A 43357-nucleotide genomic window follows, 5' to 3' on the forward strand; every position below is an offset into this window, starting at 1 on the left:
TATTTATGATCTTCAATAAAATTATTAATTTCAGAAGATATAGATTTACGTAATGCGGAGCAAATAAAAAAGACAGCATTAGAAAATGATAATTTTCTATTTCTTGAAAATGAATTACCTAAACTGTAAGCTTCTTTAAATTCACTCGAAGTAATTAAATTGTTTGTATCTTTCAAAATTGCAGATAATAATGTTGTATTTTTCATAATATTAAACCTCGCTATAAATTTATTTCTCTATTGTCAAGCTTTTTTTTATATTTTTTATTTTATTCTTAAGTTGACGACATTGAGTGCACGCCCATGCTGGGCGCACAAAAGAAGTATTGAACTAAAATGTATATAAGTTCAATACTTCTTATTAATAATAATATTATTTTTATAATTATTTGGGGTTAGCTTACTCTTTCATCTCCCCAGAAGAATAATGCCACAGTTCCTGGGCCAGTATGACTTCCAATAGTTGTTCCTATATTATTAATTTCCACTTTACCATTTAGCTTAGGGAATCTTTCTTCAACTAATCTAGCAACTTCCTTTGCATCTTCCATGCAAGCTGATTGAGAAATATATACTTTGCCAGAATAATCAAGGCCACCTTCCGCGTGTTCTTCCATTCGTTTTACAATTTCTTTAAATACCTTTTTCTTTGTTCTTACCTTACTTCTTGGAGTAAGTCTTCCCATATTATCCATGTTAAGAAGAGGACAAATACTTAGTACCTTTCCAATTGTACCAGCTGTTTTCGAAATTCTTCCACCTTTTATATAGAAAGAAAGATCCATTGAAAAGAACCAATGATGCATTTTTAATTTATTTTCTTCAATCCAATTGTATACTTCATCAATTGTTTTTCCTTCATCTCTCATTGTTGCAAGAGTATCCATAATAAGTCCATATCCTGATGAGGCACCTAAAGAGTCTACAATATGGATTTTTCTATCTGGATACTTTTCTTCTAAATTTCTCTTTGCAATATATGCAGAATTAACAACACCAGATAACCCTGATGAAAGAGTTACATGAAGAATATCCTTTCCTTCCTTAAGAAATGATTCAAAATACTCTTCAAATTCATCTGCATTTACTTGAGAAGTTTTTGTATCTGAACCTTCTGCCATTTTCTTATAAAATTCTTCAAAGGAAATAGACTCACCTAAGTCATCTAAATAATCTACATCATCCATTGAATAATGAAAACATATATACTTAACATTAATCTTTCTAAAATATTCCTTTGATAAATCTGCTGTTGAACAACAACTTAATACATAATCGCTCATCTTATACCTCACATCTGTAATAATATTAATGCTTTTTAAAACTCACTACTTCATCCTGAATGTCATCAAAGATATTCATATTATTTCCAATCTGTATCGAAACGATTCATTTGCTTTTTAATTAACTAAAGTTCATTATCTTTAATTCTTTTTGCTAAGTCCTTAATTTTTTCTTCAATTATCTTAGCTGTTTTTATAAACTCCTCATCATCTTTACCAGTAGGATCGTAACCCCCCAGTCTTCTATATGCTCTGCTGGTAAATTTGGGCATACCACATTACATCCCATCTTTATTGCTATATCAATCTTTGGTATATCAGTCAATAACTTAGATTTTTGAGTTTCATTCATATCTACCCCATATAAATCCTTTATTATTCTAACCGCATCTTGATTTATTTCTGGTTTAGTTTCTGTTCCTGCAGAATAACTTTCAAAAGAATCAGATCCATAAATCTTTCCTAATGCTTCTGCCATTTGTGACCTACATGAATTATGTACACAAATAAATGCTACTTTTTTCTTCATGTTTACTTCCTTTCTCATTTGTAAATACTATATTATATTTAATATCACTAATAATCATAACATAAAATCTCTTTATATAATAAACAATTATTTTTGCAGAAAATTTAATCTTTTTTAATTTAAGCCCAAAGGCCTTGACTTAGAGTTAACTCCAAAGTGTATTATATATTTATAGTTTGTACATAAAGTATTAGCAAAATTCTAATGTTTTATATACTAACTAATTAGACAAATTAATTATAAATACAAAGGAGAAATGGACATGCCAGTTATTACATTTGAAGGACCAAAATTAATAAAGGAACAAAAACAAAATCTTGCAAAGGAATTTACTGAAACAGCATCTAAAGTAACAAACATTCCAAAACAAGCAATTACTATAGTTATAAAGGAAAATGAACTTGATAACATTTCTGTTGGAGGCACTTTATTAAGCGACCGTAAATAATTAGTACAAAAAAGAGGATTCCAGACGGAATCCTTTAATAATTATAGATTTAAATTTCTTTTCTTAAATATAGTTACAGTTCCAAATAATATAATAATAGATGCTATAATCAATACTAAACTAACCAAAATAAAATTACTCATATCATTCATTATCGTATCCCTCTGAAATAAATTAAAAAGCTTTATAAGTTTATCCTGCATTAATGGGTCTAAACCTGTACTTGGTTCATCTAAAAATATTATATCTGGCTCTCCCATAAAAGCAGCTACAATTGCTAGCTTCTCCTTCATCTGGCTTTAAAAATCCCATTAAGTTTCTTATTGTTGTGGACTTCCCTGCGCCATTAGGTCCAATAAAAGCAAAGACTTCTCCCCCTTTAATCCTACTTAAAATAATTATTTTTTATCATATCATAATAGTCTTACAATTTATTAAAAATAATAAAATATGCTTTTAAAAAAGTAATAAAGGACATAACAGAAAATAAAATCTGTCATATCCTTTAAAATTAATACTCTATATTATTTCTTTCACACCAATTAATTGCTATTTCTCTTTCTAAGTCCTCTCTAAAATCATACCACTCACTTAAAAGCGCCTTAGCTTCAATAGCTTTCTTTAAAGCCTCTATATTATTTTCATCAGCATCAGTTTTAATAGAATATTTATCTATAAACTTTTTCATCATTCTTCCTTCATGAAGTTCTGCGTGGCCTGGAAGTGCTATGTAGTTTTCAGGATGTTCTTCTAAATCCTTAAGTTCCATTAATAATTCTTTTTGCCAATCTTCAAAGTTTTCTGTTGTATTTAAATCTAAATTATTTAAAGGCTCTCTATCCTTATCTTCCTTATATATAATAACTCCTGTATTCTTATTATAATAATGACTTAAATACTCATTTTCAAATTCTATTGCTTCTATTACATCTTGCAAATCTACTTTCATAATTATTTCTCCTTTTCTATCTTTCAGTTTATATTCTATCACATTAATTGTATAATCTAAATTCTATCCAATAAGTCCCTTTTCTTAAAGTCAAATTCTTCTTTTGTTATAAGATTTTTATTCTTTAAATCAGCTAGCTTTTCTATTATATCCACATACTCAATTTTTGAACTTTCTTTTTTATTATCATTATCAATTTTAATATATTTATTAATTAAATCCTTCATTTTAATATATTCACTTAAATACTTTGTATAGAAAAATACTGTATCATCATCAGTAAGTGCAGTTATAAGATGGTTTTTAGCCTTCACTTTTCCTGATAAAGTAAGGGCTAAATATCCATATCCCAAAACTGAATTTCTAACCTGCACTGCTACTATATGATTTAGCTGTATATATTTTTCACCCTTCACTCCATGTAATGCCCATCTTACTGGAGATTTTTTGTTTCTTCCTATTACAACCATATCTTTATGTAATTCTATAGTTCCATCTAATCCTTCTAAGGAATAAATAATATCTTTTGTTTTACTCATGAGATCCTCCCATATATATGTACTAAAAAAAATCTCCTATCTTTCATGCAAAACATTAATTATTTTTAAGAAAACTAATAAAAACCATAAAAAAAGTATTGACCTTAAGTTAACTTAAGCATTTATTATATTGATAAAGGCAAAAGATAAAATATATAAAAGAAGGTGATATATATGAAAATCAGTGACGTATCAGAAAGAACAGGACTATCCATTGATAATTTACGTTATTATGAAAGAATTGGTTTAATACCTCCAATTCCACGTAATAAATTAGGAATTAGAGAATATGATGAAAGAGCCATTCACTGGATTGAATTTGTTTTAAATTTTAAAGAAGCAGGTGCATCCCTAGAATCTATTATTGATTATATAAAACTTGCTCAGTCTGAAAATGACTCAAAGGAAGCTAGAAGAGAAATCTTATTTGAAATTAAAAAAGACTTAGAAAAAAAGATGGCTAAACTTCAAAAATGTATGGATCTTACAGATTATAAAATTGCAAATTATGATAATTTATGTAATCCAGTAACAGAAGAAATGATTGAAGAATGGAAATCTAATCAAAATAAACATGAAGAGGAAAAATAAATTGCAAAAAAGTGCTTGTCCTTAAGTGAACTTAAGGGTATATGATTTACTTAAGCAGTAGATAACATTACTAGGAGGAATTTTAAAATAAAAAAAAATATAGGATCAGTAGTTGGATTATATCCTACACCAGTAACAGTAGTTGGAACAATTGCAGAAGGTAAACCAAACTGGCTTTTAGTAGCTCATATTGGTATCATTGGTCATAGCCAAATTTTAATAAGCTGTGCAAAACCACATTATACAAATCAATTTATAAAAGAAACAGGTAAGGTTTCTGTAAACTTAGTTGATGAAGCTCTTCTTCCAAAGGCAGATTATGTAGGATGTGTTAGTGGTAAGAAGGAAGATAAGTCTAATGTGTTTAAGTTTGAAATAGGTGAAGGTGGTGCTCCAATTATTACTGACTCCCCTCTTGTTATGGAATGTTCAGTAGTAGATAACTATGAAACTGATACATTTGATAACTTTATATTAAAAATTGATAACACTTACGCATAAGAAGCAGTAATAGGCGAAAATGGCAAATTAGATTATGAAGTTTTAAAACCAGTTTTATTTGAAATGCCAACTTATAAATACCTATCTACAGGTAAAGTACTAGGAAACTGTACTAAAATACATAAATAGTATAAAAAGGAGAGATGCATATGCCATATATTTCATTTGAATCATCAAAATTATCAAAGGAGCAAAAGAAAGCTCTTATAAATGAATTTACTGAAATAGCATCTGAAATATCTACTCTTTCAAACAGTATAGAAGGACTTAATGATATTAAAGAAAAGAAATATGATTAGGAAAAAGTAAGTTCCAGTTACCAAATATAAAATTTGGACTGTCACTTATGCAAAGTCACATTATAAAAATTAATTTACAAAGGATAAAGGAGAAAAATTATGCCAGTTATTACATTTGAAGCAGGAAAATTAACAAAGGAACAAAAACAAATTGCAGCAAAGGAATTTACTGAAATAGCACATAAGGTAACTAATGCTCCAAAGGAAGCAATTACTGTACTTATAAAGGAAAATGAACCTGATAATGTTGCAGTTTCTGGGACTTTATTAAGTAACCGCAAGTAATATAGAAAATTTATATCCTTAAAATTAAACAGCCATACTAGCTTAAAAAATGGTATGGCTACTTTTTTATATATTTGTTTTTTCTGACTTTCTTTTTATATTGGAATATAACTTTCTTACTGCCCATATGTATCCTTGAACTTTTCCATTAGTGGAACAAAATACTATTCTTTAATACTTCTAAATTTCAGAAATTTGTTCTTTATATATTTAAAAACACTCTCTTTTTGCCCTGAAGCAACCAAGCAAATTTCAGGAGTCTGGTTTCTTACATATCCAAGAAGCATACTATCTTGTTTTACAGCAGCTATACAAATCTTAGGTGTTTGTTCTTTTACATATTGAATTGCCCATCCCTTTGTTTGCTTTACTGCCGCCATACAAATTTTAGGTGTCTGCTCTTTTGCATACTGAATTGCATTGCATTTTTGTTTTACAGCTACTAAACACATTTCCTCTGTTTGATTATCCATATATTTAAGTAGCATTCCATCTCTTTTCAAAACTTCAATCTTTTTATCTTCATCCATATAACTATATATTTCCTTCATTATTCAAATTTTCTCCTTTGTTTATAAAAAGAATCTATATATGTTCTTTTTTATTGTTAAGATTGTTTCAGAAACTTTAAGTATTCCTTTCTAAGCGAATATTCTCTTAATCCTCTAGCTATAAAGCCTGAAAAATTTCAAATAAATTAATTAAATTTTTAGCAAACCACTTCATATAAAGCAGAAACTATCTTAGATATATTCTGAGTATTAATAGAGCTATAATTCATAACATAAGTATTTAAAAACTTCTCTTCACTTCCACAATAGTATTCTGATAAAGGTACAAGTTTAATCCCCTTATCTTCAGCCTCTTTTACTATTTCATCTTCACTTTTTTTAGAATTTATATTCATAAGAAAATGCACCCCTGCTTCCTCTTCAGTAATAGTTATAAATTCTCTTATTGGCGCTTTATTTAAACTCTTTAAAATTTTATCCCTTTTATTTTGATAATACTTACGCAGTCTATTAATATGCTTTTCAAAACATCCATTTTGTAAAAACTTTGCTAAGGTATACTGTTCAAAGTTTGAAACTGTACAAGAATAAAAAGATAACTTCTTATAAAACTTATAGCTAAGTTCCTCTGGAAGTACCATATAACTTATTCTTACTGTGGAACATAAAGTTTTAGTAAAAGTGTTCATATATATAACCTTCCCTGACACATCAATGCTTTGAAGAGTTGGAATGGGTTTTCCTAAAAGACGCAGCTCACTATCATAGTCATCTTCAATAATGAATCTACCCTTCTTCTTAGAAGCCCATCCTAAAAGTTCATATCTTCTACTTATAGGCATAACTATACCTGTTGGAAAGTGGTGAGATGGTGAAATATGCATAACATCTATATTTTTCTCCTCTAAAGCCTCTACTGGCACCCCTAAATTATCAATATCTATATGTTCATAAGGCACATTCATACTTCCATAAACCTTAGCTATCTTTTTATATCCTGGGTTTTCTACTCCATAAACAGTTTTCTTATCTAAAAGCTGTATAATAAGAGTGTATAAATATTCAGTTCCAGCACCAATTATAATCTGCTCTGGATTTACCTTCATACCTCTAAACTCTTTTAAATACTCTGAAATTTCTTTCCTAAGCTCCATAATTCCACCACAGGGAGCATTAATCATAAGCTGAGTTTGTTTATCATTCATTACTTCCCTCATAGTCTTTGCCCATATAGAAAAAGGAAAGGCTTCACTATCTGTCTGATTACTTGTAAAATCTGCTATATACCTCTTTTCTTCATGAGATAGATTTAAATTATCAAAGTTTTCTTCTATCTTTTCTACAGCTGAATCCTTTAAATCAGAAACATAAAACCCCTTTTTAGGCAGTGAATAAATATAGCCCTCTGCAATTAACTGACTATAAGCATTTTCTACTGTAATAACACTTATACCCAGATTTTTTGAAAGTGCTCTCTTTGATGGTAATTTCTCCTGAGCCTTTAATCTACCTTCTTTTATGTCCTTTTTTATACATTTATATAAATACATATATAGAGAATCTGACCCTATATTTACAAAATTATATGTTAACATTTCTTAAATTTCCCCAATCTGACCTTATTAAACTTATTTGTTTTGATGATTTTAATATATTCACCTCTTAATTATAATTAGACCCATGATATATGTAAATATTAAATATTTTTGTAAAACTTGGAGGAATAATTATGAATTTAAATGAAAGATATAAGTTAAATAAAGAATTAGCACAGATGTTAAAGGGAGGTGTAATTATGGATGTAACTACTCCTGAGCAAGCAAAGATAGCTGAAGAAGCTGGAGCATGTGCAGTTATGGCCCTTGAAAAGATACCTGCTGATATAAGAGCTGCTGGAGGAGTAGCTAGAATGAGCGATCCTAAAATGATACAAGAAATTCAAGAAGCAGTATCAATCCCTGTTATGGCTAAATGTAGAATTGGACACTTTGCAGAAGCACAAGTTCTTGAAGCCATAGAAATTGACTATATAGATGAAAGTGAAGTATTATCCCCTGCTGATGATGTGTACCATATAAATAAACGTGACTTTAAAGTTCCTTTTGTATGTGGTGCTAAAGATTTAGGTGAAGCCCTTAGAAGAATTAATGAAGGTGCTTCCATGATAAGAACTAAGGGAGAACCTGGAACTGGAGATGTTGTTCAAGCTGTAAGACATATGAGAAAAATGAATAGTGAAATAAGAAAGATTGTAAGCCTTAGAGAAGATGAACTATTTGAAGAAGCAAAAAAACTTCAAGTTCCTTATGAATTAGTATCTTATGTACATACTAATGGAAAACTTCCTGTAGTAAACTTTGCAGCTGGAGGAATAGCAACACCTCAGGATGCTTCCCTTATGATGCAACTAGGAGCTGAAGGAGTCTTTGTTGGTTCTGGAATCTTTAAGTCAGGTAACCCAAGAAAAAGAGCATCAGCTATAGTACAGGCAGTAACAAACTTTAAAGATGCAAAACTTATAGCAAAACTTTCTGAAGATTTAGGAGAAGCTATGGTTGGAATTAATGAGTCTGAAATTGCCCTACTTATGGCTGAAAGAGGTAAATAAGATATGGTAATTGGAGTACTAGCCCTTCAAGGAGCTTTTATTGAACATGAAAATATCCTAAAAAAGCTTGGGGTAGAATCTATAGAATTAAGAAATAAATCTGACCTTGATAAACACTATGATGGACTTATCCTTCCTGGAGGTGAAAGTACTGTTCAAGGGAAACTTTTAAAATCCTTAGATATGTTTGATAAATTAAAAAAGCAGATAGAAGAAGGAATGCCAGTTTTAGCCACCTGTGCTGGAATGATACTTTTATCTAAAGAAGTAGATGGTGAAACTAGTAAAAACTTTGGCACTATCCCTATGAATGTTAAGAGAAATGCTTATGGAAGACAGCTTGGAAGTTTTCATACCTTTGCAGAAGTTAAGGGAGTTGGAGATGTTCCTATGAGTTTTATAAGAGCTCCTTATGTTGAAAGTGTTAAGCCTGAAGTTGAAGTTTTAAGTGTTGTAGATGAAAATATTGTAGCTGTAAAGTATGAAAATCAGATTGCTTTAAGTTTTCATCCTGAGGTTGATGATGATTTAAGTATTCATAAGAAATTTTTAAAGTTAGCTCAGAAATAAAGTCAAGATGTAGTGAACTCTTTAGTGTTTACTACATCTTTTCTATATTAATAATATTTTATCCCTTTTAATTATTCATTGAAATTTATTCCATTATTTTATATTATAGTAAAAGGTAAACTTTATATTTTGCAGGAGGTATCCAATGGAAAAAATAGCAATGATTTTTATTCTTTGCTTATGCATAGAGTATTTTAAACTTTATAAAAAACTACTTATAAAGACAGTTAAAAGCAAAACTACTATTATTATTACTGCCCTTGGAATGATTGTAGTTGCAGGAATTACTCTTATCTACGCTAAGTCCTATTTACATTTCTTTTTAGGTGTACTTGGAATTCTGTTATTATATCTTATAGCTTTTATAGAAGGCATTACAGACGATGGTTTATGTATTATCGTTAGGGGAAAATACTTTTATAAATGGAATGAGATTGGTAAGATTGATGTTATGAAAAAAGATACCCTTTGTCTTACTATTTATAATCTCCAAAATGCAATAATATCAAAACAAAACTACTCTTTACATAATAAAGATAAAGTAATTGAATTTTTGCATAAAAAACATGTAGAACTGAGTTATGTTTTAAAGGAGAATTAATAAAATGGTAGTAACTGAATTAATACGATCTATAACAAATATAATCATATTTTCTATCATCCCAATACTTTATTATTTTTTTACTAAAAGAAAACACAGTTCTTTTTTCACCTGCTTTGGTCTGTATAAACCAATAATAAAATCCAAGAAAACATTTATCATATGTATAATCCTCTTCTTAGCATTCTTCTCAGTAAGCTCATTATTAATAGACAATATAACTTCTGATACAGCTCAATTTACAGCACAACAACTTGAAGATAAAGGCTTTACAGCACTAATACCTGCTATAATTTTCTCTTTTCTAAGAACAGGTTTTGCTGAAGAATTATTTTTTAGAGGTTTTCTTGGAAAATGCTTTAGTAGATTCTTAGGCTTTACCATAGGCAATATAATTCAAGCAGTTATCTTTGGGTCCTTACATGGTGTTATGTTTATATCACAATTTGGCTTTATAAAAGCGTTTATTGTATTCTCATTTACAGCTTTAGTAGGTTTAAGCTTAGGATATATAGATGAAAGATTATCTCATGGATCAATACTTCCTAGTTGGTTATTACATGGACTTGCAAACATGTATTCTTCATTAAATGTTATGTTTTAAAAGTCCTGCTTTATCTTATAATATTTTAAATGTATTAATTAGATTATTTTGTCACAGTAATGACATAATATGCCCATATAATAAAACCATGAGATAAACAACTCATTATTATTCTCCTAAGTAATAATTAAAAAAAGACTTCTTTCCCATATTTTAAGAAGTCTTTTTTGTTTTGTCTTAGTGGCAAAATGCAATTTAATTATATTTTCTCTTAATCTCCTCTAAAAACTCCGGCATCTTCTTTCTTAAACTCATCATATGTTTAAGTCTATTCCCTGCACTTTTATCTTTAGCTTTATTAAAATCAACATTATCATTAAGCTCACCCTTATAAGATGATTCTTCTTCCCCTGATAATAAATACTTACTTATAACCTTATAAAGCCAATCACTATCTATTCCCCAGTTTTCTGAAAAGTCAAATGCATCAGTTTTTATTTTTTCCTGCTTCCAGTTTTCAAAAGCTTCATCAAAATTAACATTAGAAGATACCTTTCCTGGCTCTAGTTCCTTTTCTACAAACTCCTTAAGAAGATGTGCCTTATTATCTTCTCCCATATTACTTAATTCCTGAATTTGTTCATATATAATACGAAGAGTTTCTTCATCTACCTTCTGAATTCCATCTACACTCTGTGCCTTAGAGCCTATTAAAGCTAAAATATTTGCCGCATTAATTACCTGAGTGTCTTGAAGCTTTATTTTTCCAATAAGAGGCTTTATTAACCCTGTTTCAGGACAAGTAAGCCCCTCGCCTCTAGTTAAATTTCTATAAGCCCCAACATAATTAAGCCATCTATGCTCATCAATACCAAAGCTTACATTATCCCATTTATATTGATAATACTGTTGAACTAAATTTAACTGTTCAGCTGCTTTTTTATATGCTAAAACAAACTGCTTTTTACCTTCTTCATCATCTTTTAAATCCTGCCATGAAGAAGGTTCTTTAAGGGTTTTTATCATTTTCTCAACTTCAATATTATACTTTTCTACAGCTACACTATAAGAATCAACTATTGCCCTGCTGCTCTTTCCTCCACTACCATATAATTTTAATGCTGTTTCAACTATTTCCTTAGTAATACCTGGATATTGAAAATTGACTACTGTTCCAAATTCCTTATTCTTTCCATAAATACGATTTGTTCTAGAATAAGCTTGTATTAATCCCTGAAGTTCTAAGAATCTATCAACATATAATGTATTTAATAATTTAGAATCATATCCAGTAAGTAGCTGGTCTGCAACAATTACTAAATCTATATTCTTTTTACTTCTTCCACTTCCACCACGTTTTGCACGTTCTACTATATCTTCAAAATATGCCTCTTCACCATGCTTTTTATCACCAGCTGTAAATTCTATTCCAGTAAACTTAGCATAACTTTCAAACATTTCTTCTATTACTTCTCTAGGAACTTTATCTGAATTATTTTCACTACCAAAACTAAAGGTCATTGCAATATTCAAACTTTCATTTCTCTCTTTTAGCTGTTTCTTAAATTCATTATAATAAGCAATTACCCTATCCTTATAGGCTACAGTTAAAATTGCATTAAATTCTCTGCCTTGAGACTGGGCATTAAAATTATCTAAAATTTCTTCAACAACTCTTGGAATATGAGTTTCATCTTGATATATTAAAATTCCTCTTTTAATAGATTGTCTTTCTATTTCTGCATTAGACCATTTTTGTACTTCTCTTTCTGCCTCTCTCTTTGTAAGCTCAGGTTTTTCTTTTTTAACTTCCTCTATTAACTGATCTTTTAAATCCTCATAATTTTTGAATTCACCAGTATTTATGTAATCTACATGAAAACCTAAAACATTTCCATCTGCAATTGCTTCATCTATAGTATACTGATGAAGTTTTGGACCAAACAGTTTTTCTGTAGTATCAATTACTTCACTCTTTTCATTTATCTTGCCCTTAATCTTGTTTTCATCAAATAAAGGTGTTCCAGTAAAACCATAGAATAGTCCATTTTTTCTAAAATAATTCTTAATTGTCCCCATCATATCTCCCATAGTTGTTCTGTGGGCTTCATCTATAATAAATACAATCTTTTTATCTTTTAAACTATTATCATGCTTTTCTTCTAACTCTTTAACTAGTGAATTAAGCTTAAAGGTTGTTGTAACTATAATTCCTGTTTTCTTTAACTTAAGTTTCTTCTTAAGCTCATAAGTATGTTTTGTGTCATCAACATCAACTGGTTCATAAGCAGCATATGCCTTAAAGTTGTTACTTGTATTAGCATCTAGCTCACGCCTATCTACTAAAAATATAACCTTATCAAATCCTGCACGTGTTGATAAAAATAAAGCTGTTTTAAAACTTGTAATTGTCTTACCTGAACCTGTTGTATGCCATACAAATCCACCATGAGGTACTTTGTCATTATTCCATCCAAAGGCAGCCCCCTCTACAGCTTGAAGGGCATAAACTTGATAAGGTCTCATAAGCATATGTTTTCTATTTTCCTCTTCCTTTGCCTCATCAATAACTAGGTAATCTCCAACCATCTGATGTGCCATAGGTATCATTAAGAAATGTTCAATTACCTTATTCCAGTCATTTATAGGTTTATTATTCTTATCTGCCCAGTGAAAAGTAAAGACTCTATTAAAGTCTTTTATAGATTTAGGAGTTGCAAAATAGCGTGTTTCTATTTCTGTAGTAATAACCATCATCTGAGAAAAAGCCATAAAATTATTGCAGTATTCACCATCTTTATAGTATCTTATAAACTGATTATAAGCTTCATCTAAAGATTTATCTGTACGCTTTTGTTCTATATTAATAAGAGGAAGACCATTAATAAGCAAAACTATGTCAAACCTATTATCCTTGTCAGTTACTACTTCCCTTGCAATCTGATAACTTGAGTCACCACCTCTTACTTCTGCCTTTTTAAAAATAGTTAAGGTAATCTGTTTTCTAGTTATTTTAGGATTATCCTCACGATAAATTCCATCAATTTTACCAACGCTGTCTTCCATAGATAAAATTTTAGCTGCTTCATAACTATTACTTATTTTATTTACCTTTAAGATTACCTGTTTAAATTCATTATCTGTAAGCTCTACACCTTCAAGCTGATCTGCATTTATACGATTTAATTCTCTTCTCCAGTTATCTATTAAGGTATTTACAGTTACTTTCTTTATATTACCATTTAGAAAATCAGGAGCTTTCCATTTGTAATTCTCTAATTTTTTCACAAAGTTCTCTTGAAAAGTTTTTTCTGATGCATTTTTAGGTGTGTTACTCATAAGATTTTCTCCCTTCTATATAAACATCTCATTTAAGTAGGATTTTTTTATGGCTTGGAGTTTTTCTATTTTGCGTTGCTGTATGTCTATGAAATTATTAAGTCTATCTAAAAAGTTTGCAATCTTATTTTGTTCTTCAATAGAAGGTGCAATAATATTCATATCAGATATCATCTCTAATCTAACAGAATCTACAGATGTTTTAGCAGTCATAGCCATAACTCTATCGTAAAAATGATTAGAAAAATAATGATAAAAGTACCTTCCTAATACTCCTTTATCAAACCCAAACATTCTGTAAACACGCTGATGTAAATCATATTTTCCATTAACATAATGAAAAACCTTTCCTGTACCAACACCATCGCCAACAGTAAGGACTGCTTCTTCATCATAAAGATACTTATTACTTCTTTCTATAATTGGCGAACGTACATAAAATGGATACATACCATCAACTATTTTATCTTGTGTATTACTCATTCCTGTTGATATTCCACATATATCTTTTACTTTATAATCTTTCCACTCCTCATTAAACCCAGCAAATCTTAATTTAGGTTTACATTCTCCATCAGAGGGAAACATCTGTGTAAGATATGCTTTTTTTAATGCTTTTAATTTTTCTAGTTTATGTTGATTAAGATTAATTATTCTGTCTAAACTATTAAAATATTCACCAATTTTTTGTTGTTCATTAATTTTTCCAGTGATCTTAACTCCTATTTGTTCTATTTCCCCTAAATAAATACCCGGCTGTGCAGATATCGTTTTTCTATTATCTAATTCCTTTTGAAAATACTTTGTTTCGATAGTATACTTTAAAAAAATATTGTTTAATTCACGTGTTGGTCTTAAAAAAGCAACACTTCTTTGAAATGTTAATTTATCAATTCTTGATAATATTGCAGTATCTCCTATAGTACCTACAATAGTCATTAAAATATCTCCCACTTTTAATTTAAAGTTAGTATGTATTCTTTCATAATCCTTAAATGAAATTTTTCTATCACTTTCATCTATATTTACACATCCATTTTTAATATTTTTTGCACTTAAAAGATAAACTCCATTTCTAACATCTTTATAAGTACCATGTGTACCATCTTTAAGTAATGAAAGAACATCTCTTAGTTTATGCTGCTCCCACTCTCCATCATTCAAAAACTCCCTAAACCTTCTCCTTGGTACCCTTCTCTCATCCTTCATCTTACTCCACCACCAATTCATGTCTAAGTTCATTAAACTCTTTCATTAAAGCCTCTATCTCACTATCAATATCACTTAATGTATCCTTATAACGTTCCTTAAGCATCTCAATAATATGAATTTCTTCCTTTAGTGGCACTTTAACTAAATCTACTATTTGCTCTACTATACTTCCAAACCATTTCTTATAGATAAGCATGTCCACTTCTTCATCAGTAAGCTTAAGTATTCTTTCTTGAACCTCTTCCTTAAGTTCTTTTTCATCATTCTTTATAGATTTATTAAGAGAAGATTTTTTACTTAATAAATTATCAACCTTTTTAAGAAGCTTATATTCAAAACTTGTCTTATCTGCTTTCTTAAGTTCACTTTTTAAGGCTTTAGAATCAAAAGAATCCCCCACTTCATCATTTTCATTCTTTTTAAGAACATTAAATAAAGCATTATTTTCATCACTATCCTCAACCTTTGCACTTTCAACAAGGTCTGAAAGGCTACTATCTATATCTAAAACCTCTTCCTTCTTATCTTCAATTGCCCTAATTTCATCAGCATAAAGTTCACTTGCTATTAATTCATTAGGTACAATTCTTCCTACATATCCATCCTGCTCTTCTCTCTTCTTATTTCCTGAACCCTTTGTTATCATGTTAGGTTGACGTTTGCGACCTGCCCTATAAAATCCTTCATTTGCAATGATTTCTGTATCACGCATTAAGTAATTTTTCCAAATCTCTGCAATTACCTGATATCCATTATAAGCATCAATAAATTCATAGCCTCTTAGCATTTCCTTTATATCTTCAAGCATTTCTTCCATAAGATTTGTCAAATCAGAATCCTTATTAATTTCTCTTAAATCATTCCAGTACTTTTCTATATACTTTTCTGTTTTCTCCTTAATTTCTTCAGAGATTGTCTTAATTTTTTCATCCTTTAAAATCTCATTAGTTAATTCATCTATACTAACCTTAAACTCCACATAGCCTGGTCTAATTTCCTTTAAGTTTTTATCTAAAACATCCTTTGCAAGGCTTTGTAATATATATAAATCCTCAATATTTCTTTTTGGTATTCCTCCAAGCATATGGGCATCTACATCATGGCTTATTTCTGAATCTATGCTTTCAACATATCTTGGAATATTTAAATTGTAATCATTTTTTCTTATATCTTCTCTGCTAGCTAATGTGCTGTAGCCTTTTATTTCTTTTCTGCTTACATAAACATCAACTATTTTAGCAATATCTTTCTCCTGTAATTCATTTTGTTTTCCTACCTTAATAAAGCTTTTTGATGCATCAATAATAAGAACTGGGGCATCAATTTCTCTATTTTTCTTAAGAATTATAATTACAACTGGAATACCTGTGTTTGTAAAAAGATTGCTTGGAAGTCCTATTACTGCATCAATATTTCCTTTATCTAAAAGCTTCTGTCTTATTTCACCTTCAGCTGAGCCTCTAAATAAAACACCATGGGGAAGCACAATTCCCATAGTTCCCTCTGGACTTAAGTGATATAGACCATGAAGTAAAAAGGCAAAGTCTCCCTTTGAATCTGGTGGAAGAGTTCCTGCAATTTCAAAACGAGGATCACTAACCTTTAAGCTTGACTTATTCCAACCACTCACAGAATATGGTGGATTCATAACTATTCCATCAAAGAGAACAGCTTCATTTGGTTTTGCTGGATCTTCTGGCCAGTCTGGACCTAAAGTATCACCATTTTTTATTGTCATTTTTTCAGGGCGCACCCCATGAAGTAATAAATTCATACGAGTTAAGTTATATGTAGTTGTATTCTTTTCCTGACCATAATATTTAAGTTCCTTTTGAGACTCTTTATCTAAATGTCTACTTACTGTTAATAAAAGAGACCCTGAACCTACTGTTGGATCATAAATTGATTTTATATTTGATGATTTAGAAACTATCTGCGCAATAACTTCACTTACTTGATGGGGAGTATAGAATTCTCCAGCCTTCTTTCCTGATTCCATGGCAAACTGTCCAATTAAATATTCATAGGCATCACCTAAAACATCACCTTTTTGAAGAGATACCATGTTTAAATCTGCAAATAATAGTATAAGTGATTTAATGTTCTTGTTTCTTTCATTTAAGTTGCTTCCAAGAGCTGTATTAGTTAAATCAAGAGTTGAACTTGAAAATAATCCTTCAAAATCATCTGCCTCTTTTGATGCTGCTATTGTTCTTTCAAAATTATTTAAACTATCAATAACCTTTTGAACTTCAAAATTACCAGTATAAATATCCTTAACCCATGTTTGATAAAGATATTTAGGTGCTACAGCATATCCTAATGCATCTTGAATTGCTTCTTCTAGGTCTTTTCCATATTCATCATGAAGTTCTAAATAAGCTTTAAGTAATTCTTCTTCATTTAAATAGTCATTTTGTGTTGTCTTTTTAAATTCATCTAAAGTTTTATCACTTAAAAACTTATAAAACATTAATCCAAGCATATAGTCTTTATAACGACTAGCATCCATGGAACCTCTAAGTTCATTTGCTCCATTCCATAGCCTTCTTTTTATTTCTTCTGATGTTATCATTCTCTTTTCCCCACATTTCCAAAGCAGTACTCTGCTATAAAATTTATGTATTTATATATACCTTCATATACTTACATATAATTCTATATTATCATTTTATTGTATTATCTTACAATAAATTTATTTTAGCAATTTTATACATTTCTAACTGCTATGGTTTCATCCTCATCTATATTAAAATTTTCTTTTAAATCTTCTCCAAACCTTTTCAAATCAAAATATCTTGCTAAGGTTTCTTTATCTATATTAATTACATCACCATAAATCTGATCTATATAACTTAAAGCTAGATTAACATCTATATTTGATTCACTACTATTTAAATTAATTATTAATCTATTATCTTTTTCATCTATGGCCTTATCTAAAGTGCAATTTTCATTTTTCATAATTGTACTGCATATTTTAATTTCCTCTTCATCCATATCATAAAGTTCTTCTGCTATATAATTAAGTTCATCTATGTCTGAATACTTCTTTATAAAAGTTCCAGGAAATTCACATTCATAATCAAAAATAAAATACTCTAAGTCCTCATCAGTCACATCTATATTCCTTAATACCTCTTGAATTTCGCTATCTTTAGCAGGAAGTTCTAGCCATGCTCCTATAAGCTGCCCCTCATTATACTTTCTTAAGTTTGCTAAAAATATTTTCATGCTACTTCATGCCTCTCTTTAAAATATTTTCAAATATATTATTCCTCATCTGTAATATTTTATTATTTTTTATTTGCTTCTTTAAAATAAAGTATGTGACATAACATTTTTTAATTTTGTTATCTCTTTAAAAGGTTCTAAAATCAAAAAAATACCCTATACAAACTTAAAGCTTGTACAAGGCATTAATAATTATTTATATTCCCTAGGAACCTCATTATTAGTTTCATATATTTTAATAAAACCTCACCCCAATTATTATTTTTCTCTAAACGTAATTTTAAAACAATATAAATATATTTGTTTTTTTCACAATATTGACACAATTCCCCTATATAATAAAAGCATAACGTAAATAAATCATTTTTATTCCCTTAAATGATAATTTTAAAAAAGACTTCTTTCCCCTTATTTAAGAAGTCTTTTTTAATGCAAAGAAAATATAAATTTTTTTGATGTTAGACACTGATTTTGACTGGCTTTCTCATATGGAAGTTGTCAAGGCCGCAAAAGAAAGCTGCTTCCTGCACTGAAAAGCGTGATGTCAGCCACTTTGTTCCTTTATCTTATTAATTTCTTAATAACTATTGATGTAAATATTGCTACAAACAATATTCCAAATAATATTTGTATAGTGCATAAAAAGGTGGTAACTCCATTCAATGGCGTTATGTTTCCATAGCCTACTGTAGAAAATGTAACTATGCTAAAATGCACACAAGTTCCAAAATCCTTAGCTATTTCTCCTAAGTTCAAAGTTTCTCCTCTAAAGGATGCATAATTAATATTACTTGAATCAGCTAATTGTAACCCTGAGAACATATAGCATATAGCAAAAAATATTATAATAAAGGCAAACCAAAAAACAAATCTACCAATCTTTTGTCCAAAACCACATATAATCCAGCTTATTCTATCCCATATCTGCATATAGATATTCTTTTTTGCAATCATATGATACTTTTGATATTGGTATTTATACTCGTCTAAATAATCTATATCTGAATTTTTAATCTTTAGACAATTTATTAATGTATAATACATGGTAGCTAACTCCTCTGCTACTTCTCTACGCTTTTTCTCATCAACCTTTCTATTCCTATACTTCATTAAATCTATATATGTACTTTTATTAAATTCACTTTCTCCATATTGTCCATAAAACTCTAATTCAGCATTAATCATATTTATAATTCCAGTTCCTGATATATCACTGTCATTAAATACTGCAGAGTGAAATTCACATCTTTTAAATACACCTTCATTAACACTGCAATTATTAAAGGATGTTAATACTAAAGCGCAAGACTCCCAAATAGAATTATCTAATAAACAATCTTTAAACTTTACATTTGCAAGATCACACTTTAAAAATTCTGTTGATATAATTTTAGTTTCAAGTTCTCCATTTTTATCTGTATCAATATCTATAGTTTTAAATGAACAATTTTCAAAAATAGTCTTAAGACCTCTAGTTTGGCACCTTTCAAATTTACATCCCCAAAATCTACAATTAACAAATTTGATATTTTGAAATATGCAGTGAGTAAAATTTACATACCAAAAAGTTCCCTGTATTACATACAGCTCCTCTTCATCTATAACAGCCCTTTCTCCTATACATGTATTTCTAAAATCCACAAAATAATATTCTCCGCAATTTAATTTTATTGCATCCTTTAGTGCCTCTGTATTATCTTCCTCTAATGTGCAAAACTGCACCATTTTATAATTTTCTTCACTGGGCTTTTGAAGGTTTTCTTCTATTTTTATTTTTACTTCCCTTGTATTTTTCTTATATATTTCAATTAATTCTTCATACCTTTTGTTTTCTTTTTTATAATTAATGCTCAAAGCTTACTTCCACCTTCTATTCTCTCTTAAGTCCCTTATACTTAATCTATACCCTTAGTATTTACTTTTTTATTGTACTTTTATGTTTTTTTAGGTTAACCTTACGTCTAAAGCTTTTAATTAAATTATTTTTGTCACAATAATGACACAATATCTCTATATAATAAGTTTGTAAAGCAAAGTAAATAAATCATTATTATTCCCCAAAATAATAATTTTAAAAAAGACTTCTTTCCCCTCATTTAAGAAGTCTTTTTTTATTAACCAAAAGCATAACTCAAATCTTAATTGTTAACCCATCTTACAAAATCAGTTGACATTTCAATTCCATATATGTTATAAAAAATGTATATTGTAAAATTAAGGAGCTGAATCAAATGAATGTAAAAACAAAAGATCTAATAGATATTTCAATCTTTACTGCACTAATAGCTATTGGAGCTTTTATAAAAATACCAGTTCCAGTCTGTCCCTTTACTCTTCAGCTTTTATTCACTACTTTAGCTGGAATAATATTAGGTGCAAAAAAAGGAGCTATAAGTGTTTTATGTTATATAATTATTGGCCTTATTGGCGTACCTATTTTTGTATCAGGAGGAGGTCTTCTTTATATTTTTCAGCCTACCTTTGGTTATCTTTCAGGCTTTGCTTTAGGTAGCTTTGTAACTGGATGTATTGCTAACAGTTCAAACCTTCCATCCTTTAAAAGACTTATCTTAGCTAACTTCATAGGTTTAGCCATAGTATATACCCTAGGCATGTTATATTATTGGTTTATTATGACTTTCTATGTTGGTTCAGGTATAGGAATCTTTACACTTTTTCTTTATTGCTTTATCTTAGCAGTTCCTGGAGACATTGCTCTTTGCATTCTTGCAGCAGTTTTAGGGAAAAGATTACTTCCAGTATTAAAAAGAAATAATATAGGCTTTAATGCTTAAAATGAAGGAGAAATTAAAATGAGTAAAAATTTATTTATTACAGGTACAGGAACAGATGTAGGTAAAACCTTTATCTCTGCACTTATTATAAAAAAACTTTATGAAAATGGATTTAATGCTGGCTATTTTAAGGCTGCTATGAGTGGAAATATTAGAGATAATAAGGAAAATCTAATTCCTGGTGATGCAAAATTTGTAAAAGAAGTATCGGGTATATCTGAATCTCTTAAAGATATGTGTCCATATGTTTATGAAAATGCTGTTTCTCCTCACTTAGCTTCAAGAATAGAAAGACAGCCAATAAAAATGGACATTATAAAAGAAAAATTTAATAAGGTATGTGAAAAGTATGATTATGTAACTATGGAAGGCAGTGGTGGTATTATATGTCCTATATCCTTTGATAAAGAAAAGATCATGCTTGAAGATATTATTAGAGAATTAAATTTATCATGCTTAATTGTTGCAGATGCAGGACTTGGTACTATTAATGATGTGGTTTTAACTATTGAATATATGAAAAGCAAAGGGATAAATGTAAAAGGCATAATCTTTAATCATTATCATGAAGGTAATGTTATGGAAGAGGACAACCTTAAAATGTGTGAATACTTAACTAATTTAAAGGTAATAGCCTGCGTTAAAGACTCTGATACTAAAATTAATATTGATGCTGACACTTTAGCATCTTTGTATGAATAAGGAGGAAAAATATTATGATATGGTACCCTTATGAACAAATGAAAACTATGAAAGCACCTATAAAAATTGTAGCTGCAAAAGGTGTTTATCTTATTACAGAAGATAATAAAAAATTAATTGATTCCATTTCTTCCTGGTGGAGCGTTATTCATGGCTATAATCACCCTGCATTAAATGAAGCTTTAACAAATCAGGTAAGTCACTTTTCTCATGTTATGCTAGGAGGATTAACCCATGACCCCGCACTGAAATTATCTAAAAAACTTAGAGAATGGCTTCCTTGTGATTTAGACTACTGCTTCTTTTCTGATTCTGGAAGTGTTGCTGTAGAAGTTGCTTTAAAAATGGCTCTTCAATATAACACTAACAGGGGTAGCAATAGAAATTTAATTTTAGCTCTTGAACATGCTTATCATGGTGATACTTTTAAGGCTATGGAAGTTGGAGATGATGAAGATTACCACTTTGCCTTTGGTAATGACAATGAAAAGAAAAAAGGAGTTATACATATCCCTACAGAAATTCCTGCTTTAGAAGAAACTTTTAAAAACTATGGAGAAAAACTTTCTTGCTTTATAGTTGAACCTTTGTTGCAGGGCGCTGGAGGCATGAGAATGTACAGTCTTTCCTTTTTAAAGCGTGCTAGAGAATTATGTGATGAATATGATGTTTTATTTATATTTGATGAGGTAGCTACTGGCTTTGGAAGAACTGGTTACAGATTTGTAGCTGATATTGTTACTCCTGATATTTTAGTTCTTGGTAAAGCCTTAACTGGAGGTTATATTGGACATGCTGTAACAATAGCTAATCATAAAGTATTTAATGGTTTCTATAGTGATGATAAAACTCACGCCCTTATGCATGGCCCAACCTTTATGGGAAATGCTTTAGCTTGCAGCGTTGCTCTTAAGTCTATTGAATTATTTGAAGAAGAAAATTATATTCATAAGATAAAGAAAATCACTGAAATAATGGAAAGAGAAATGAAGGGTTTTAATCATCCACACATTAAGGAAATAAGAATTATGGGTGGATGTATATGTATTGAAGTTTTTGATAGTAAAACCTTAGAAGGCTTTAAAGAATTTGCTTATGATAAAGGAGTTTTTTCAAGACCATTTTTAAATTACATGTATGCTATGGTGCCTTATATAATTAAGGAAGAGGAACTTATTAAAATTTTAAATACTATGAAAGAATGGTTTGCTTTAATTTAACAATAAGATCAGTATCTAAATTTATCTTGATACTGATCTTGTTTTTAATATGTAGGAATTTTTAGCTCTCTCTAGTATTTCTTATAAATAATCTATGCATAACAATCATTACCCCAAGTACTAAAAATAAGAATACAGGCAATAAAGCCACTTAAATTGTAATTTTATACTCATTTTATACTCATTATATACTCCTTCTTATTCCAATATTTTTTACTTTTTCAATTACAATATCATTATTAGCAGTACTATATACCAATTGTCCATTTTTACATTTCGTAAACTCTTTCATTGCTTCATGACCATCTTTAATGGCCTTTATTACTGCAACATCATCAACATATTTATATTTATCATCTTCATGATATTCAACAATTTCAAAAAGAATATGCCTTTTTATATATTCTTAATCAACTAGCCTTTATTTATCTTTTTTTACTTTTTAACATCTCAGCTTTCAATAGACTAAAATACCACAATTATTAGTTTTTCATATTATATACAAACAGTTTACTCTTTATTTTGATCTTAATATTATATATAAAAGAAGCTTATCCTAGAGTTATACCTAGTCTAAGCTTCTTTAAAACTATTTATTACATTCCAAGTCTTTCACCAATTAAGACAATTTCCATTTCCATAGACTTCATAGGTCTTTCAATAGTTAAAAATCCTCTACATATTCTCTCTGGACTGTTGCAGTCATAACACTTGTCCCCTTTAATAGCACAAGGTGTTTTTACTTTTAATCTATAAGCGTTTTGAGGAGCTGCTACATTTCTTGCTCTCCACATTGCCTTTTCAAAGTTTGGTTCTACCTTGTTTTTACCTATAAGAAAGTAAGTTTTTTCATGACCATAACATGTAGATGCTAATCTATTTCCTGTTCCATCTATGTTAATTAAACTTCCTTCTTCAGAAATAGCATTAACTGAAGCTAAGTAAATATCAGCTTTAGCTGCTAAGTCTCTAGCTCCTTTAAGACCTTCTTTTTCTTTAAGCTCTTTGTCCCAATGCCAGAAAACTTTATTATTTTCCTTTAACGCTTCTCCAAGGCCCATTTCCTTTACAGTTTCTGAACCACCAATTCCTACAGTTTTATTTTTTACATTTGAAAGTATATATTTAGCTGCTTCTTCTTTAGTATCAAAGTAAACTGCTTTAAACCCTCTTTTTTCTAAGTTTTTAAGTAATTTATCTTTATCCATTTTTTCATCTCCTAATTAAACTAAATCAAAAATAATTATATCATATTTTTTCTATAAGTTTAATTAGTTTTTCTGCCATCCTTTCATGGGTCTTAGCTGATGGATGTTCATGAGTACCAATTCCATCTTCTTTATTTTGCACATCAAAACTCATAAAAAATACTTTTCCATCATCATTATCCCTCTTAAACTTTTGAACCTGTCTTGAAATTTCAGGGCATAACTCCTGTCCCATAGCACCTAATGTACATATAATTTTAGCCTTCTTATTGTGCTCTCTAAGATAAGTTAAAAACTTATAATAACCTTCCCCAAACTCTTGTATTCTCGCCTTTATATCTCTAGTATAAGTTGCATCATTAGTACCAAGATTTATTATAATAATATCTGCTTCAAATCTTTTGTTATCCCATACTTCAGGTTTCTTTATATTTAAATTATTACTCATACCAAGGTCAGTATATTTATAAACCCTAGGCATAAGCCAGTCTGTATTTTTAGTATCATCTATATCCTTATCTATTGAAGAGGTTATAATTCCCTTAGAGCTGTAGCTTATAAGGTTGAAATCTGCCGAAAAATGCTCTGCCACTTTATATCCATAGGTTTTTACTATATTTTCTTCTGCTGTAGTAAAATAATCTATAGCTATATCTCCCTCTATACCATATCCGCAGGTGATTGAATCTCCTATTATCTCTATTTTCTTTAAAGCTTCATTTGTTTTATAAGGTCCCTCTTCACTATCTATAGTAATTGATTTTATTCCTGCATTTCCAAAGGATGCTTCTGAAAGTTTCAAAAGCTTAAGCTTAATCCTTTCTGTTTTTTCTCCCTTATATAATGTATAAATATCCTCTTTCTTATCTAAAGAAAATCTTTTATAAAATTTATCATTAATAAAAACAGCCATCCAAGCTCTAAATTGCTCTTCCCCTTCTGCTCCATTTGTACATATATCTACTTTAGCTTCTTTTCCTACAAACTCAAATTCTATAGCTGAAGCTGAATAATTTAAATATCTAACATTATCTATGTATAAAGTTCTTCCCATTACCTTTACATTATTATCATCTAATAAAAACTTCATATTCTCCCTCCACTTTTTAAAAACCATTTTATTACATATATTTTAAAATATTCTTCCTCTTTTGTATACTCAAAAATTTATACTAGAAGCTTATTCTAATATTACATTTAATTTATTAGTATTTAATACCTAGGTGCTACGCAAAATATTACTGCATCAAAAACAAATGAGCTGTAATTTTAAAATTGCAAAACTCATTCCTCCCCCTCGCTAATAGTAAAAAAAGACTGCTAAAATTAGCTTTAAGCTACTTTTAGCAGTACTTTTTTATCTATAAGATACTCTTTCCATGGCTGTATTAAGTTTTGTTTTTGTAAGTATACTACTCTTTTTATTAGAATTTTTCTTTTCTAGAGCAGCACATTCTTGAATGATATCTAAAATTCCCTTTCTACTTAATAATTTACGTTTTTTGATAGAATTTACAAACCATTCATCAAATTTCATATTTACTCCATCCTCCATTACTGACATAGGGAAGAATAAATCTGTTTTAACCTTTGAGTAAATATCAATTCTAAATAAAAGCTTTAGTACATCATTTACCTTATCTATTATATCTTGCTTTTTGTATAAATCAGCCCATGAAATATCTAAGGTATTTTCTTTAAATTCATTCACAAAATCAGTATTATTTTTATATTTTCTATCATTTAAAATTAGCTTAAATTGATATTTATTATTTCTATTTAAAACATTAAACACCAAGAATAGCATTCTAAATAATACACTGCTTTTAGTTTTTGAAACACCACAATTACTTTCAAGAAAGGTAACAAATTCTACAAGTTCATTTATATTAATACATATAAACTTATCCTCTTCACTTTCTTTAGAGCCCAAAATTTCACCAAAGTAAGTTGAAGCATTTATTATCCTTCCTTTAGTTGAACTACTCTTATAATAGAAGTCCATAAAATACTTACTTAAAGTATTTTCTATATCAGTAGCTCTATTAACACCTAAACTTTCATCAATACTAAGAAGAGCTAAGGACAATATAGATAAACAGAACACATCTAAAAACTCTTCTGAAGAACAATGTTTTTCCACAATCTTTTTCATATACTTATTATAAAATTTAAAATTTAAAACTTTTTTATTTTGGAAACTATTCTCTATCATATCCTTTAGGTTTATTCCATCATCAATAACAATAGCATAATTATTATTTTTAAGAACTCTTATTTCATCTGGAGTTAAAACCTTACCAAATTTTTTTCTAGATGATAAATTATCTAATAATGTCTCTACATCACCTTTATGTTCTTCTATCCACTTCTCATTTTTTCTTTTAACTGCATTTTCAGAAATAAGCTGCTCTAAAGCAGAATATTTATTAAGTTTAGCTTCTATTGGAAGAATTGGACTCATTATTATAGCTTGATCATAACTAATACTTATATAATTTTGCTTTTTATTTACTTTACCTAAATATTTTAATGCTTCCTTTCCTGCTGCTTCTGATGTATCTACCTTTGAAAAGACTAATGAAACTTCATTTTCTAATTTAAGTAATTCTTGCATAAGATTTATTCCCTTAACATTTTCAATATCAGGATAAGCAAACATTATTATTTCATCTGAAATTTCAGCTACAGATAAGCCTGCCCACTTATTTATTCCACATCTAGTATCTATAAACACATAATCAAGATTATATACTTCAGTTAAATCATTAATAAGTTGTATTATATATTTATTACCACTTATTTTATTTTCCTGAATAGCAAAAAGCATTCTTACATATTCAGTATCTGCTCTTCCAGCTCCAACTAAATATACCTCTCCATTCATCTTATATGAGATTCTTACTGCTAAAGAGTCCATCTCCATTTTCTTATCTTTTTCATTGTTTTTATTAGCATTAAAGTACTTGTTAAAAATATATTTAACAAATCCTCCTTCCATTCTTTTAATTTGTCCAAACACTTCACTAAGACCTGGGGAGTCTATATCCATATCAATAATTGCAACTCTCTTTCCCTTCCTTCCTAGTAAGTATGCTGTCTGTACAAGAGAAGTTGTCTTTCCTACTCCACTTTTATATGAATGAAAAGATATTATTTGAGCCTTTTTCTTTTCTCTTAGCTCATCTATTTTTTCCATTTTACTCTTTTCCATCTTACCTTTATCTATCATGTTACTTCCCCCTATATCTCAACGCCTTGTCTTTATTTCCTTATTTTACATAATAATCCTATTTTTAATTATACCCTCAAATGTAATAGTTGTCACCATTTTATTACATTTATGATATAAAAAAGCACACACTTTTGTCACATATTTGTCACAATAGAAGCATATAATTTAAACATATTAAAAATAATAAATAGGTTATACGACATAAAAATAGTTATTAGATTACTTCTAATAACTATTTTTTTCTTCTTTAAACTCTAAAAAAGTGAAATAATTTCAAAGAACATACCATATAAATAGTAAATATAAGATGACTCAACTCCTTTTATTTGCTTTTTTTTAACATTATACTATGACAAAATTAGGTAATTTTAGGAGGGATTATCTTTCTTAATACAAACAATAAAATTTTTTAGTACTGATATTCCAAGGAATAAAGGTACACGGTGGGGGTTAAAATATGAAAAATTCAACAAAAATGCTTTCAGTTATGTTATCTGGACTTTTATTAACTTCAGTATTACCATCAATGAAAGCTTCAGCAGAAGTAGTTACTTTTAATTCAGAAATTATTTCTAATGTACAAAACAGTTCTAATCTTATTAAAGATGAAAATTTAAGAGCAGCAATTCTTGGAGATATGGGGAAATCTTCTGATTATGTTCTTACTAAAGAAGACTTAGCAAATATTATTTGTATCCATGCAACAGGAAGAAACATATCAACACTTGAAGGAATTGAATATTGTAAGAGTTTACAGGAACTTGAGATAAATCGTAACAATATCACTGATTTATCTCCTATTTCAAATCTACAAAGCTTAACTAAACTATACGCAGAGGGTAATAAGATTGATAATCTTTCACCACTAAGTAAATTAACATCTTTATATGAATTAAATTTATCTGGAAATGATATTAGTGATCTTACAGGTTTAAGTGGTTTAACTAAGTTAGAATATTTGTATCTAAATACAAATAAAATTTCTGATGTATCACCTTTAGCTAATTTAAAATCTTTAAAAATCATTCAAGCAGCTAAAAATATGATATCTGATTTATCATCTCTTAAAGACTTAACTCAAATAAATTTTGCTGCTTTTGCACATCAAACTATAAATGTAAAGGCTGAAAAGGTAGGTTATAAAATTAATATTAAAAATCCAATAGTAGATACACAAAATAATGCCGTAACTACTATTTGGAACTTACCTGAAAGAGGAGTATATGATAAAAATTCAAATACTGCTACTTGGGAAGACATTGATCCAAGTGAAAAACCTGTATTTTATGATTTTGCCTTATCAAATGGAAATATATGTTTTGAAGGAAGAGTTAATTGCACTAAAATCAGCGATTATATTATTGATGAAAATGTCTTAATTCCAGATGAAAACTTAAGGGCATCTATTAAAGAAACTTTAGGGAAAGGCCAAGATTACACTATAACAAGAAATGATTTAGAAAAAATAACTCATTTAATTGCAGAGAATAGACAAATTCAAAATATTAAAGGGCTTGAATATTGTACTAGTCTTGAATTCCTTGTTTTAGCAAATAATAATATTTCTGATCTTTCACCATTAAAGGATTTAAAGAAAAACCTTCAATGGATAAATGTAGATACTAATAATGTAGCAGATATTTCACCTTTATCAACTGTTAATAATTTGAAAACGTTTTTTGCACCTAACAATAAAATATCTGATCTTTCTTCACTTAAGGACTTAAAAAATATTGAACAGCTATTTGTATACGGAAATAATTTATCTGATTGTTCACCAGTTCAAAATTTAACCACTTTAAAGAGATTAAGTCTTGCTTACAATAATATTTCAGATATTTCTCCAATTAGAAATCTAACAAACTTAGAATATTTATTCTTAAATAACAATACAATTTCTGATATTTCTGCTCTTTCTAATTTTAAGAATCTTACACACTTAAGTTTAGACATAAATCAAATATCTAATATAGAAGCAATAAAGGACTCAACTAAAATTGTTAATTTAAATATTAATAACAATAATATAGAAGATTTATCACCACTTGCTGAGTTTAAGGATATGGAAGCTCTATGGGCTGCCAACAACAATATTTCAGATGTTTCTTCATTAAAAGAATTAGATAGTCTAAACACATTATGGCTTTTTGGAAATAAAATTAGTGATTTTTCTCCTATTGAATCTTTACCTAATTTGACATCACTAGAAAACTACTCACAACACTTAGACTAATAACTTTAAAAAAAGAAGTGGTTATTCTAAAATATTTAGAATGCCACTTCTCTCTTTATCACTAATCAAATTTACTTATAAGTTTGTCTAAATAGACTGACTTCATTTGCTTACTTGCCATGGCCTTCTTTACTGGAGATAACTTTAAAATTGCAGAAAGCACAGCTGCTAATGCTCTATGACTTGCTAAGGCTCTATTATCAAAAATTAAATTCTGAAGCTGTCCCTTTTCAATTGCTTGAAGTACTATTCTATGAGATGTATTAGCTGGAGTTATTATTTCCTTATCCCTCTTTTTTAATAATATAGCTTTTTTAGGGCAGTTTCTTGCACATATCCCGCATCCAAGACATATCTCTTCATCAACCTCAGCTTTTTTTGTTTCAAGATTAATCTTAATAGCTTCAATTGGACATACCTTTTCACATTTTCTGCATCCAAGACAGCTATCTTCTACTACTGAAGGTAAAAGGGACGTAGTCTCTATAGGATTTAAATAACCAAACTTTTTAACTGCCTGCATTCCTTCACAACAGCATGAACAGCAATTACATAAAAATAAAGATCCACTTCTAACATTTTCTGCACACTGTACAAGATTATATTCATAACACATACTTAATATTTCTAAGGCTTCTGACTTTTCTATTTTTCTTCCATAGCCCCTTCTCTCTAAGGATGCTGCTGCATTTCCAAAGGTTAAGCATGTTTCCATAGGTGCATAACAGTCATAACCTAAATGATGCATTTTATGACGACAATAACATAGGCTTACTGTTATATTCTTTGCCGTATTAATTACATTAGTAGCTCTTTCATAATCCATTATTTCAAGCTGATTTTGTCTTTCAAGCACTGGCTCTTGAACTAAGACTCTACCAAATCTTGTTTCCGTACCTAAGAATAAATCTTTTATAAAATCTTCTTCCACGTTTAAATATTGATGATATAATTCTGATAAAGTTTTTACATCAATATCTCCCCTTGTTCTCATTAATGAAAATTCAAAAAATCCTACCATTGGAGGTGGAAGACAATATCTTTTTACCTTTTCATGTTCTATATCGAAGAGAACAGCCTTTGCTGTTAAGCCCTCAAGAATCTTTTCTGCTTCCTTTTCACTAAGCTTCCATGTTCTAGCTGCAGTTTTAGCTGTAAAGGCTCTTATAGGAAGTTGTGATACAAGTCTTGCTTCTTTTTCTGTAAATAATATACTTAATATCTTATAAAGTGTTTCTGATAGCGGTGCTCCTTGAGGAAACTGATTAATTCTTTCTGTTAAGCTTTTATATGCTTCTTTCCCTGCCATATGAGACATAACGAATCACCCTTTCTTTTCTTTAGTATATATATTTTACCATATTTTTAAAATAGTTGTATTTTAAAATAAAGTGATAAGTAAAACTAGCTATTCAAATATAGGTGGACGTCCTTTAAAGTTCGTACTAAAATAAGAATGTTCTCCTTTTTTGAAAATATAAATTTGAAAATAGCTAGATAATTTGCTAAATATTTTGTTGACACTCCTCTATACACAGCTATAAATCTCTTTAAGTTGCTATGAAGGCTGTTTATTTTTTGAATATTATATTGTTTAAAGCTATGAAGTCCTTTAGGAATAGCTATATGACTTATTTTACAAAAGGATGATAATATCTTATAACTAAAAAGACTGTCTGTTACAAGTAAACTTTTTGGTTTTATAATCTTACCAATACTTCTTATAAGATCATTTGATGATGGCTTACCCATAGCTATTGGAGCAATAAATAAATTATTAATACTATCTAACGCAGTTAAAACACATACTTTTTCTTTATATATCCCTCTATATCTTGATTCACCGCCTCTTTTATGTGCTTTTCTCGGCATAACAAATCCATCTTTAGAGTGATTTCCCTTAAAGGATTCTTGAAAGAAAGTTTCATCACACAAGCTTTACATAAATACCTTTGAGTTTCTTTATTCTTACCATTTTTAACTATGTATTTATTTTTACAATAAGGGCAAATTAATTCTGTTGTTTCTTTATTATTGGAAACATTAATTAAAATGCTTATATCTATTAATAAGTTTCTTTTAGCTGCATTACTTAAAAGCCTTATATTTTCTAGAATTTTAAAATAGTTTTCTAAGCACAAATCAATCACTTCCGAGTATCATTTGTTTAAATACTTGCCTATTTTTATCACTTTTATTCACAATACAGCCTTTTAAATTAATATTGCAGCCAAGAAAAAAAACTAGGTGGAACCTAGTTTAGAAAAATATATTTTCAAAAAACTTAATGAATTTCAGCTTAAGTTTAAAGTTAGTATTCTAAATTTTTTAATACTCTTCCTTTAAGTTCTTAAGCCTTAATTTACACCATTCTTTTTCATCTTCTGAAAAAACTTGTGAATATTTTTCATTAATAACTATTGACTCAATAGATAAATCAAGTCTGTTATTTTTCCTTAATACTTCAAATTCAAAGCTTCCTCCTTCTCTGAATATAAGTCTTTTAACTACTTCTGAAGGTTTAGCTCCACTATTTATCATTTCTAAATATTTTACTGGTCTAAAGCTAATTTGTCTCTCTGCTTCCTTATATAAATTTACTATGTCTATATATATCTCCTTTTCTAAGTCAATCATATCTTGATTCTCCTTAAAAATAAGTTACCTGCTACAATATATGATATACATATACTAAAGATTCTAAACATAAGAAAAAAATAGCAGACAGAAATAATTTAATTTCTGTCTGCTATAGAAGAATTATAAGAAAGCATTATTTTCTTATAATTTCTTTACACTTTATTTTATCAATTTCTTTAGATAGCATAGAACCTGACAAAACCTTATCTTTCAAAAAATTGTTTTTAAATTTTGGAGTAGCTTTCTTATTTTTATTTCTCAATTTTAAAAAAACAAAAATAAGAAAAATGCCTATTATAAGCAAAAAAATTTCATACATTAGCACTGCCTCCAAATATATTTTACTACTATTATGTGCAGTAAAAATAAAAATATGCATATAAATTAATCTGCATCAACAACCTGTTTATATCTATCATTATTAATTACATCTTCTAACATGCTTACCGATGTAACTCTTTCTCCATTAATAAAGAATTTAAAGATTTCATCTGAATATCCAAAGGCATATTGAAAGCCCTTTCCATCCTCTAAAACTTTAGCATTCTTATTTTCTCCATCTATTCTCCAGAAGGCTAAACTTGGAACTTCATAACCACTTTTTGCCCACTTTGTTTTAATTAATTTATATTCACTATCACTTAAAAAACGTTCCTTTATATCTTTTCTATTTCTATTAGAAAGTACACAATTACTATCAAAAATAAATAAAATTCTCTTGGGAATTTTCTCTCTATTTAACCCATTTTTAATTGCTGCATATAACACTATATCAAGCATAGATTCAATATTGATTTCTTCAGCTATGCATGCTTTTGCTGTTTCATTTATTCTATCTATTAAATCCTCACTCTTTATCCTTTTAAGATTAGGATGAGGTGTATTTACAAGAATGTAATTTTTAAACTTATCCTTATTCTTATCTACTAGATATAAAGCTGTACTGACTCCTGCTGAAAATACTGCTTCCTTATTTTTATTATATATATTTTTCTTTGTAAGGGCTGTACACACTAAAGTATCGCCATTATTTTCAACATTATAATCTGGAATACTATTCCACTTTTCTATAAACTTTCTTCTTTCATCATTATTACGTCCATTACATATTCCATTAATAATTTCATAAGGATAAAGTTCTTTTGTTTCCTTAACCTTTTTAATATTTTCCTCTTCAAGAACTTTTACATATTCAAGGAACCTTTTTTTATCATGCTTTATAAAAGCTTTTTTATATCTTCTTATAGTATTGTAGTTAAGATTTCCATACTTAATAGTTTTCCAATTGTTACTACTCATATCTTGTTCTACAATATTAACTCTTTTCCTAAGAAGAGTTAGTAAGTTTCTATATTCCTTTGATGAAAGATCCATTGCAATTCTTGTTTTTCTTGCAAGATCCTTTGATTCTTTTGATGATGCATTTTCTGACTTTAGCCACTTACACATATTAGAGGGTACATCTGCTTTTAAATCAAGACTTATTTGTTTTCTTATAAGCCCAATAGCTGCCCCTTGAAGATATGTATCAAAAAGACTATATAAATCATCCCATCTTCCATAGACAGGTATTAAATGTATATTTGAAGCTAAATATGAACTATTCATTGAACCCAAATGCTTAATTATAACCCTGAAAACTCTTCTCTCTCCCAATCCCTTTTCCTTATCTCTAAGGTAAAATAATAACTTCATAGCTTGAATAGGATTTTCATTATATGCATCCATGAAAGTATTAATAATTACCTCATCTTTTTCATAACGCAAAAATCCAGCCTTAGCATAAAAATTAATTAGACAGTCTTCTTTTGCTTCCTCGCTTAATGAATATTCTTCTAAATCCTCAAATAATTTAGAATCTGAATTAATCAATTCTTCCTTAAGAGAATTTAAAAAACCTAAATCCATATGTAACTCCTCCTAATTCATTAACATATAAACAAGACACCTTGCTGACTTATAATAGCTGTAGGTGTCTTTAACAAGATACTCTGGTAGTTTAAACGCTGTTGGTATCTTTTAATGTATATGTTATACCTATTAATTATATTACATTTTTATATTTATGTTAATGACTTTTTTTAATTTCTTTCATTCTTACTATTAAATTAGATTCAATATACTCTGATTTTGAAAATCCTTTTCTAAAATATCTTATCTGTTTAAACTTTTGTCCCTGCATTTCAAAATCTAAAACATCTATTCTGTCACCTTTAAAAATAATAGGTTCTCTTTTGCCTTTTACTTGCACATGTAATTCCATTTTTTCACCTACTGTTTATTTTTATATTCTTCTATTTCTTTTGCAAGATTTTCAAGATAGTCATATCTTTCATATCTAAATAAAAGATCTTCTTCTAGCTTTTCTTTTTCTTCCATAAGCTCTTGAAGTTTACCATAAGAAGAAGCATTCTTATTCATCTCATCTTCTATCTCAGCTATTCTTGTTTCAAGCTTTTCTATAATCTCTGGAGTTTCCTTATATTCTTTTTGTTCTTTAAATGTAAATTTAGGTCTCTTATCTCTTTCTCTTGTTCTTTCTTTTACTTCCTTTTTATCTTCTTTCTTTCCTTCTTTTTCAGCACCTATCTTTTCTACTTCCTTAGAAATAAGATAATCACTGTAATTACCGTTATAAGGCTTTATAAGACCATTTCCTTCATAAGAGAATATCTTATTACATATTCTATCTAAGAAATATCTATCATGAGATACTACAACTACAACTCCCACAAAGCTGTCTAAAAAGTCTTCTAAAATAGTAAGGGTATTAATATCAAGATCATTTGTTGGCTCATCTAATAAAAGCACATTAGGAGCTTCCATAAGAACTCTTAAAAGATGAAGTCTTCTTCTTTCTCCTCCTGATAATTTTTCTATTTTAGTGTACTGCATTGTCCCATCAAATAGGAATTTTTCACACATAGTACTTGCTGTAATCTTTGTGCCATCGGAAACTGGTATATATTCTCCGCCTTCTCTAACATAATCAATTACTCTCATACTTGTATCTATATCTCTATCATCTTGTGAGAAACATCCAATTTTCACTGTTTCCCCCACTTCTATTTCTCCTGAGTCTGGCATAAGTTTCCCTCTAAGCATATTTATAAGGGTAGACTTACCTGCACCATTTGGTCCTATAATTCCTATTCTATCTTCCTTTGTAAATATATAATTAAAATCTTTTATTAAAGTTCTATTATCAAAAGACTTAGATATATTGTCTATTTCTATAATCTTTTTACCAAGTCTAGTACCAACAAAATTCATTTCTACATCTGTTTGAGGTTTAACATATTCTCTATTAACTAAATCCTCAAATCTTTGTAATCTAGCTTTTTGTTTAGTTGTTCTAGCTTTAGCTCCTCTTTTTACCCACTTTAATTCTTTTCTTATTAAAGATTGTCTTTTAGCCTCTTCAGATTCTTCTCTTTCCACTCTTTCCATTTTCTTTTCTAAAAACTTAGTATAGTTTCCATCATATGTATAAAGATTACCTCTATCAAGTTCAATAGTTCTATTAGATACTCTATCTAAGAAATATCTATCATGGGTAATCATAAGAAGAGCACCCTTTCTTGAATTTAAAAAGTCTTCAAGCCACTCAATAGAGTCTGAATCTAAGTGGTTTGTTGGTTCATCTAAAATAAGAAGCTCACATGGAGTTATAAGAGCTGATGCAAGGGCAACTCTTTTTCTTTGGCCGCCTGATAAATTTTTCATTTTTTCTTCGTAATTAGTTATGCCAAGTTTATTTAAAATTATTTTAGCTTCACTTTCAAGTTCCCATAAATTTAGTGCATCTATTTCTCCTTGAATCTTTAAAAGTTTATTATTAAGCTCTTCACTACTTTCATGAGTCATCTTTTCTAATATTTTTTCATATTCCATAAGAAGCTTGATTTCTCTAGTTTCTCCTCTAAAGATTTGTTCAATTACAGTTGCATCTTCTTTAATATCTGGATTTTGAGATAAATATTCTATTCTCACATTTTTATTTTTAACTCTATTGCCCTCAAAAAATTCATCTTTTCCAGCTGCTATTTTTAAAAGCGTTGACTTTCCAGCACCATTTATACCTATAATACCTATTTTATCTCCTTCATTAATACCAAGAGATATGTTTTTTAATAATACTTTTTCACTGTAACTTTTACTTACATTTTCTAACGTAACTAAATTCATATGGTTTAATTACTCCTTTTAAATTTCTTATATATCTATATCAAGTCTTATAGTACCATATATATATTTTTTCTTCAATTTACACAAAGTAAAGGAGCCCTTATTAATACTTTTTAAGCATAACAAAAACTCCTTTAAGCTTATATTCCTCCAAATAATTCCTTTTTCTTCAAACCATTTTTCTTCAAAGTGCTTCTCCATAATCTTTCTACTAAAAATTTATATATAAATCTAGGTAGTATTGGAGATATAAAGCTATTTTCACAGCCCCTTTCATTTAAAATATCATTAGCTATAAGTCTTAATGACATCTTCATATCCTTAGTAAGCTTTGAATTTTCATCTAACTTAGTATATAATGGTCCTCCTCCAATGCCTATTCCTTCTTGCCATATAAAGCCTGTTTTATTGCACCAACATTCTATATTTTTCAAGGCTATATCACACTGATCTCCTTCAAAAAATCCGCAGTTACATATGGCATAAACCTTTATATCTTTGTTTATATTTTCTTTCTCAATTTGAGATAAGCAGGAAATTAAGTGAGAAGGTAATGTATCAACATAAAGTGGAAAGGCAATTAATAAAATATCCATATCTTTTATTATTTCAATATCACTATCTTGAGGTTTGGACTTTTCAAAATGAAGTTCAAATATTTCTTCTGTATTTAAAAATTCTTTTATCTCTTTTAGTATATAGTCAGAAAAGCTTTTGGAAACTTTTGGACTTGCATTGATAACACAAATTTTCATACTAAAAACCCTCCTTCATTAATTTATCCTTAGACAAAAACATAATTAATCCCACCTTAGCATTTAGATTATCACTATTTGCATTTACAAGCTTAATTGCTGTTTTCTTCTCAAGGTCTGTTATATTATCTCCATAAAAATATACCTTTAACTTAAGTTTATTTTTATATCTACTCTTATGGTGCATTTCTCCTTTTCTTATTAAAAAGTCTGGTAATAAATAAGAAATGCTTCTATCTAGTATATTTTTTATAAAAGGGCTGTATCCCCCATAAAAACATTCACTTATGATTACAAGTTCATCTCTTTTGCTTAAAAGTTCTCCCATATTGCTATAATTATCTTTAATTACACATTTTCCTGGTGTCTTAACCCAACATCCAAAACAGCCTATACAATTATGAATATTTTCTTTTTTATTAATTATCATATTTTCTTTTACCGGAAAATTTAGTTTTTCTGCTTCTTCAGGTTCTAAATCATGAATAACCATTAAGTACATCCCCCCAATCAATATAATATTCATTTAATTATATTATTTATAAAAATAATAAATGCAAAACACTCTAATTTATACGTGCATTTTACCTTTATATTACATAATTATAAAATTAAGTTTATATTTTTACAAACATAAAATCTTTAAGTAAATATAAAAAGTGAACATCCTTATCTAAGTATAAACTTAAAAGGACGTCCACCAATATTTAAATGGCTTATTTTATTATCACTATATCTAAGAATACAGCCATTATAACATTTATAAATATACAAAAATATTCATATGTATATCTATAAATTTAATGATATACATATGAATATTTATTTATACTATCTAATAGTAATTGTTCTATTTAATTTTACATAATTATAAAACATTGCAATATTTTAAAAATCTAAAATATTAATTATTATTAATCCATGCATCATATATTTTATCAAAATTCTTTCTGCTTACCATATATCTATTTAAGAAAAAGTCATCATTATTTGCCTTAATTGGATATGGCGCTAGAATGTATCCACTTTCAAATCCAGCTTTTTCACTTAAATCAGCTAATGCATCTGAACTTTCACCAAATGGATAAGCTATACTTTTTATCTCTACATCTAACTCTTCTTCTAGAACTTCTCTGCTTAATTTTATATCTTTAAAAAAGTCATCATAGACGTTCTTAGATAAAAACTTTGCTCCATCATCCTCAAAATAATGCATGTTATATGTGTGAGATCCAAAAGATACTAAGCCGCTGTCTCTCATTTCTCTAAGCTGATCCCAAGAAACAATCATTTGATTGTTAAAATCTTTATTGCCTACCTGTCCTGCAATAACAAAAACAGTAAAAGGTATATTATTTTCTTTTAAAATAGGATACGCATTTTTATATAAAGTATCATCTCCATCATCAAAGGATATCCATACACATTTATCTGGAAAGCTATCATTTTTTCTAAACTCTTCAACCTCTTCTAAAGTTGCAAAATAGGCTCCTGCATTTTTAAGTCTCTGTATTTCTTCTTCAAATTCATCTGTATAAATAGAATAATTTACAAGTTCATCTGAAGCTACAGTTTTCTCTAGGAATGTGTTCCAAAAACTTCTACTGCGAACTCTATGATAATCTAATGCCATACAACATTTCGTACTTGGGATATTTCCATAAGATCCGTCCTCTTCAAGCAAATCAACATTCCATACTGAAGCAACTTTAAGACTTACTAATACTAGCACTGCTAAAATAGCAGCTACTTTAATTATTCTTTTTATCATTTTTATATACCTCATTAAGTTCTCTTATAGGATTTTTTTCAAATCTTATAATTTTTTCTCTTTGTAATAAATCATAAACCTCTTCACTAACTAAATTTAATGAAAGCATATCTTCTTTTGTTGTTTCACCTGGATGTTTTCTTCTGTTAAGTTTACCAAATCTTTTAACATTATATAATCTCCATAGATATTGGACTATAAAGCTTAATACAAAAATTATTGCTGTAATATATAGAAGTTCTCTTATGCTGTCATTAGTTATCTTTAAACTTTCCTTAAGAACTCCAACTAATGTATCATTATGATTAAATAGTCCACTTCCAAATAAGTAAAATATAATAACCATGTACCCAAGCATAAATATATTAAGTACATATGCACCAATTTTTCTTAGTATCTTAACTTTTGAACTTGCATGTGAACTTACAATGAATCTTTCACTCTCATTCTTATCTAAAGGCTCTTCAGATTCTTCAGATTCTAAAGGCATTTCAATTTCCCCTCTATCAGGAGACTTCCATGTTGCATATCCACCTCTTATTGACGACTTTATTGATTTTGGAATAGCAGCTATAGCTACAAATGTATTAACAAACCAATAAAACGTAGGATACCATGCAGCCCACAGATAATATTTCATTATATTATCATAGGTGGATTCCTGTTTCATAGAGATGAAAAGCTGTATAAAACTAAGCATTGATAATGCAAAAGCACTAAAGGAGAAAAATAGTAGAAGGTCTTGTCTTACTCTAGCATGAAATAAAGCTACTATGGTAGTTCCTACCCAGCTTATTGACCAAATAAGACTAAAAACCTGTTCTAAGTATACTGGCCAGATTCTCCTCTGTCTCCAGTCTTTAAATATGTCTATATGGCGAAATATTATCTCTTGTCCTCCCTGTGCCCATCTTACTCTTTGATTCCAAAGCCCCTTTAATGTCTCTGGAACAAGCATCCAACACAAAGCTCTTGGTTCATATCTAATATCCCAGAACTTTTTTTGTAACTTCCATGAAACTCCTATATCCTCTGTAATAACATCTCTATCCCAAAGCTCAACGCTTACTAATGCTTTTTTTCTATAAGCAACTATAACTCCTGATACTGTCATTACCTTACCTAATATTCTTTGAGTTCTCTTTATAAGACCTATAATTGATGCATATTCAACTAACTGAATCTTTGCTAAAAGAGTATCTCTATTTCTTATTCTAGGGTTTCCTGTTACTGCTCCTACTCTATCACCATTATCTATAAATTGCTTTACCATGTAATAAGGTGCTTTATCATCTAATATTGCATCACTATCCACACATATAAGATATTCTGATTTAGATGCATGAACTGCCATATGAAGTGCATTAGCTTTTCCCTTATTTTCTAAGCAATTTATTACTCTAAGCTTTTCATATTTTTCACCTAAAGCTTCAAGTATTTTACCTGTATTATCTGTACTACCATCATTTACTGCTATTATTTCATAGTCTGGATAAGATAGCTTAGATAAATTAGATATAGTTTCTTCTACTGTTAATGCCTCATTAAAACAAGGTAAAAGTATACTTATTTTAGGCCATTTGTATTTACTAAAATCTACTTCTTCACGGTTTTCTCTAAAATGCGAAAATATTAGTGACCCTGTAATCCATATAATAGACATAATATATGGATACCAAAAAACAAATAATGCACCCTTCCTCAAAACTGATGTCAATCCACTTAAATAATTCATTGTCGTTTTTATCTCCAATCGTTTTTATCTTCTATAAAAATCTAATACTAGCCTATAGATTCTAAATAGCAAGATGCACCAAGCTGTTCTCCGCCATCATTAATACCACTATATTCTATATCTAAAGGCAAAATTTTTCCCTTATTCATATCAGCAATATATAAGTTGTATCCAGCGCCTCCTTTAGTAGAACTTAAAATCATGTATCTATCATTTAAAGGACAGGGATCTGAACAATTATATTCTTTATTATTAAACTTTAAGCTTTCTAATTCATTTGTTTCTAAATTCATTTTCATAATCATATCAGTATGATTTGATTTTGAATACCATTTTGTAAAGTATAAAGCATTATCTTTCACTATTGGATAGTATGCCATTACTCCACTAGAAGAATATACTTTTTCTTTATTATTATAGTTGTTTACATCTACTTTATATATTTGTGATAAAGAATTATCTCCTCTTGCATAAAAAACATATTTGTCATCTTCTGAATAAAATGGCATAGAGTCTTCTTTAGTATCTTTTGTTATATTTCTTAAACTTTTGTTTTCTAAGTTAAGCTCCATTATGTCATATATCATATCATCTTTATTTGCGTCCCAATGTCCTTGTTTAAAAACAATCTTTTTTCCATCTGAAGAATATTTAGGATCTTCATTTCTCAAATCATTTTTTCCTGTTAAATTTGTTACAACTTGAGTTTGAAGGTTATATGTATAAACATCCCACTTTTCATAGCCTTTAGTTTTATTCATTCCCATAAAAACAATTTCTGTTCCATCATTTTTAAATTCAGCATTCATGGCATTATATACATTTTTAAAGTTATCACTTAAACAAACTTTTTCTTTAGAATCAAAATCATATAAATACAATTTACTGTCTTTAGCATCATAGCTGGTATAAGAGTGGTAAACCATCTTCCCTGATAAATTTGGTACTTTCTTACTTCTCCCCATTGCAGTAATTGAAATACTTACTATTACCATAGGAATACATAAAATAAGTACTATTGGCTTTAATTTTTTTACTATTGGTTTCATAACAAATCCTCTCACTTTCGCATCTGCATCTGGTACTTTATTACGAAGCATATAAAATTATCCAATCATATGTATCTTTTATTCAATTTTTACTTTCGCCATAAAAATATTAATCAATTTTTTTACTTTTTTCAAGGTTTTTCATGTAAATTTATAACAATTGCAATATTTTATTCTTAAATTGTATAATTTTAATATATTCATTAACAAAAAGCATAAATTTTTTTATTTTTATAAAAGTTACCAAATGCAAAAATATTCTCACTATATTTTCGTCTTCTTTTTCTGCATTTTTTTAATTCACGACAAAATATTGCTATTATAAGAAATTCGTTATACTCTACTTTAAATATATAAACTAAGATATTTGTAATCATTATCTATTTCTTTCACACAATTAAAATAAGTTTTAGACTCTTCTAGCCTTTCTGTATGAAAACAACTTATGCCAAAATAATAACAATACTCTAAATAATCTTCTTTATTATCATCTAAAGAAAAATTAATTTTCTCTAAAGTATTATATGCATCTTCATATCTTTCTAATTCAGCATAAGATTTTCCAAGAGTGAACATTCTCTCTTTTTCAAAGAGACAATTTCCCTCATAAGAAATATTCTCAAGATATTTAATTGCTTTATGAAAAACATCAACATTATAATAACATTTTCCTAAAACATAATGTAAACTAGGATCATTAACTTCATCAGCATGACCTCTCTTTAAATATTCAAGAGCTTCTTTATACTTTTCTTCATCAAATAGAATACAGCCCATAAAAAAGTATGCCTCTCTATTTAAGTTGTTATATTTAATAGACTGATTTAAATATTCCTTAGCTTCTTTAACATTTCCTTCTTTAGCAAAATTAAGTGCCATATTGAAATATACAGAAGAATTATTATCTTTATTGTTTTTATAAACTACTGTAAAAATAACATTTAAAAATAAGATTCCAATTCCTATGAACTTATTTATAAAAATAGCGCCAATCCCCAAAAACAGGAGATATGTAACCCATTCTCCTTTTATTTTTTGATATTCTAACTTATATGTATTTTTACCCATTATTATTAGCTCCCCTAAAACTTTTTTCTCAAAAATACAGTTTTCTTCTATTTTATAGTATATAAGTATAAATGTATAGTATAAAGGATAATTATTTCTTTTATATTTTTATAAAGCATTCTTGAGTTATCTTTCTATAATTTCATTTTATTTATTAGTATTAATCTTTGTCCACTGCACAAAATAATATTGTAATAAAGAAGGAGTGATAAATATGAATAAAAATTGCAATTGTAAAAATAACAAAAATAAAGGTAATTTAACTTCTAGCGTTGAAGAAGGATGCAATAAAAAGGAAGTTGATAATCCAAAAACAGCTACAAATAATCAATGGTAAATCGAGTAGGAGGTAATCAATTATTTTGATTACCGACCTCTCAATGTCGTCAACTTAGTAGATTAATGCAGATGAAAGTGCTTTAAAACCATATTATTTTTTATAGCTATTTAAAATCCCCTTAAAAAATGGTACACTAAATAAATCCACTGGTAAAAGTGAATTTTAAAGTATGTATTTATTTTTAATATTAAATGCAGGATTTAACATTATGATGATGCTTTTTCCTTGGATGTTTGTTTTTTCGCTCACAAGAACGGTTGCAGCGTATTTGTGAGCGTATTTTTATAGCTTTTTCTAAGATATACATTAGAATTTTCTTTCGATGCTTATTTTTAGTTATTATATGTATAATATTCTTAAATACTTGTCCTAATA

At 28.6% G+C, this 43357-nt stretch carries 42 protein-coding genes and 2 pseudogenes; 14 read left to right on the forward strand and 30 right to left on the reverse strand.

Annotation, left to right across the window (positions count from 1 at the left end):
• From BM384_RS01130 to BM384_RS01140, 3 genes and pseudogenes are all read right to left on the reverse strand, one after another.
• On the reverse strand, positions 1 to 206 hold a 206-nt coding region (locus BM384_RS01130), incomplete at its 3' end, for a hypothetical protein (RefSeq protein ID WP_347455042.1).
• Positions 207 to 394: 188 nt separating this feature from the next.
• Positions 395 to 1282: a DegV family protein gene (locus BM384_RS01135; RefSeq protein ID WP_090009855.1), complete on the reverse strand. Its 888-nt coding sequence runs from the start codon at positions 1280 to 1282 to the stop codon at positions 395 to 397.
• Between the two features lie 125 nt (positions 1283 to 1407).
• Positions 1408 to 1811: pseudogene (locus BM384_RS01140) on the reverse strand (arsenate reductase ArsC).
• A 262-nt stretch (positions 1812 to 2073) separates the two neighbouring features.
• On the opposite strand from BM384_RS01140, the gene dmpI (BM384_RS01145) reads away from it, so the two are divergent.
• Positions 2074 to 2259, forward strand: coding sequence for a 4-oxalocrotonate tautomerase DmpI (dmpI, locus tag BM384_RS01145; RefSeq protein ID WP_090009858.1), 186 nt, complete (start codon positions 2074 to 2076; stop codon positions 2257 to 2259).
• Between the two features lie 179 nt (positions 2260 to 2438).
• On the opposite strand, the pseudogene BM384_RS17875 reads toward dmpI (BM384_RS01145), so the two are convergent.
• The 3 genes and pseudogenes from BM384_RS17875 to BM384_RS01160 form a co-directional block, all read right to left on the reverse strand.
• A pseudogene (locus BM384_RS17875) lies at positions 2439 to 2661 on the reverse strand (ATP-binding cassette domain-containing protein); the annotation flags it as partial.
• A 109-nt stretch (positions 2662 to 2770) separates the two neighbouring features.
• Positions 2771 to 3208, reverse strand: a complete 438-nt coding sequence (locus BM384_RS01155; RefSeq protein WP_090009861.1) for a hypothetical protein — start codon at positions 3206 to 3208, stop codon at positions 2771 to 2773.
• A gap of 56 nt (positions 3209 to 3264) precedes the next feature.
• Positions 3265 to 3747: an SHOCT domain-containing protein gene (locus tag BM384_RS01160; protein ID WP_090009864.1), complete on the reverse strand. Its 483-nt coding sequence runs from the start codon at positions 3745 to 3747 to the stop codon at positions 3265 to 3267.
• Positions 3748 to 3921: 174 nt separating this feature from the next.
• On the opposite strand from BM384_RS01160, the gene BM384_RS01165 reads away from it, so the two are divergent.
• The 4 genes from BM384_RS01165 to dmpI (BM384_RS01175) all read left to right on the forward strand — a co-directional run bounded on the left by BM384_RS01165 (position 3922) and on the right by dmpI (BM384_RS01175) (position 5423).
• Positions 3922 to 4338, forward strand: a complete 417-nt coding sequence (locus BM384_RS01165; RefSeq protein ID WP_090009867.1) for a MerR family transcriptional regulator — start codon at positions 3922 to 3924, stop codon at positions 4336 to 4338.
• Between the two features lie 99 nt (positions 4339 to 4437).
• Positions 4438 to 4839 carry a flavin reductase family protein gene (locus tag BM384_RS01170; RefSeq protein WP_347455044.1) on the forward strand — a complete coding sequence of 134 codons (402 nt, stop codon included), beginning with the start codon at positions 4438 to 4440 and terminating at the stop codon, positions 4837 to 4839.
• 149 nt (positions 4840 to 4988) lie between these two features.
• Positions 4989 to 5138: a tautomerase family protein gene (locus BM384_RS17510; RefSeq protein WP_175537242.1), complete on the forward strand. Its 150-nt coding sequence runs from the start codon at positions 4989 to 4991 to the stop codon at positions 5136 to 5138.
• Between the two features lie 99 nt (positions 5139 to 5237).
• The gene (gene dmpI / locus BM384_RS01175) at positions 5238 to 5423 is read left to right on the forward strand and encodes a 4-oxalocrotonate tautomerase DmpI (protein ID WP_090009870.1); all 186 of its coding nucleotides are present in this window, start codon (positions 5238 to 5240) and stop codon (positions 5421 to 5423) included.
• Between the two features lie 164 nt (positions 5424 to 5587).
• Here the strand turns inward: dmpI (BM384_RS01175) and BM384_RS01180 are convergent, their stop codons facing one another.
• Both BM384_RS01180 and BM384_RS01185 read right to left on the reverse strand, forming a co-directional pair.
• Positions 5588 to 5974, reverse strand: coding sequence for a hypothetical protein (locus tag BM384_RS01180; protein ID WP_090009873.1), 387 nt, complete (start codon positions 5972 to 5974; stop codon positions 5588 to 5590).
• 158 nt (positions 5975 to 6132) lie between these two features.
• Entirely contained in the window at positions 6133 to 7530 is a 1398-nt protein-coding gene (locus BM384_RS01185; protein ID WP_090009876.1) for a MocR-like pyridoxine biosynthesis transcription factor PdxR, read from the reverse strand.
• 134 nt (positions 7531 to 7664) lie between these two features.
• Here BM384_RS01185 and pdxS point away from each other — a divergent pair, with 134 nt between their 5' ends.
• The 4 genes from pdxS (at position 7665) to BM384_RS01205 (ending at position 10318) form a co-directional block, all read left to right on the forward strand.
• Positions 7665 to 8543, forward strand: a complete 879-nt coding sequence (gene pdxS / locus BM384_RS01190; protein WP_090009879.1) for a pyridoxal 5'-phosphate synthase lyase subunit PdxS — start codon at positions 7665 to 7667, stop codon at positions 8541 to 8543.
• Positions 8544 to 8546: 3 nt separating this feature from the next.
• Positions 8547 to 9113 carry a pyridoxal 5'-phosphate synthase glutaminase subunit PdxT gene (gene pdxT, locus BM384_RS01195; RefSeq protein ID WP_090009883.1) on the forward strand — a complete coding sequence of 189 codons (567 nt, stop codon included), beginning with the start codon at positions 8547 to 8549 and terminating at the stop codon, positions 9111 to 9113.
• Between the two features lie 145 nt (positions 9114 to 9258).
• The gene (locus tag BM384_RS01200; RefSeq protein WP_090009886.1) at positions 9259 to 9714 is read left to right on the forward strand and encodes a hypothetical protein; all 456 of its coding nucleotides are present in this window, start codon (positions 9259 to 9261) and stop codon (positions 9712 to 9714) included.
• Positions 9715 to 9718: 4 nt separating this feature from the next.
• Entirely contained in the window at positions 9719 to 10318 is a 600-nt protein-coding gene (locus BM384_RS01205; RefSeq protein WP_090009889.1) for a CPBP family intramembrane glutamic endopeptidase, read from the forward strand.
• Between the two features lie 195 nt (positions 10319 to 10513).
• Here the strand turns inward: BM384_RS01205 and BM384_RS01210 are convergent, their stop codons facing one another.
• The 5 genes from BM384_RS01210 to BM384_RS01230 form a co-directional block, all read right to left on the reverse strand.
• A complete protein-coding gene (locus tag BM384_RS01210) occupies positions 10514 to 13597 on the reverse strand; it encodes a type I restriction endonuclease subunit R (protein ID WP_090009892.1) in 3084 nt (1027 codons plus the stop codon).
• 15 nt (positions 13598 to 13612) lie between these two features.
• Positions 13613 to 14839, reverse strand: coding sequence for a restriction endonuclease subunit S (locus BM384_RS01215; protein WP_090009895.1), 1227 nt, complete (start codon positions 14837 to 14839; stop codon positions 13613 to 13615).
• Positions 14808 to 17384: a type I restriction-modification system subunit M gene (locus BM384_RS01220; RefSeq protein WP_090009898.1), complete on the reverse strand. Its 2577-nt coding sequence runs from the start codon at positions 17382 to 17384 to the stop codon at positions 14808 to 14810. The genes BM384_RS01215 and BM384_RS01220 overlap by 32 nt, the downstream gene beginning before the upstream one ends.
• Before the next feature lie 134 nt (positions 17385 to 17518).
• Positions 17519 to 18043 carry an antirestriction protein ArdA gene (locus BM384_RS01225; protein WP_090009901.1) on the reverse strand — a complete coding sequence of 175 codons (525 nt, stop codon included), beginning with the start codon at positions 18041 to 18043 and terminating at the stop codon, positions 17519 to 17521.
• Between the two features lie 561 nt (positions 18044 to 18604).
• Positions 18605 to 19897, reverse strand: coding sequence for an ion channel (locus BM384_RS01230; RefSeq protein WP_090009904.1), 1293 nt, complete (start codon positions 19895 to 19897; stop codon positions 18605 to 18607).
• A gap of 377 nt (positions 19898 to 20274) precedes the next feature.
• Between BM384_RS01230 and BM384_RS01235 the strand changes: the two genes are divergently transcribed.
• Genes BM384_RS01235 through bioA form a run of 3 tightly spaced genes read left to right on the forward strand, consistent with a single transcriptional unit; the run spans position 20275 to position 22760 of the window.
• Positions 20275 to 20838: a biotin transporter BioY gene (locus BM384_RS01235; protein WP_090009910.1), complete on the forward strand. Its 564-nt coding sequence runs from the start codon at positions 20275 to 20277 to the stop codon at positions 20836 to 20838.
• Between the two features lie 18 nt (positions 20839 to 20856).
• Complete coding sequence (gene bioD, locus BM384_RS01240) at positions 20857 to 21540, forward strand: dethiobiotin synthase (protein ID WP_090009913.1); 684 nt, start codon at positions 20857 to 20859, stop codon at positions 21538 to 21540.
• Positions 21541 to 21554: 14 nt separating this feature from the next.
• Positions 21555 to 22760, forward strand: coding sequence for an adenosylmethionine--8-amino-7-oxononanoate transaminase (bioA, locus tag BM384_RS01245; RefSeq protein ID WP_090009916.1), 1206 nt, complete (start codon positions 21555 to 21557; stop codon positions 22758 to 22760).
• A 184-nt stretch (positions 22761 to 22944) separates the two neighbouring features.
• On the opposite strand, the gene BM384_RS17880 is transcribed toward bioA, so the two are convergent.
• The 4 genes from BM384_RS17880 to BM384_RS01265 all read right to left on the reverse strand — a co-directional run bounded on the left by BM384_RS17880 (position 22945) and on the right by BM384_RS01265 (position 27200).
• The gene (locus tag BM384_RS17880) at positions 22945 to 23160 is read right to left on the reverse strand and encodes a hypothetical protein (RefSeq protein WP_090009919.1); all 216 of its coding nucleotides are present in this window, start codon (positions 23158 to 23160) and stop codon (positions 22945 to 22947) included.
• A gap of 196 nt (positions 23161 to 23356) precedes the next feature.
• A complete protein-coding gene (locus tag BM384_RS01255) occupies positions 23357 to 23968 on the reverse strand; it encodes a lactate utilization protein (protein ID WP_090009922.1) in 612 nt (203 codons plus the stop codon).
• 40 nt (positions 23969 to 24008) lie between these two features.
• Positions 24009 to 25058 carry an SGNH/GDSL hydrolase family protein gene (locus tag BM384_RS01260; RefSeq protein ID WP_175537244.1) on the reverse strand — a complete coding sequence of 350 codons (1050 nt, stop codon included), beginning with the start codon at positions 25056 to 25058 and terminating at the stop codon, positions 24009 to 24011.
• Between the two features lie 267 nt (positions 25059 to 25325).
• Positions 25326 to 27200 (reverse strand): KGGVGR-motif variant AAA ATPase, encoded by a 1875-nt coding sequence (locus tag BM384_RS01265; RefSeq protein ID WP_090009925.1) that lies wholly within the window; start codon positions 27198 to 27200, stop codon positions 25326 to 25328.
• A gap of 460 nt (positions 27201 to 27660) precedes the next feature.
• Here BM384_RS01265 and BM384_RS01270 point away from each other — a divergent pair, with 460 nt between their 5' ends.
• Positions 27661 to 29436: a leucine-rich repeat domain-containing protein gene (locus BM384_RS01270; RefSeq protein ID WP_090009926.1), complete on the forward strand. Its 1776-nt coding sequence runs from the start codon at positions 27661 to 27663 to the stop codon at positions 29434 to 29436.
• A 61-nt stretch (positions 29437 to 29497) separates the two neighbouring features.
• On the opposite strand, the gene BM384_RS01275 is transcribed toward BM384_RS01270, so the two are convergent.
• The 13 genes from BM384_RS01275 to BM384_RS01335 all read right to left on the reverse strand — a co-directional run bounded on the left by BM384_RS01275 (position 29498) and on the right by BM384_RS01335 (position 42642).
• Positions 29498 to 30754: a 4Fe-4S dicluster domain-containing protein gene (locus BM384_RS01275; RefSeq protein WP_090009927.1), complete on the reverse strand. Its 1257-nt coding sequence runs from the start codon at positions 30752 to 30754 to the stop codon at positions 29498 to 29500.
• An 86-nt stretch (positions 30755 to 30840) separates the two neighbouring features.
• Positions 30841 to 31308 carry an IS1595 family transposase gene (locus tag BM384_RS01280; protein ID WP_242945922.1) on the reverse strand — a complete coding sequence of 156 codons (468 nt, stop codon included), beginning with the start codon at positions 31306 to 31308 and terminating at the stop codon, positions 30841 to 30843.
• A complete protein-coding gene (locus BM384_RS18095) occupies positions 31233 to 31586 on the reverse strand; it encodes a transposase-like zinc-binding domain-containing protein (RefSeq protein ID WP_242945923.1) in 354 nt (117 codons plus the stop codon). The genes BM384_RS01280 and BM384_RS18095 overlap by 76 nt, the downstream gene beginning before the upstream one ends.
• A 178-nt stretch (positions 31587 to 31764) precedes the next feature.
• Positions 31765 to 32073 (reverse strand): hypothetical protein, encoded by a 309-nt coding sequence (locus BM384_RS01285; RefSeq protein ID WP_090009931.1) that lies wholly within the window; start codon positions 32071 to 32073, stop codon positions 31765 to 31767.
• Positions 32074 to 32460: 387 nt separating this feature from the next.
• Positions 32461 to 33984, reverse strand: a complete 1524-nt coding sequence (locus BM384_RS01295; protein WP_090009937.1) for a DUF2828 family protein — start codon at positions 33982 to 33984, stop codon at positions 32461 to 32463.
• A gap of 160 nt (positions 33985 to 34144) precedes the next feature.
• Positions 34145 to 34339, reverse strand: coding sequence for a hypothetical protein (locus BM384_RS01300; RefSeq protein ID WP_090009939.1), 195 nt, complete (start codon positions 34337 to 34339; stop codon positions 34145 to 34147).
• 8 nt (positions 34340 to 34347) lie between these two features.
• A complete protein-coding gene (locus BM384_RS01305) occupies positions 34348 to 36264 on the reverse strand; it encodes an ABC-F family ATP-binding cassette domain-containing protein (protein WP_090009941.1) in 1917 nt (638 codons plus the stop codon).
• A 140-nt stretch (positions 36265 to 36404) separates the two neighbouring features.
• Entirely contained in the window at positions 36405 to 37019 is a 615-nt protein-coding gene (locus tag BM384_RS01310) for a hypothetical protein (protein ID WP_090009943.1), read from the reverse strand.
• A gap of 1 nt (position 37020) precedes the next feature.
• Positions 37021 to 37512, reverse strand: a complete 492-nt coding sequence (locus tag BM384_RS01315; protein ID WP_347455043.1) for a flavodoxin family protein — start codon at positions 37510 to 37512, stop codon at positions 37021 to 37023.
• Between the two features lie 411 nt (positions 37513 to 37923).
• Entirely contained in the window at positions 37924 to 38790 is an 867-nt protein-coding gene (locus tag BM384_RS01320; RefSeq protein ID WP_175537245.1) for a polysaccharide deacetylase family protein, read from the reverse strand.
• Positions 38771 to 40525 (reverse strand): poly-beta-1,6-N-acetyl-D-glucosamine synthase, encoded by a 1755-nt coding sequence (gene pgaC / locus BM384_RS01325; protein ID WP_090009951.1) that lies wholly within the window; start codon positions 40523 to 40525, stop codon positions 38771 to 38773. Before pgaC ends, BM384_RS01320 begins: the two co-directional genes overlap by 20 nt.
• Positions 40526 to 40572: 47 nt before the next feature.
• Positions 40573 to 41574: a TolB family protein gene (locus BM384_RS01330; protein WP_090009957.1), complete on the reverse strand. Its 1002-nt coding sequence runs from the start codon at positions 41572 to 41574 to the stop codon at positions 40573 to 40575.
• A 345-nt stretch (positions 41575 to 41919) separates the two neighbouring features.
• Complete coding sequence (locus tag BM384_RS01335) at positions 41920 to 42642, reverse strand: tetratricopeptide repeat protein (protein WP_090009960.1); 723 nt, start codon at positions 42640 to 42642, stop codon at positions 41920 to 41922.
• A gap of 214 nt (positions 42643 to 42856) precedes the next feature.
• On the opposite strand from BM384_RS01335, the gene BM384_RS18440 reads away from it, so the two are divergent.
• The gene (locus BM384_RS18440) at positions 42857 to 42979 is read left to right on the forward strand and encodes a hypothetical protein (protein ID WP_278280884.1); all 123 of its coding nucleotides are present in this window, start codon (positions 42857 to 42859) and stop codon (positions 42977 to 42979) included.
• Positions 42980 to 43357 lie beyond the last annotated feature (378 nt).

The organism is Clostridium sp. DSM 8431 (assembly GCF_900116755.1).
GTDB lineage: Bacteria > Bacillota > Clostridia > Clostridiales > Clostridiaceae > Clostridium.

Bases quoted from the DNA above. Each gene is read 5' to 3' on its own strand.
- BM384_RS01135 (WP_090009855.1), bottom strand. From the start codon at position 1,282: ATGAGCGATTATGTATTAAGTTGTTGTTCAACAGCAGATTTATCAAAG.
- dmpI (WP_090009858.1), top strand. From the start codon at position 2,074: ATGCCAGTTATTACATTTGAAGGACCAAAATTAATAAAGGAACAAAAA.
- BM384_RS01155 (WP_090009861.1), bottom strand. From the start codon at position 3,208: ATGAAAGTAGATTTGCAAGATGTAATAGAAGCAATAGAATTTGAAAAT.
- BM384_RS01160 (WP_090009864.1), bottom strand. From the start codon at position 3,747: ATGAGTAAAACAAAAGATATTATTTATTCCTTAGAAGGATTAGATGGA.
- BM384_RS01165 (WP_090009867.1), top strand. From the start codon at position 3,922: ATGAAAATCAGTGACGTATCAGAAAGAACAGGACTATCCATTGATAAT.
- BM384_RS17510 (WP_175537242.1), top strand. From the start codon at position 4,989: ATGCCATATATTTCATTTGAATCATCAAAATTATCAAAGGAGCAAAAG.
- dmpI (WP_090009870.1), top strand. From the start codon at position 5,238: ATGCCAGTTATTACATTTGAAGCAGGAAAATTAACAAAGGAACAAAAA.
- BM384_RS01180 (WP_090009873.1), bottom strand. From the start codon at position 5,974: ATGAAGGAAATATATAGTTATATGGATGAAGATAAAAAGATTGAAGTT.
- BM384_RS01185 (WP_090009876.1), bottom strand. From the start codon at position 7,530: ATGTTAACATATAATTTTGTAAATATAGGGTCAGATTCTCTATATATG.
- pdxS (WP_090009879.1), top strand. From the start codon at position 7,665: ATGAATTTAAATGAAAGATATAAGTTAAATAAAGAATTAGCACAGATG.
- pdxT (WP_090009883.1), top strand. From the start codon at position 8,547: ATGGTAATTGGAGTACTAGCCCTTCAAGGAGCTTTTATTGAACATGAA.
- BM384_RS01200 (WP_090009886.1), top strand. From the start codon at position 9,259: ATGGAAAAAATAGCAATGATTTTTATTCTTTGCTTATGCATAGAGTAT.
- BM384_RS01205 (WP_090009889.1), top strand. From the start codon at position 9,719: ATGGTAGTAACTGAATTAATACGATCTATAACAAATATAATCATATTT.
- BM384_RS01210 (WP_090009892.1), bottom strand. From the start codon at position 13,597: ATGAGTAACACACCTAAAAATGCATCAGAAAAAACTTTTCAAGAGAAC.
- BM384_RS01215 (WP_090009895.1), bottom strand. From the start codon at position 14,839: ATGAACTTAGACATGAATTGGTGGTGGAGTAAGATGAAGGATGAGAGA.
- BM384_RS01220 (WP_090009898.1), bottom strand. From the start codon at position 17,384: ATGATAACATCAGAAGAAATAAAAAGAAGGCTATGGAATGGAGCAAAT.
- BM384_RS01225 (WP_090009901.1), bottom strand. From the start codon at position 18,043: ATGAAAATATTTTTAGCAAACTTAAGAAAGTATAATGAGGGGCAGCTT.
- BM384_RS01235 (WP_090009910.1), top strand. From the start codon at position 20,275: ATGAATGTAAAAACAAAAGATCTAATAGATATTTCAATCTTTACTGCA.
- bioD (WP_090009913.1), top strand. From the start codon at position 20,857: ATGAGTAAAAATTTATTTATTACAGGTACAGGAACAGATGTAGGTAAA.
- bioA (WP_090009916.1), top strand. From the start codon at position 21,555: ATGATATGGTACCCTTATGAACAAATGAAAACTATGAAAGCACCTATA.
- BM384_RS01255 (WP_090009922.1), bottom strand. From the start codon at position 23,968: ATGGATAAAGATAAATTACTTAAAAACTTAGAAAAAAGAGGGTTTAAA.
- BM384_RS01260 (WP_175537244.1), bottom strand. From the start codon at position 25,058: ATGAAGTTTTTATTAGATGATAATAATGTAAAGGTAATGGGAAGAACT.
- BM384_RS01265 (WP_090009925.1), bottom strand. From the start codon at position 27,200: ATGATAGATAAAGGTAAGATGGAAAAGAGTAAAATGGAAAAAATAGAT.
- BM384_RS01270 (WP_090009926.1), top strand. From the start codon at position 27,661: ATGAAAAATTCAACAAAAATGCTTTCAGTTATGTTATCTGGACTTTTA.
- BM384_RS01275 (WP_090009927.1), bottom strand. From the start codon at position 30,754: ATGTCTCATATGGCAGGGAAAGAAGCATATAAAAGCTTAACAGAAAGA.
- BM384_RS01280 (WP_242945922.1), bottom strand. From the start codon at position 31,308: ATGCCGAGAAAAGCACATAAAAGAGGCGGTGAATCAAGATATAGAGGG.
- BM384_RS01285 (WP_090009931.1), bottom strand. From the start codon at position 32,073: ATGATTGACTTAGAAAAGGAGATATATATAGACATAGTAAATTTATAT.
- BM384_RS01295 (WP_090009937.1), bottom strand. From the start codon at position 33,984: ATGGATTTAGGTTTTTTAAATTCTCTTAAGGAAGAATTGATTAATTCA.
- BM384_RS01300 (WP_090009939.1), bottom strand. From the start codon at position 34,339: ATGGAATTACATGTGCAAGTAAAAGGCAAAAGAGAACCTATTATTTTT.
- BM384_RS01305 (WP_090009941.1), bottom strand. From the start codon at position 36,264: ATGAATTTAGTTACGTTAGAAAATGTAAGTAAAAGTTACAGTGAAAAA.
- BM384_RS01310 (WP_090009943.1), bottom strand. From the start codon at position 37,019: ATGAAAATTTGTGTTATCAATGCAAGTCCAAAAGTTTCCAAAAGCTTT.
- BM384_RS01315 (WP_347455043.1), bottom strand. From the start codon at position 37,512: ATGGTTATTCATGATTTAGAACCTGAAGAAGCAGAAAAACTAAATTTT.
- BM384_RS01320 (WP_175537245.1), bottom strand. From the start codon at position 38,790: ATGATAAAAAGAATAATTAAAGTAGCTGCTATTTTAGCAGTGCTAGTA.
- pgaC (WP_090009951.1), bottom strand. From the start codon at position 40,525: ATGAATTATTTAAGTGGATTGACATCAGTTTTGAGGAAGGGTGCATTA.
- BM384_RS01330 (WP_090009957.1), bottom strand. From the start codon at position 41,574: ATGAAACCAATAGTAAAAAAATTAAAGCCAATAGTACTTATTTTATGT.
- BM384_RS01335 (WP_090009960.1), bottom strand. From the start codon at position 42,642: ATGGGTAAAAATACATATAAGTTAGAATATCAAAAAATAAAAGGAGAA.
- BM384_RS18440 (WP_278280884.1), top strand. From the start codon at position 42,857: ATGAATAAAAATTGCAATTGTAAAAATAACAAAAATAAAGGTAATTTA.